At 60.9% G+C, this 54,767-nt stretch carries 48 protein-coding genes; 23 read left to right on the forward strand and 25 right to left on the reverse strand.

The window, feature by feature from the left end; translation table 11 throughout:
* Window positions 1-25 precede the first annotated feature (25 nt).
* The 8 genes from IG629_RS14700 to IG629_RS14735 form a co-directional block, all read right to left on the reverse strand.
* On the reverse strand, window positions 26-538 hold the full coding sequence (locus IG629_RS14700; protein WP_193172700.1) for a hypothetical protein: 513 nt from the start codon (window positions 536-538) through the stop codon (window positions 26-28).
* 212 nt (window positions 539-750) lie between these two features.
* On the reverse strand, window positions 751-1,338 hold the full coding sequence (locus IG629_RS14705; RefSeq protein WP_193172701.1) for a hypothetical protein: 588 nt from the start codon (window positions 1,336-1,338) through the stop codon (window positions 751-753).
* A gap of 569 nt (window positions 1,339-1,907) precedes the next feature.
* Window positions 1,908-3,266: a class I SAM-dependent methyltransferase gene (locus tag IG629_RS14710; RefSeq protein WP_193172702.1), complete on the reverse strand. Its 1,359-nt coding sequence runs from the start codon at window positions 3,264-3,266 to the stop codon at window positions 1,908-1,910.
* A gap of 82 nt (window positions 3,267-3,348) precedes the next feature.
* On the reverse strand, window positions 3,349-4,386 hold the full coding sequence (gene hemH, locus IG629_RS14715) for a ferrochelatase (RefSeq protein WP_193172703.1): 1,038 nt from the start codon (window positions 4,384-4,386) through the stop codon (window positions 3,349-3,351).
* Between the two features lie 149 nt (window positions 4,387-4,535).
* Entirely contained in the window at window positions 4,536-5,024 is a 489-nt protein-coding gene (infC, locus tag IG629_RS14720; RefSeq protein ID WP_319025097.1) for a translation initiation factor IF-3, read from the reverse strand.
* Between the two features lie 101 nt (window positions 5,025-5,125).
* A complete protein-coding gene (gene thrS / locus IG629_RS14725) occupies window positions 5,126-7,045 on the reverse strand; it encodes a threonine--tRNA ligase (protein WP_193172704.1) in 1,920 nt (639 codons plus the stop codon).
* Between the two features lie 213 nt (window positions 7,046-7,258).
* Window positions 7,259-8,242: a glycosyltransferase family 9 protein gene (locus IG629_RS14730; RefSeq protein WP_193172705.1), complete on the reverse strand. Its 984-nt coding sequence runs from the start codon at window positions 8,240-8,242 to the stop codon at window positions 7,259-7,261.
* Window positions 8,232-9,401: a glycosyltransferase family 4 protein gene (locus IG629_RS14735; protein WP_193172706.1), complete on the reverse strand. Its 1,170-nt coding sequence runs from the start codon at window positions 9,399-9,401 to the stop codon at window positions 8,232-8,234. Before IG629_RS14735 ends, IG629_RS14730 begins: the two co-directional genes overlap by 11 nt.
* A 111-nt stretch (window positions 9,402-9,512) precedes the next feature.
* Here IG629_RS14735 and IG629_RS14740 point away from each other — a divergent pair, with 111 nt between their 5' ends.
* The 3 genes from IG629_RS14740 (at window position 9,513) to IG629_RS14750 (ending at window position 14,324) form a co-directional block, all read left to right on the forward strand.
* A complete protein-coding gene (locus IG629_RS14740) occupies window positions 9,513-10,295 on the forward strand; it encodes an alpha/beta fold hydrolase (protein WP_193172707.1) in 783 nt (260 codons plus the stop codon).
* Window positions 10,277-11,047 carry a tetratricopeptide repeat protein gene (locus tag IG629_RS22965; RefSeq protein WP_193172708.1) on the forward strand — a complete coding sequence of 257 codons (771 nt, stop codon included), beginning with the start codon at window positions 10,277-10,279 and terminating at the stop codon, window positions 11,045-11,047. The genes IG629_RS14740 and IG629_RS22965 overlap by 19 nt, the downstream gene beginning before the upstream one ends.
* 406 nt (window positions 11,048-11,453) lie before the next feature.
* Window positions 11,454-14,324 carry an SBBP repeat-containing protein gene (locus IG629_RS14750; RefSeq protein WP_193172709.1) on the forward strand — a complete coding sequence of 957 codons (2,871 nt, stop codon included), beginning with the start codon at window positions 11,454-11,456 and terminating at the stop codon, window positions 14,322-14,324.
* A gap of 124 nt (window positions 14,325-14,448) precedes the next feature.
* Here the strand turns inward: IG629_RS14750 and IG629_RS14755 are convergent, their stop codons facing one another.
* From IG629_RS14755 to IG629_RS14770, 4 genes are all read right to left on the reverse strand, one after another.
* Window positions 14,449-15,117 carry a glutathione S-transferase family protein gene (locus tag IG629_RS14755; RefSeq protein WP_193172710.1) on the reverse strand — a complete coding sequence of 223 codons (669 nt, stop codon included), beginning with the start codon at window positions 15,115-15,117 and terminating at the stop codon, window positions 14,449-14,451.
* Window positions 15,118-15,161: 44 nt separating this feature from the next.
* A complete protein-coding gene (locus IG629_RS14760) occupies window positions 15,162-15,920 on the reverse strand; it encodes a sulfite exporter TauE/SafE family protein (protein ID WP_193172711.1) in 759 nt (252 codons plus the stop codon).
* Window positions 15,921-15,952: 32 nt separating this feature from the next.
* The gene (locus IG629_RS14765) at window positions 15,953-16,516 is read right to left on the reverse strand and encodes a GNAT family N-acetyltransferase (protein WP_193172712.1); all 564 of its coding nucleotides are present in this window, start codon (window positions 16,514-16,516) and stop codon (window positions 15,953-15,955) included.
* Between the two features lie 249 nt (window positions 16,517-16,765).
* Window positions 16,766-18,163 (reverse strand): dipeptidase, encoded by a 1,398-nt coding sequence (locus IG629_RS14770; RefSeq protein ID WP_193172713.1) that lies wholly within the window; start codon window positions 18,161-18,163, stop codon window positions 16,766-16,768.
* 141 nt (window positions 18,164-18,304) lie between these two features.
* Between IG629_RS14770 and IG629_RS14775 the strand changes: the two genes are divergently transcribed.
* The 3 genes from IG629_RS14775 (at window position 18,305) to IG629_RS14785 (ending at window position 23,354) form a co-directional block, all read left to right on the forward strand.
* The gene (locus IG629_RS14775) at window positions 18,305-19,162 is read left to right on the forward strand and encodes an isocitrate lyase/PEP mutase family protein (RefSeq protein ID WP_028467136.1); all 858 of its coding nucleotides are present in this window, start codon (window positions 18,305-18,307) and stop codon (window positions 19,160-19,162) included.
* Window positions 19,163-19,255: 93 nt separating this feature from the next.
* Entirely contained in the window at window positions 19,256-22,162 is a 2,907-nt protein-coding gene (locus tag IG629_RS14780) for an FAD-binding and (Fe-S)-binding domain-containing protein (protein WP_193172714.1), read from the forward strand.
* A 22-nt stretch (window positions 22,163-22,184) separates the two neighbouring features.
* Complete coding sequence (locus tag IG629_RS14785) at window positions 22,185-23,354, forward strand: pyridoxal-phosphate-dependent aminotransferase family protein (protein WP_193172715.1); 1,170 nt, start codon at window positions 22,185-22,187, stop codon at window positions 23,352-23,354.
* A 10-nt stretch (window positions 23,355-23,364) separates the two neighbouring features.
* On the opposite strand, the gene IG629_RS14790 is transcribed toward IG629_RS14785, so the two are convergent.
* The 4 genes from IG629_RS14790 to IG629_RS14805 all read right to left on the reverse strand — a co-directional run bounded on the left by IG629_RS14790 (window position 23,365) and on the right by IG629_RS14805 (window position 28,237).
* A complete protein-coding gene (locus IG629_RS14790; RefSeq protein WP_193172716.1) occupies window positions 23,365-24,798 on the reverse strand; it encodes an ABC transporter substrate-binding protein in 1,434 nt (477 codons plus the stop codon).
* 82 nt (window positions 24,799-24,880) lie between these two features.
* On the reverse strand, window positions 24,881-26,206 hold the full coding sequence (locus tag IG629_RS14795) for an HlyD family type I secretion periplasmic adaptor subunit (protein ID WP_193172717.1): 1,326 nt from the start codon (window positions 26,204-26,206) through the stop codon (window positions 24,881-24,883).
* Complete coding sequence (locus IG629_RS14800) at window positions 26,203-27,390, reverse strand: ATP-binding cassette domain-containing protein (RefSeq protein WP_193172718.1); 1,188 nt, start codon at window positions 27,388-27,390, stop codon at window positions 26,203-26,205. Before IG629_RS14800 ends, IG629_RS14795 begins: the two co-directional genes overlap by 4 nt.
* 82 nt (window positions 27,391-27,472) lie before the next feature.
* A complete protein-coding gene (locus IG629_RS14805) occupies window positions 27,473-28,237 on the reverse strand; it encodes an aldolase (protein ID WP_264299831.1) in 765 nt (254 codons plus the stop codon).
* A gap of 133 nt (window positions 28,238-28,370) precedes the next feature.
* Here IG629_RS14805 and IG629_RS14810 point away from each other — a divergent pair, with 133 nt between their 5' ends.
* A complete protein-coding gene (locus IG629_RS14810) occupies window positions 28,371-29,981 on the forward strand; it encodes a 5-guanidino-2-oxopentanoate decarboxylase (RefSeq protein ID WP_193172720.1) in 1,611 nt (536 codons plus the stop codon).
* Window positions 29,982-29,992: 11 nt separating this feature from the next.
* Here the strand turns inward: IG629_RS14810 and IG629_RS14815 are convergent, their stop codons facing one another.
* Window positions 29,993-30,802, reverse strand: coding sequence for an acyl-CoA thioesterase (locus tag IG629_RS14815; RefSeq protein ID WP_193172721.1), 810 nt, complete (start codon window positions 30,800-30,802; stop codon window positions 29,993-29,995).
* 309 nt (window positions 30,803-31,111) lie between these two features.
* Here IG629_RS14815 and IG629_RS14820 point away from each other — a divergent pair, with 309 nt between their 5' ends.
* The 12 genes from IG629_RS14820 (at window position 31,112) to IG629_RS14875 (ending at window position 43,067) form a co-directional block, all read left to right on the forward strand.
* On the forward strand, window positions 31,112-32,008 hold the full coding sequence (locus IG629_RS14820) for a class I SAM-dependent methyltransferase (protein ID WP_193172722.1): 897 nt from the start codon (window positions 31,112-31,114) through the stop codon (window positions 32,006-32,008).
* Window positions 32,009-32,134: 126 nt separating this feature from the next.
* A complete protein-coding gene (ykgO, locus tag IG629_RS14825; RefSeq protein WP_193172723.1) occupies window positions 32,135-32,260 on the forward strand; it encodes a type B 50S ribosomal protein L36 in 126 nt (41 codons plus the stop codon).
* 174 nt (window positions 32,261-32,434) lie between these two features.
* Complete coding sequence (locus tag IG629_RS14830) at window positions 32,435-33,922, forward strand: FAD-linked oxidase C-terminal domain-containing protein (protein ID WP_193172724.1); 1,488 nt, start codon at window positions 32,435-32,437, stop codon at window positions 33,920-33,922.
* A gap of 77 nt (window positions 33,923-33,999) precedes the next feature.
* Complete coding sequence (gene ppk2 / locus IG629_RS14835; protein WP_226886747.1) at window positions 34,000-35,094, forward strand: polyphosphate kinase 2; 1,095 nt, start codon at window positions 34,000-34,002, stop codon at window positions 35,092-35,094.
* A gap of 36 nt (window positions 35,095-35,130) precedes the next feature.
* Window positions 35,131-36,354: an FAD-binding protein gene (locus IG629_RS14840; protein ID WP_193172725.1), complete on the forward strand. Its 1,224-nt coding sequence runs from the start codon at window positions 35,131-35,133 to the stop codon at window positions 36,352-36,354.
* A 14-nt stretch (window positions 36,355-36,368) separates the two neighbouring features.
* Window positions 36,369-37,676: a glycolate oxidase subunit GlcF gene (glcF, locus tag IG629_RS14845; RefSeq protein ID WP_193172726.1), complete on the forward strand. Its 1,308-nt coding sequence runs from the start codon at window positions 36,369-36,371 to the stop codon at window positions 37,674-37,676.
* A gap of 45 nt (window positions 37,677-37,721) precedes the next feature.
* Window positions 37,722-38,273, forward strand: coding sequence for a tetratricopeptide repeat protein (locus IG629_RS14850; protein WP_193172727.1), 552 nt, complete (start codon window positions 37,722-37,724; stop codon window positions 38,271-38,273).
* Window positions 38,274-38,418: 145 nt separating this feature from the next.
* Window positions 38,419-39,747: a dihydroorotase gene (locus IG629_RS14855; protein WP_193172728.1), complete on the forward strand. Its 1,329-nt coding sequence runs from the start codon at window positions 38,419-38,421 to the stop codon at window positions 39,745-39,747.
* Window positions 39,744-40,223: a GNAT family N-acetyltransferase gene (locus tag IG629_RS14860; RefSeq protein ID WP_193172729.1), complete on the forward strand. Its 480-nt coding sequence runs from the start codon at window positions 39,744-39,746 to the stop codon at window positions 40,221-40,223. The genes IG629_RS14855 and IG629_RS14860 overlap by 4 nt, the downstream gene beginning before the upstream one ends.
* A gap of 133 nt (window positions 40,224-40,356) precedes the next feature.
* Complete coding sequence (locus IG629_RS14865; RefSeq protein WP_028467155.1) at window positions 40,357-41,523, forward strand: acetyl-CoA acetyltransferase; 1,167 nt, start codon at window positions 40,357-40,359, stop codon at window positions 41,521-41,523.
* 9 nt (window positions 41,524-41,532) lie between these two features.
* Window positions 41,533-42,072 carry a GNAT family N-acetyltransferase gene (locus IG629_RS14870; RefSeq protein ID WP_193172730.1) on the forward strand — a complete coding sequence of 180 codons (540 nt, stop codon included), beginning with the start codon at window positions 41,533-41,535 and terminating at the stop codon, window positions 42,070-42,072.
* The gene (locus IG629_RS14875) at window positions 42,069-43,067 is read left to right on the forward strand and encodes an MDR family oxidoreductase (RefSeq protein ID WP_193172731.1); all 999 of its coding nucleotides are present in this window, start codon (window positions 42,069-42,071) and stop codon (window positions 43,065-43,067) included. The genes IG629_RS14870 and IG629_RS14875 overlap by 4 nt, the downstream gene beginning before the upstream one ends.
* A 15-nt stretch (window positions 43,068-43,082) precedes the next feature.
* On the opposite strand, the gene IG629_RS14880 is transcribed toward IG629_RS14875, so the two are convergent.
* Both IG629_RS14880 and IG629_RS14885 read right to left on the reverse strand, forming a co-directional pair.
* Window positions 43,083-43,451: a hypothetical protein gene (locus IG629_RS14880; RefSeq protein WP_193172732.1), complete on the reverse strand. Its 369-nt coding sequence runs from the start codon at window positions 43,449-43,451 to the stop codon at window positions 43,083-43,085.
* Between the two features lie 159 nt (window positions 43,452-43,610).
* Window positions 43,611-44,438, reverse strand: coding sequence for an SDR family NAD(P)-dependent oxidoreductase (locus tag IG629_RS14885; protein WP_193172733.1), 828 nt, complete (start codon window positions 44,436-44,438; stop codon window positions 43,611-43,613).
* Between the two features lie 157 nt (window positions 44,439-44,595).
* Between IG629_RS14885 and IG629_RS14890 the strand changes: the two genes are divergently transcribed.
* Complete coding sequence (locus tag IG629_RS14890; protein ID WP_226886749.1) at window positions 44,596-46,233, forward strand: long-chain-fatty-acid--CoA ligase; 1,638 nt, start codon at window positions 44,596-44,598, stop codon at window positions 46,231-46,233.
* A 35-nt stretch (window positions 46,234-46,268) separates the two neighbouring features.
* On the opposite strand, the gene IG629_RS14895 is transcribed toward IG629_RS14890, so the two are convergent.
* Both IG629_RS14895 and IG629_RS14900 read right to left on the reverse strand, forming a co-directional pair.
* The gene (locus IG629_RS14895; protein WP_226886751.1) at window positions 46,269-47,879 is read right to left on the reverse strand and encodes a cation:proton antiporter family protein; all 1,611 of its coding nucleotides are present in this window, start codon (window positions 47,877-47,879) and stop codon (window positions 46,269-46,271) included.
* A gap of 265 nt (window positions 47,880-48,144) precedes the next feature.
* Window positions 48,145-48,813, reverse strand: a complete 669-nt coding sequence (locus tag IG629_RS14900) for a dienelactone hydrolase family protein (protein ID WP_193172734.1) — start codon at window positions 48,811-48,813, stop codon at window positions 48,145-48,147.
* Between the two features lie 263 nt (window positions 48,814-49,076).
* Here IG629_RS14900 and IG629_RS14905 point away from each other — a divergent pair, with 263 nt between their 5' ends.
* Entirely contained in the window at window positions 49,077-49,562 is a 486-nt protein-coding gene (locus IG629_RS14905; protein ID WP_193172735.1) for an AAA family ATPase, read from the forward strand.
* Here the strand turns inward: IG629_RS14905 and IG629_RS14910 are convergent.
* Window positions 49,540-50,454 (reverse strand): DMT family transporter, encoded by a 915-nt coding sequence (locus IG629_RS14910; protein WP_193172736.1) that lies wholly within the window; start codon window positions 50,452-50,454, stop codon window positions 49,540-49,542. The two genes, IG629_RS14905 and IG629_RS14910, sit on opposite strands and share 23 nt — an antisense overlap.
* 126 nt (window positions 50,455-50,580) lie before the next feature.
* Between IG629_RS14910 and IG629_RS14915 the strand changes: the two genes are divergently transcribed.
* Together IG629_RS14915 and IG629_RS14920 are read left to right on the forward strand one after the other, a co-directional pair.
* Window positions 50,581-51,165 carry a bifunctional transcriptional activator/DNA repair enzyme AdaA gene (locus IG629_RS14915; protein ID WP_193172737.1) on the forward strand — a complete coding sequence of 195 codons (585 nt, stop codon included), beginning with the start codon at window positions 50,581-50,583 and terminating at the stop codon, window positions 51,163-51,165.
* A gap of 98 nt (window positions 51,166-51,263) precedes the next feature.
* On the forward strand, window positions 51,264-52,136 hold the full coding sequence (locus IG629_RS14920; protein WP_193172738.1) for a bile acid:sodium symporter family protein: 873 nt from the start codon (window positions 51,264-51,266) through the stop codon (window positions 52,134-52,136).
* Window positions 52,137-52,148: 12 nt separating this feature from the next.
* On the opposite strand, the gene ychF is transcribed toward IG629_RS14920, so the two are convergent.
* From ychF to IG629_RS14935, 3 genes are read right to left on the reverse strand one after another with little or no spacing between them, the layout of a single operon-like run.
* On the reverse strand, window positions 52,149-53,252 hold the full coding sequence (gene ychF, locus IG629_RS14925; protein WP_193172739.1) for a redox-regulated ATPase YchF: 1,104 nt from the start codon (window positions 53,250-53,252) through the stop codon (window positions 52,149-52,151).
* Window positions 53,253-53,255: 3 nt separating this feature from the next.
* Window positions 53,256-53,909, reverse strand: a complete 654-nt coding sequence (gene pth, locus IG629_RS14930; RefSeq protein ID WP_193172740.1) for an aminoacyl-tRNA hydrolase — start codon at window positions 53,907-53,909, stop codon at window positions 53,256-53,258.
* A gap of 56 nt (window positions 53,910-53,965) precedes the next feature.
* Window positions 53,966-54,610 (reverse strand): 50S ribosomal protein L25/general stress protein Ctc, encoded by a 645-nt coding sequence (locus tag IG629_RS14935; protein WP_193172741.1) that lies wholly within the window; start codon window positions 54,608-54,610, stop codon window positions 53,966-53,968.
* Window positions 54,611-54,767: the final 157 nt, after the last annotated feature.

The raw sequence follows: 54,767 nt of genomic DNA on the forward strand, positions 1-54,767 counted from the left end.
TTCTAGGCGAGCGGTTGCCCGCCCCTTAAGCCTCGGCCAGTTCCGCGCATTCCTCGACTTTCGGGACCATATCTCCGGGCTTGGCCCGCGTCGGACCCTTTGCCTTTACGCCGCCGGAGAACAGCGCCGTTTCCAGCATGCGCTCGCATTTGCGCCGGAATTCCTCGGGGGCTTTGTATCGGATGGCGCCGGCGAGTTTTTCGCGGGCTTCCTTGATCTTCATCGCGCGCCGCTCGATCTCGTCTTCCATGGCGGCTTCGATAGCGGCGCTGGAGGCGATCGATGTCGCTTTCATGAAGGCATGCCGCATGATGGCATCAACGGCGCCGGTTGCCTCGTCCGTATAATCCTTCGGCAGCTTGGCGCTCTTGATGGCTTCCTTGAGACATCTGGCAGACGCTTCGCAGCGGTCCGTGCGACCGCTTTCAGCCTGCTTCTTGATCTGGGAGAGAGCTCCGTTGACGGCGGGCGCCAACTCGTGGATCCGGCGGATCGCCGCATCATCCTGAACAGTTTCGGTTTCAGTGTGACCGAACATCGGCAGCCTCCAACTTTCTGTTGATGGTGCGTGGTTAATGATCGGTAAAGATTAAAATGCTTTTTATGTAATTGCTATACAAAAATGCAATCCACACGGAATTATTGTGTTTGAGCGTGGTGACAGCGCGCCGGATGGCGCCCGCAAATGCAAACGCCGCCCTAGCTGGGCGGCGTTTCTTATCCGGGTTCTGTCAGCGGTGCCAAACGGCGTTACGCTCCGACAGGCTTGGCGTAGGTCTTGAGCTTTTTGGTCTCTGATTGTTTCGCTTTGGCCGGAGCTGTTGGCGCAGTGTCGACAGGCTTGGCGAGGTTCTCGACCTTCGGCGCCGTGTCGCGAGGCTTCGCCTTGGTCGGCCCCTTCGCCTTGACGCCTCCCGAAAACATCGCAACCTCAAGCATCCGCTCGCACTGTTGCTTGAATTCCTCGGGAGCTTTGTTCTTCATGGCTCCGGACAGCTTCTCGCGCGCCTCCTTGATTTTGGCGGTACGCTTTTCGCTATCGTCGTTCTTGCCTGCATCGACAGCCTCTTTCGCCGCAAGCGCCGTTGCTTTCATGAAGGCCTGCAGCATCAGTCTATCGACGCCTTCCCGGACCTGTTTGGCGTAATCTTTTGGCAGCTTCGGGTTTTTCAGAACTTCTGTGAGACGCTTGGCTGATGCTTCGCAGCGATCGGTGAGCGCGGCATCCGCCTGCTTCTTCATCTGAACAAGCGCTGCTTCGATCGACTGCTTCATCGCTTCGACGCGACGTTCTTCAGCTTCCTCTTTGTCGCTCTTTTCTTTACCGAACCCGAACATTGGCGTTTCCTATCCTCGCTTAAATGGAGGAGCTCTGCGTTATCCCTATTCATAATAGTGTAAAACTTGAAAGTATTCAAAAAAAGAAAATTTAATACTTAAGTGTTTTTCGATATTTTTCATTGGATTTGACGTTTTTATTTTTAATATTTCTAATAATTTCACGGTTGTTTTACTGATTTGGTCTGGGTGGAAAAAATTGAAATTATTCAGATGAAGTATCGTCTGGGTTTACGATGCGGTTGATGCGCTCCTGGCGGGTACGTTGATCGGGGAGGGAAGTTTGCACGATCCGGATGCAAAGCAATTTGATCTGCTGCCTGACCCGCCGGATAGCGAAATATCTCTTTCCGTCTACAGACCGGATTAACGGCCTAAGCGTCGTTTTGGAATGTCTGGTGAGTACGGATGCTAAGCCTTAGACTCAGCCCTGTATGTGTGCAGAGGCACAGCTGGGACTCGTCCGTTTCCTTGGTCCGGATTTGCTCATAGGCATGTCCTGTCTTGGCGGGCCGGGTCGGGAGGAACGGAGGCCGATTCAAGGCGTCAGGCCGCGGCTTCAGGAACGGCTAGAGCTTCTCGACATAAGTGGAGCGCTGCGCCGCCGCAATACCGATCTCTTGCACGGCAAAAGCCTTTGCTAGCTGTTGTTGGCCGAAAATTTCCGCGTTTAGGTCCTTCATCCCCGAAACGCGCGTCGGTAGAAAGATGCGGATTCCGCCTATCGGAACAAACCGGAGCATGTTGCCCAGGACCTGTTCTTTGTTACGGAAGGAACAGAGAACGACATGCTTGATCTTGCTGTTTGCGACCAGATTGAAAAGGTCCGTTAAACTGGTCAGCCGAACGGTACTCGAAGGATTGGCTCCCCCAATCCCGTCGACGAAAACAGGCCCGTTACGGAAAGTGTGATAACGGGAAAATTCCTCGAATAAAGAAGGCTCTCCAAAGAAGGCTGTATCGGCCCGGTCGAACATCGAGAGGGTTTTTTGGGTCTCGTCTTCAAAGCTTGCCAGCAAAGTCTCGATGTTCCGGGCGTTGGGGCCGGCTATCTCCTCGACCGTCGGCCCGGATACTGGATGATCCACTTTTCGAAACAGAAATGTCGTCAGCGTGCGATGCGGAGAATATGAGACTCTGACGACTTCTTGGTCCACGTATTCGAACCCTTGCCGTGCAGCCATCGCCGAAAGGCTTTCACGCGAGTAATAGACCCACATGACATCGCCCCGGATGCAATCTTCGATGCGGTGCGTGTGAGCATCGCCTTCGAATTCATGGCTTCCGGTGAAGATTGACGTGATCGTAATTACGAGAAGTCCGTCGTCACGTAACAGTTTATTCGCCTTGGCGAGGGCGGCCTCCGCGTCGGGAATGCAGTATAAGCTGCTCTGGAAGGTGACGCCGTCGAACAGAGTGTCCGACTTGAACGACTGTATAGTGTTGTTGTGGATACGGTCAGCGGTATAGAGCTTTTTTGCGTATGCCACGACACGCGGATCGGGCTCGACCGTTGTAATTTCTATACCTTGCATTGCAGTGCCGCAGCCGCAGGACCCAACGTCAAGCCAGCGTTGGTAATCGTTCAGGTCGTACCGGTCGGCTATTACGGTCTTGAAGGCTTCATAATGTGATTTTTGTCTTTCGAAGTGCTCGTGGACATGGCTCTCGAACTGAGCCTGTGTTGTCATCTGGTCATAATATGAGATGCCGTAATTTTGTTCTTCTTCATCGGACAAGACGGCCATGGGCCATCGATACAGCGTACGGCACTGCGTGCAGCAAACAACCTCGTTGTCATCGATAAAAGTAAATTCGGCAGGAATATCTGGTACACGGAAGGTCTTGATAAACGGCCAAGCTGTCTTTGTAAAACAAATGGGGCAGCTAGCATCAATCGCTTCTGCCTTTTCGAGAAAACGTTCCATAAATCAAACTCTAAGCTAGATTACCATATGGCGCTTACCCTACGTGAGGCAATTTACTCCGGCAATTGCTATTGGTAGCTGTTTAAACCCAGCCCTTCAGTTCCCGCTCCACCACGGATGCAATCGTTTTCATCCCGTCGTCGGTGTCGTTCAGGCATGGGATGTAGGTGAAATTCTCTCCGCCTGCTTCTGCGAAAGTCTCACGGATACCGATATTGATCTCCTCCAGCGTCTCGACGCAGTCGGCGGAGAAGCCGGGGCAGATGATGGCGAGGTTCTTCACGCCTTTCGCAGGCAGTCCTTCGACCGTGTCCTGGAGATACGGTTTAAGCCACTCTTCCTTGCCGAAGCGGGACTGGAAGGCGACCATCATCCTGTCGTCGGTCCAGCCGAGTTTCTCGCGCACCAGCCGGGTGGTCTTGAAGCAATGGCAATGATAGGGGTCGCCGTTCAGGAAGTAGCGCTCAGGCAAGCCATGATAAGACGTAATGAGCAGGTCCGGCGTCCAGTCGAGGCCCTTCAGGTGCGCCTCGATGGAGTTGGCGAGCCCGTCGATATAAGCCGGCTCGTCATGATAGGCGGGGGCGGTGCGGACGGCCGGTTGCCAGCGTAGCTTCATCAGGGCTTCGAAGGCCTTGTCGTAGGCTGTCGCCGTGGTGCTGGCGGCATATTGCGGGTAGAGCGCGACCAACAAGATTCGCTCGCAGCCCTTGTCTTTCAGCTCCCGGATCTTGCTCTCCGTGCTCGGGTTTCCGTAGCGCATGCCCCAGTCGACGATGACGTTCGGATGTTTGTCCGACAGCATGGCGGCCAGCTTGTCTGACTGGTTGCGGGTATAGAGGCGGAGCGGTGACTCGTCCGTTTCCTTGATCCAGATCTGCTCATAGGCATGGCCGGTCTTGGCGGGCCGGGTCGGCAGGATGAACAGATTGAGGATGACCTGCCACACCAGCGGATTGACTTCGATGACGCGCTCGTCCGATAGAAATTCTCTCAGGTAGCGCCGGATGGACTTGGTGTCCGTCGCGTCCGGTGTGCCGAGATTGAGCAGCAGAACGCCGATCTTCTCGTCCGGCAGGGCGGGATGGTCGGAAGGAAGCTGTCTGGGGGCGAGGGCCATGAGGGTGGTCCGTTGTTATACTTGGAACGGTTCCAACATAGGACGCGCGGCGTCAGAAACCAGCCCTGTCTGAACCCTAAAATGCCAAGGCCCCGCCTGAGCGGGGCCATCGGACCATATGGGCGACGGAATGTCGCGGAGAAGCGCGGTTAGCGGGGCGCGATGACCATGATCATCTGCCGGCCTTCCATCTTCGGATAGGACTCGACCTTGGCCGCTTCTTCCATCTCGTCGCGAACCCGGTTCAGCACGTTCATGCCGAGGTCCTGGTGCGCCATCTCACGGCCACGGAAACGCAGGGTGACCTTCACCTTGTCGCCTTCGCCGATGAACTTGCGCACATTCTTCATCTTCACCTCGAAATCATGCGCGTCGATATTCGGACGCAGCTTGATCTCTTTGATCTCGATGACTTTCTGCTTCTTCTTGGCTTCGTTCTTCTTCTTCTGAGCCTCGTACTTGAACTTGCCGTAATCGAGGATCTTACAGACGGGCGGGTCCGCATTCGGGGACACTTCGACCAGATCAAGGCCAAATTCTTCAGCTTTTAGAATGCCTTCGCGAACAGTCAGTACGCCAAGCATTTCGCCTTCGGGGTCAATGCAGCGGACTTTTTCAGCGAGAATATCACGGTTCACCCGCGGGCCATCCTTGGCCGGCGGTTGATTGAATGGTGGTCTGGCGATCTATCGCCTCCTTCGTTATCTGTTTCTGTTGTGTGGGGAGGAGCCGACCCGGATCAGATGTGATCCGGAGCCAGAGCCTCTTCTTTAAGTCTAGTAATGGCGTCGTCGAGTGCAAGCACTTCTTGCGCTTTTCCGCCGAGTCGCCGCAGCGCGACCTTGCCTTCTTCCGCCTCGCGGCGGCCGACAACGAGGATTGCCGGGATCTTGGCCTCGCTATGCTCGCGGATCTTGTAGTTGATTTTCTCGTTCCGGCGATCCATCGCAACCCGCAGACCGGCGGCCTTGAATTTCTCCATCACCTCGGCGGCGTAACCGTCCGCATCATTGGTTATGGTCGCGACCACGGCCTGGACCGGTGCGAGCCAGAGCGGGAAGCGGCCGGCATATTGTTCGATCAGGATGCCGATCCAGCGCTCCATCGAGCCGAAGATGGCCCGGTGCAGCATGACGGGACGCTTGCGGTTGCTGTCCTCGTCGATATAGGAGGCGTCGAGCCGCTCCGGCAGGACGAAATCGACCTGCAGGGTGCCGCACTGCCAGTCCCGGCCGATCGCGTCGGTCAGCACGAATTCCAGCTTAGGGCCGTAGAAGGCGCCTTCACCGGGGTTCAGCGTGGTATCGAGGCCGGCCGCATCACAGGCATCGCTCAGCGACTTCTCGGCCTTGTCCCAGATCGCATCTTCACCGGCGCGGACTTCCGGACGGTCGGAGAATTTCACCCGCACGTCGGTAAAGCCGAAATCCTTGTAGACTGCCGACAGCAGCTCGCAGAACTTTACGCTTTCTTCTGTGATCTGCTCTTCGGTGCAGAAAATGTGGGCATCGTCCTGGGTAAAGGCGCGCACCCGCATGATGCCATGCAGCGCGCCGGACGGCTCGTTCCGGTGGCATGAGCCATATTCGGAAAGCCGCAGCGGCAGGTCCCGATAGCTCTTCAGGCCCTGCTTGAAGATCTGCACATGGCCCGGGCAGTTCATCGGCTTCAGGGCGAGCACCTTGTCGTCCTCGGCATTGGCCGTGAACATGTTCTCGCGGAACTTTTCCCAGTGACCGGAGGCTTCCCAGAGGGAACGGTCGATCAGCTGCGGGGTCTTCACCTCCTGATAACCGGCACGGTCGAGCTTCCGGCGGAGATGGTTCTCGATCTGCCGGTAAAGCGTCCAGCCTTGCGGATGCCAGAACACGGAGCCGACGGCCTCTTCCTGAATATGGAACAGGTCCAGCTCACGGCCGAGGCGGCGGTGGTCGCGCTTTTCGGCTTCCTCAAGCATGTGCAGATAGGCGTCAAGCTGCTTCTGGTCCGGCCAGGCGGTGCCGTAGATGCGCTGCAGCTGCGGCCGGTTACTGTCGCCGCGCCAGTAGGCACCGGCGACGTTCATCAGCTTGAAGGCATGGCCGGTATATTTGGTCGACGGCATATGCGGGCCGCGGCAGAGATCGAGGAACTCGCCCTGGCGGTAGAAACTGATGGTCTCGCCCGACGGAATGGTCTCGACCAGCTCGACCTTGAACGGCTCATGCACCTTCTTGTAATGCAGGACCGCTTCGTCCCGGTCCCATTCCTCACGGGTAATGGTCTCGTCCCGGTCGACGATCTCGTGCATCCGCTTTTCGATCTTTTCCAGATCGTCCGGGGTGAAATGCTCTTCCCGGAAGAAATCGTAATAGAAGCCGTTCTCGATGGAGGGGCCGATGGTGACCTGTGTTTCGGGATACAGCTCCAGCACGGCTTCGGCCATGATGTGGGCGCAGTCGTGCCGGATCAGCTCAAGCGCTTCCTGGTCTTTCTTGGTGACAAGCGCGACCTGGCTGTCTTCGGCAATAGGCAGGCTGAGATCGCTCAGCGCACCGTTGATGCGGACCGCGATCGCAGCTTTGGCGAGGCCAGGGCCGATATCGGCGGCGATTTCCGCGCCGGAAACGGGGGCATTGAAGGAACGGACGGAGCCGTCGGGGAGTGTAATGGCAGGCATGATGTGGGACCCTTTTGAGGGGTGGTTTCGTGACAGATTTTTCGCAAGGCCTTGGGACGGGAGCGTTCCCGATCCGTATGCCGTCTCGGCCGGCCAGGCCGAAACGGCTAACTAGTCACGATTGTCTGGGTCGGATGCCACATGGGTCCGTAAAATCTGCCGTTGCGCATGGATGGCTATGTAGCGCCAGAACGGCTCTCCCGCAAGGAAAGACTACGCTTTGGGCTGGCTGCGTCGCTTTTTCTGGATCGCCTCCCATATGCATTCGACAGTGAGGTCGTCCAGATTTTCCTCAACCTGCAGGCTGACATTCTCTCCGCGCGGAGCCGCCTTGTCCGGGAAGCTTTTCGTTGAGAAGATCGCAACGGTCGGGCAGCCTGACAGTGCGGCCATATGCATGGGTCCGGTATCGTTTCCAATGGCGATATGGGCCGCCCGGGCCAGTGCCGGGATATCGTACAGCGTGGTTTTGCCGGACAGGTCCCGCGCTTCCGGGCAGATTTCCTTGATGGTCTGAATAGCGTCCTGATCTTCATTGCCGCCCAGGAGCACGGGCATAATTCCCGCCTGGTGCAGGCGTTGTGCAATCTCGCCGTAATAGGGCGCCGGCCAGCGCTTTATGGCCATTTTCAGGGACGAGCCCGGGATCAGCAGAGCGAAACTTTCCGGCAGATCGAAACGCTGAATGTCACTGTCCATGAAGGCGAGATCGGACGGCCGGACATCCGTGATCCCCGCTATTTCGAGTTGGGTCCGCTGCCGGTCCTGGGTGTGGGTCAGGGTCGGGCGTTTGTAGTGGTGATAGTGGCTGCAACCGGGGACGATGCCGGACCATTCGGGTTTCGGGCCCGGCCAGAATAGCCGGTGATAAAAGCCGGTCCGGTCCGATGTCTGCAGGTCGTAAACCCGATCGAATGCCGCGCCGGTCAGTCTGGCGCGCAGGGCGAGCACGCCCGGCAGATTAAAGAGTTTGGGCTCGCTGTCGGTCCAGACCTTGTCGAACAGTCTGCTGCGTTCGCCGAGCTCTGCATAGGCCGGCCGTGTCAGCAGGGTGATCTCCGCATTCGGGTGATGGCGGCGGATCGCCTGCATCGGGCCGAGCGCATAGATGAGATCACCGAGCGCACCGAGCTTGATGACCAGAATGCGCCGGTGTTCCTGGCTTGCGCCAGCTGCAGTTTCCGAATTATCCGGCATTTGGCGAGAGCGGCAGGACTTCTTGATAGACGGAGAGGGTACGGGCGCACATGTCGCTGGTCGTATAATTCTCACGGACATGGGCGACGGCGGCCTCGGTCACCACCGCGCGCTGCGCGGCTGTGAGGGCCAGCGCTGCACGAATGCCTTCCGCGAGTGCTTCGGCATCGTTCGGTTTGACCAGAAAGCCAGTCTTGCCTGGAATCACGGATTCCCGGGCGCCACCGTGATCTGTCGCGACAATCGGGCGGCCCATCGCTTGTGCCTCGATCATCACCCGGCCAAACGGTTCGGGGTCGATGGAGGCGGAGACCACGACATCCGCAATCTGGTAGACGCACGGCATATCCACCACAGAACCGGTGAACATCACCGACGCGCTGAGCCCGGCTTTGGCGATTTTTTCTTCAAGCTCTGCCTTGTAGCTTTCCTTGCCTTTGTAAGACCCGGCCATGATGCAATGAACCGGTTGATCGCCGAGTTTCGACAGGGCCTCGATCAGCACGTCGTGGCCTTTCCAGCGGGTGATCCGCCCCGGCATGACGATCACCGGGACGCCGTCCGGCAGACGCCATTCGCGGCTGAGCTTGATCATCCGCTCGGCTGAAACGGCTTCCGGGTTGAACAGGTCGATATTCACCCCGCGCGGGATAATCCGCAGCTTGTCGCTGCCGGTGCCGAAGCGTGTCTCGATCTCGTGGGCCACGAAATGCGAGATGGCAATCACCCGGTCGCCCCGCACCATCACGGAGTTATAGAGTTTTTTCAGTGGGTTGGTGTCCGGAAAGCGGCCATGAAACGTGGTGACGAACGGCACCTTGTTCTTCCGGGCGGCGCGCCAGGCAATCCAGGCCGGCATGCGCGAGCGGGCATGCACGATGTCGACATTTTCCTGATGGATGACATCGACCAGCCAGTCGAAATTCTGCCGCCAGTTGAGCGGGTTCTTGGAGCCGAGCGGATGCTGGATATGACGGGCGCCGACTCGGGTCAGGTCGTGGACCATCGGCCCGCCGGCGGAAATTACCAGGGCATCCCAGCCCGCTTCGACAAGCGCGCGCGCGACATCAATCGTGCCCCGTTCCACACCGCCGGACACCAGGGCGGGAAGAATCTGAAGAACGACCGGCTTCTTGTCTTCCGGCGGTCGGCGGAACATATCGTAATCGCCGCTCGATTGGCGGAGGTTCGGTATGTTAGGCCTCATGGAGGGGCCGTCGTTCACCGGCGTTCCAAGCATGTTGTTTTCATTGTCATGAAGTTTACCACAATGACCGAGCAAACCCAGCAGTCGCCGGATCCCGCACCCCTCTATCTCGAAAAGCCGGACGGCGCACGTCTCGCTTATCACAAACTGGACGGACGCGGACCCACAATTGTCTTTCTTGGCGGCTTCATGTCGGACATGACGGGTACAAAAGCATTGACGCTTGAGGCTCTGGCGCGTGAACGCGGCCAGGCGTTTCTTCGGCTGGATTATCAGGGGCATGGCCAGTCCTCGGGAAAGTTCGAGGATGGCTCTATCGGGATCTGGCTTTCCGACGCGCTCACTCTGATCGACCGGGTCACGGACGGCCCGCTGGTTCTCGTCGGCTCCTCCATGGGCGGGTGGATCATGCTGCAGGCAGCCCTGCAACGGCCGGAGCGGCTTGCAGGTCTGGTCGGGATTGCCGCCGCGCCGGACTTCACCGAGGATCTGATGTGGGCGACATTCTCCGACGAGATCAAAGAGACGCTGCAGCGCGACGGTGTCTATTACGAGCCTTCGGAATATAGCGACGAGCCCTACACCATCACCATGAAGCTGATCGAGGATGGCCGCGACCATCTTGTCCTGCGGGAGAAGATGCCGATCACCGTCCCTGTACGTTTGCTGCATGGCATGCGCGACGAGTCGGTACCGTACGAGCTTTCGCTGCGCATTGCCGAGAATGTCGAGAGCGAAGACGTTCAGATCCGCTTCGTGAAGGACGGCGATCACCGGCTTTCGACCGATCGCGATCTCGAGATTTTGTCCCAGACCGTGGCTGCGCTGTGCGACGCGGCGGGCTGAGCCTCGCGGGCATAGTGCTCGCCGGAAGCGCGTTTCTCGTCACGATCCTTCCGGCTGCCGCAGCCGAGATCGATCACCAGCAGGAATATCAGGCCTGTATGGCGCTCACCCAAGAGCGGCCGCAGGAGGCCTATAGCAGCGGCCTTGCCTGGTACAAGCTGGGCGGCGGTATTCCGGCGCGGCACTGTCTTGCGGTGGCCTTGTTGCAGTTGCATCAGTATGACGAGGCGGCGTCGCGGCTGGAGCGTCTGGCGACCGACCTTGGCACGGCGCGGACAGCTCTGCTCGGCGGCATTCTGATGCAGGCGGGGCAAGCCTGGTATCTCGCCGGACGGCCTGACAGGGCGTTCAAGCTGCAAAGCAGACTGCTGGATCTGGCGCCAAGTGACCCGGAGCTCTGGGTTGACCGTGCCGTCACGCTGATGGAGCTGGAAAAATACGATGCCGCTCTCGCCGATCTGGACGAAGCGATCAGGTGGAATCCACAGCTGGTGGAAGCCCATATCTACCGGGCGGTGACGCTGCGCCAACTGGATCGGTTGGAGGATGCGGCGAGAGAGGTCGAGACTGTGCTTGAGCTTGCACCGTTCAATCCCGACGCTCTGCTGGAACGGGGGATTCTCCGTCAGTACCAAGGCGATCTGGATGGCGCGCGCGAGGATTGGCTTCAGGTCATCAGGCTCGCGCCCGACTCGCGTTCCGCCGCCGCCGCGCGCGGGCGGATCGAAGAGATGGACGTGATCGTCCGCTAACCGGTTTCCGGCCCCCTTCTTGCCACCTTTCTCTTTGTCATCCCGGACCCGATCCGGGATGACGTCCTGATCTGATTGGAAATCCGGGGTGGCGTAATACGCCGGCGGACGGACACCAAGGATCAGTGAACTTTCCGGTGAAGGCGTTTCCACAGCCGTTTTCGAGCGTTGTCAGGCCGCATTGGAAAAATTGGAAATTTTGGAAAAGTTGGAAAAGACAAAAATTCCAATAGCTTGCATCAATCCCCACAAGCATCTTCAGGTTACTTCAAAGATAGCTCACCTCGCGGGCGGTCAGCCCGCCTGCCACTTAGCCCGCCTGCAACTTAGCCTGTCTGCCACATGGAAACGGAAAGCGCGTCCTTTTCGTCAATCCGCTGTCCCCGAAATGACGTGAGGGTCTGTCATGCAGTTTGTGAAAGGGATCGGCGGAACAAGTGCTGAACAAGGCGATTCTATCCAGGTCGACAGCAGCGGCAACAGCTACGTCACGGGATATTTCGGGGGAACGGTTGATTTCGATCCCGGCGCGGGAACGGTTAATCTGACCAGCGCCGGAAATCAGGACATCTTCATTGCCAAATATGACAGCAGCGGCGGTCTGGTCTGGGCGAAAGGCGTCGGCGGAACAAATAGCGACTATGGCCGTTCGATTGAGATCGACAGCAGCGGCAACAGCTATGTCACGGGGCAGTTCCAGGGAACAGCGGATTTCGATCCCAGCGGCGTGACCCAGAACCTGACCAGCGCCGGCTCGAGCGACATCTTCATTGCCAAATATGACGGCAGCGGCGATCTGGTCTGGGCGAAAAGCGTCGGCGGAACCAGTGCTGACGACAGCAAATCGATCCAGGTCGACAGCAGCGGCAACAGCTATGTCACGGGATATTTCGATGGAACGGTGGATTTTGATCCCAGCGGCGTGACCCAGAACCTGACCAGCGCGGGCGGTAACGACATCTTCATCGCCAAATATGACAGCAACGGCGGTCTGGTCTGGGCAAAAAATCTCGGTGGAACAGGTGGAGACCAAGGCGATTCGATCCAGGTTGACAGCAGCGGCAACAGCTATGCCGCGGGAAATTTCCAGGGAACGTCGGATTTCGATCCCAGCGGCGTGACCCAGAACCTGACCAGCGCGGGCGGTAACGACGCCTTCTTTGCCAAGTACGACAGCAGCGGCGCCTTGGTCTGGGCCAAGAATGTCGGCGGAACAGACTATGACGCTGTCAACTCGATCCAGGTCGATAGCAGCGGCAACAGCTATGTCACGGGAATTTTCCAGGGAACGGCGGATTTCGATCCTGATGCTGGGGTAACGAACCTGACCAGCGCCGGTTTGTACGACACCTTCATTGCCAAATATGACAGCAGCGGCGGTCTGGTCTGGGCGAAAAACATCGGCGGAACAGAGAATGATATTGGCCTGTCGGTCGCTGTCGACAGCAGCGGCAACAGTTACGTCACGGGAGATTTCAAGGGTACGGCGGATTTCGATCCCGGGGCCGGGACCACAAACCTGACCAGCGCCGGCGCGCGAGACATCTTCATCGCTAAATACGAGAGCAGCGGCGCCCTGGTCTGGGTGAAAAGTTTCGGCGGAACAAGTGATGATCAAGGCAGATCTGTCCAGGTCGACAGCAGCGGCAACGTCCACGTCACGGGAGTATTCCAGGGAACGGTGGATTTCGATCCCGGCACGGGAACGGAAAATCTGACCAGCGCCGGTTCTCTCGACGCCTTCCTGCTCAAGCTCGACAGCGGCGGTAATTTCGTCTCGGTCGTGTCGGTAGCACCGAGCTACTTCCTGACGAAGAAGAACCAGACAGCAGCGGATATCGCCGGCACCGAGGCCAACCACACGCTGGTGAATAATTCCGGCGGCACCGCGTCCGGCGCGCTGATCTCCGGTACCGGCAGCGGCAATACCGTCACCGTCACCCTGCCAGCCGGTCTTTCCCTGACAAACAGGGGCACCGGCACAGCGGTCAGTGGCGAAGCGGCGGGAACAAGCTTAACCGGACAGATTCAGGCAAGCGGTACCTCCGCCACCAACCAGGTCTTCATCGATCAGCACGGCCAGATTTTCTTGAATAGCCTCGGCGGCGCCGCGCTCGACATCCGCACCGTTACCTTTTCCGGCAGCAGCGAGCAGACCGTCCACTTTACCGGCACCTCCTCTGGCGGCCCCGAGGCCCTTGTAATCGACACGTCCGGCCTGACAACCGGCTCGACGCTGCAGCTCAACCACATCGACTTCGCCGCCATCCTCGGCAACGCCACCGTGAACGGTGGTGGTGGCTCCAGCTATATCGTCGGAGACGATGCCGCCCAGCGCATCTTGCTGAGTGTTGGCAACAACACGATTGCCGGCGGCGGCGGCTCGGACACGGTCGTCTCCGGCTCCGGCGATGATCTGGTCTATGGCAACCAGGGCTTCGACTCCCTTCTTGGCGGCGACGGCATGGACACGCTCTTTGGCGGCCAGGACCTGGACATTGTCCAGGGCGGAAATGGCAACGATGTGCTCTATGGCAACAAGGGCAACGACGCGCTTTGGGGAGGCGAGCACGAGGATGTGCTCTATGGCGGTCAGGGCGAAGACATCCTCTACGGTGGTAGTGGCGGCGATCTGGTCTATGGCGACAATGGCAATGACGTGCTTTATGGCGGCGACGGCACGGACACGCTTTTTGGCGGCGAGGACCGGGATATTCTCTCAGCCGGGAGCGGCAGCGACGTGCTGTATGGAGACGAGGGCAACGACGTGCTTTGGGCTGGAGAGGACGACGATGTGCTCTATGGCGGCCAAGACAGGGACATCCTCCTGGGCGACGGCGGCATGGACACGCTCTTTGGCGGCCAGGGCAACGACATCCTCTTGGGCGTAGATGGCGACGACCGCATTGTCGGCGACGAAGGCTCCGACGTTCTTTTGGGCGGCAACGGGTTGGACACGCTCAATGGCGGTCTGGGCAACGACCGGCTCGACGGCGGCAGTGGCAGCGACTATCTGGCGGGCGACAAGGGAGACGACACGCTCACCGGCGGCTTGGGAGCGGACATCTTCGTCTTCAACTTCGATGGCGGCAACGACCAGGTGACCGACTTCCAGGCCGGGACCGACACGCTGGCTCTTCAGGTCGGACTCGGTGTGAGCGGCAGCGTCGAGATGTCTGGCAACACCGTCGTCACATTCTCCGACGGCGGAACAGTGACCGTCATCGGGATCCCGAAGATAGATCTCGCGGCCGCGACGGGCTGGGATCTGGGGTAGTCCGCCTCCCTTCTCGGATCTTCTCTTTCGTCATCCCGGGCTTGACCCGAGATCTCCCGAAGCGGGGCAAAGCCTGCGATCAAAAAGGTCCCGGCTCGGGGGACGGGGTGACGCTCTGATCTGGTCAGAAATCCAGGTTGGCGTAGTGCGCCGGTGGGCGGACGCCGGGGATGTGGTCTGACAACAGCGGGCGGAAGCTCGGGCGGGACTTGACCCGGGCGTACCATTCCTTGGCTTCGGGATACTTCTCCCATGGCACATCGCCGATATAGTCGACGGCGGAGATGTGGGACGCGGCGGCGATGTCGGCCAGGCTGAAATGGTCTCCGGCGAGCCAGTTCCGGCGCTCCGCCAGAAAGCCGATATAGCCCAGGTGGGTGGCGATATTCGTATGCCCGGCGCGGATCGCCGCGCTGGAGGGCTCGCCGGTGCCGAGGAAGCGTTTCATCAGCTTCTCGCCGACAAGCATCTCGGTCACTTCCGCATTGAACTTGCGGTCGAACCAGGCGACCAGACGGCGGATCTCGGCGCGCGCCGCGGCATCGCCCGGCAGCAGCGGGACATCCGGGCGGGTCTCTTCGAGATATTCGGAAATGGCGCCCGAGTTGGCGACCACGGTGCCGTCATCGTCGACAAAGACCGGCACTGTGCCGTCCGGGTTCATGGCAAGGAAGTCCGGGCGCCGGTCCCAGATCTGCTCGACCTTGGTTTCGGCCTCGATTTTCTTCTCGCCGAGGGACACGCGGATCTTCCGGCAGAAGGGCGATATCCAGAGGTGATAGAGGGTCGGCATTCAATTCACCGTTAGGTCTGGGGGGTGCCTTGCGGTCGGCGGCGCTAAACTACCAGAACCTTGCCGATGCCGACAATCGCCAGCACGCCGAGCAGGATAATTGCCGCCAGTTTGACTGTTTCCGGGCGTGTGATGCCGAAAAGCTTGTGCCCGATCGAGGTTCCGACGGCCATGACCGGCACCAGGATGGCGCAGCGGATCAGCATGTCCGCGTCTATCAGTTCCTTGTAGGCGGCAAGTGCGATGGCGAAGATGTCGATGAAAATAAAGAAGGCGATCCCCGTCGCCCGGGTGATCGCGACCGGCAGCGGCGAGGAAAGATAGAGCAGCACCATCGGTGGGCCGGGCACGCCGGCGGCGCCGGACATCAATCCGGAGACAATTCCGGTCCCGGCGAGCATTCTGTTGTTCGGGACGGTGGCCATCTTGAAGCCGCAGGCGATCAGGATTACCGACACGAGGATACCTGCATAAATCGCGATCTTCATCGGCTCCGGTTCGACCAGAAGCAGGCAGGCGAACCCGACGGGCACGCCGATGGCGGAGCCGATCAGAAGTTGCCGGATACCCGTCCAATGGACATCCCGGTAGGTGCGCGGCAGCAGGGTGAAGCCTGCGAGAAGATCGATGATCAGGGTCAGGGGGACGACTGCGACGGGATCGGCAACCAGCAGCAATGCGCTGATCAGGATCAGCGCGAATCCGAACCCCGTAAACCCCCGGACGATCCCGCCGATCAGCGTGGCGACGAGGGCGACGGTCCAGATATGCAGGTCCCATCCGAAATGCATCGTCTCGAACATTGCTTGGTGGAGCCTTTGCCGGTGTCAGGACCTCAGGCGGCGCAGGATGCGTCCCCGGACTCTTCTACGCCACTTGCCGTGCCGCTCCAAGGCAGCACTTTGCGGGCCATCGGTTCCTCCGCGAGGGATCGCAAGAGGTCCGGCGCTGCGCGCACCTGGAAGCGCGGCTGATCGACCGGTCCCGGCAGCTCGAATCCATAGGGCTCTGCCAGCACAAAGCCGTAGGGGCTGTAATAGGAGGCTTCGCCGACCACAAGGCAAAGATCCCAGCCTTCCTGATCCGCTTCTTCCAGCGCCCGGGCGACGAGCGTCCGGCCGAGGCCCTTGCCCTGTAATGCCGGATCGACCACCAGCGGGCCGAGCACCAGTGCCGGGAGAATTTCATCGCCGTTTTCCACGTCGCAGCGCCAGAACCGGATGGAGGCTCCGAGCTTGGCATCGAACCCGGTGCGGGCGACGAGGCTGAGGGACGGCACGGACGGACCCTGCCGCAGTTTGTAGACTGTCTTGGAAAGGCGATCCTCGCCGAAACCGATATTCAGCAGGGACTCAATGGCTGCCGCGTCGGCGGCGTTTTCTTTTTCAATGACGATCATTGTCGGGACTTCCGGCCTTGGAGAGGCCGTCCCGAAGAGGGGAACGGCCTAGAGCGTGATGACGGATAGCGCACTACGCGCGGCGATACGTCGTCGTCGCGGGTTGCCTCGTCGCTCTGTGGTGGCCGTGATGTTCATGGCATCCAATTTCCCAAACTCATTGCCAAATACTGCATAAGGCCGTGACCTGCCAAGAAAAAAGCGCCGCGGAATGTCACCGCGGCGCTTTTCCGATTGCAGGCCGATTGGCTACCCGGCGAGTGTCGCAAGCCGCGCCATGATCGCGGCGTTGGAGCGGATGCCACGGTGATAGCAGACCATTTCGAACTTCTCGTTCGGGCTGTGCACCCGGTCATCCTCCAGGCCGAAACCGACCAGCAGGCTGTCCATGCCGAGCAGGTTGCGGATCGATCCGGCAGCCGGGATGGAGCCGCCGCAGCCGATCAGCACCGGTTCCGTCTCGTACTCGTCCCTGAGCCCGGCAACAGCGGCTTTCAGATAGTCGGACTCGGTCGGCACCCGCAGCGCGGGGAAGCCGCCTTCATGGACGATATCCAGACTGTAGCCCTTCGGTAGCCGTTCGGAGACGAAGGCTTTCAGCCCGGCGATGATCTTGTCCGGGTCCTGGTCCGGGACCAGCCGGCAGGTGATCTTGGCGGATGCCTCGGAGGCGATCACGGTCTTGCCACCGGGGTCCTGATAGCCGCCGGTAATGCCGTTGACGTCGAGCGTCGGCCGGGCCCAGATCCGCTCCAGCGCGGAGAATCCCTGCTCGCCGCCCGGCACCTCCAGTCCGACTTCCTTGAGGAAAGCCTCTTCGTCGAAACCGAGCCCGGCCCATTGTTTCAGCTCGTTGTCGCCGACGGGCAGGACATCGTCATAGAAGCCGTCGATCCTGATCCGGCCGGTCTCGTCATGAAAGTCGCCGAGGATCTTGGAGAGCAGGTTGATCGGGTTGATGACGCCGCCGCCATACATGCCTGAATGCAGGTCCCGGCTCGGGCCCTTGATGCTGACTTCGACGGAAACGATGCCGCGCAGCATGTAGGTGATGGCGGGCTTGTCGACGGACCACATGCCGGTATCACAGACGACACAGGCATCGGCGCTCAGCTCCTCCCTGTTGGCGGCAAGGAAGGGCTCAAGGCTTTCAGAGCCGCTTTCCTCCTCGCCCTCCAGCAGCACGGTCACGCTGATCGGCAGGGAGCCGTGCACCTCCATCCAGGCCCGGAAGGCCTCGATGAAAGTCATCACCTGGCCTTTGTCGTCCACCGCGCCACGGGCGACGATGCGCTTGCCGCGCTCGGCCTCGACGATCACCGGATCGAACGGGTCGGAATCCCAGAGCTCGTATGGGTCGGCCGGCTGCACATCGTAATGGCCGTAATAGAGAATGTGAGGTGCGCCTTCCGGCCCCTTCATGTGGCCAACCACCATCGGATGCTTCAGGGCCGGGCGGACGGCGGCATCGAAGCCGATCTCTGTCAGCTGGCCGGCCATCCATTCGGCGGCCCGATGCACATCGGGATCGAATTTCGGGTCGGTGCTGATGCTGGGGATGCGCAGCACGTCGACAAGTCGTTCGACTGACTGGTCCAGGCCCGCATCGATGCGGGCGAGAACGGGGGCGAGAAGGTCCTTGGTCATGGGGCACCGTGTTCGAATTAGGGGCAAACCACGCAGGCTGTTTTTCCGAGAGTGGAAAGCGCGAGGATTGATTGTCTCTAGTCTGGCTGGGTATCGTCCCCGGAACAAGGGCTTGAGCCCTAGACATCTGGAGGAAGTGCCGTGACGCGGCTATTGGACCTGATCAAGCCGGGCAAACTGCTGATTGCCCCCGGTATTTTCGACGGTATTTCCGCGCGCATCGCCGACGAGTTCGGTTTTGAAGCGCTTTACATGACCGGATATGGCGCGGTGGGCTCCCATCTGGGACTGCCCGATGCGGGTCTGGCCAGTTACTCTGACATGGTCGGCCGGGTGAAAGTGCTGGCCGATACGGTCTCGGCACCACTCGTTGCGGATGGCGATACCGGTTATGGCGGGCTTCTGAATGTCCAGCACACGGTACGCGGCTACGAGGCGGCGGGTGCCGCCGGTATCCAGCTTGAGGACCAGGAATTTCCGAAGAAGTGCGGGCATACCCCGAACCGGAAGGTCATTCCGCTCGAGGACATGGTGCAGAAGATCAAGGTCGCTGTCGAAAGCCGGGACAATCCGGACTTCGCCATCGTCGCCCGCACCGATGCACGCACGAATTACGGACTCGACGAAGCCCTGCGCCGGGGTGAGGCTTTCGCCAAGGCGGGAGCGGATGTGCTCTTCATCGAGGCGCCGGAGACGGTGGAAGAGATGGAGAAAATCTGCGCCAGCTTCGACAAGCCGCTGCTGGTCAACGTGGTCGAGGGCGGCAAGACGCCGGTACTGAGCGCGGAAGAATATACCGACCTCGGTTATTCCATGGCGATCTATCCGGGCACCGGTTTCCTTGCCATGGGCGCCGCGCTGCGCTCCGTCTATGGGCGGCTGAAAGAGACCGGCTCCAGCAAGGGCGCCTCCCAGAAGCTGGACGATTTCGGAGCCTTCTCCCGGACCATGGGTTTCGGCGATGTCTGGGACTTCGAAAAGGCTCACGCGCAGGACTGATACGCGGCGGCACGTTGCCGCATCGTGGAAGTCGATTTGTCATGGTGGAAAAACCCGCCAGACTTTGCGCATAGCTTTTGTCAGGAGTAAGTGATGGCCGCCGTGTCGCCAAGAGATGGGGATCTGGCAGCGCGTCTTGAGCGCGCGTTGCAGGGAGAGGTGCTTTTCGACCGCTTCTCTCGCGGCCGTTATGCGACCGATGCCTCGATCTATCAGGTCGAGCCGGTCGGCGTCGTCATCCCGAAGAACCAGGCCGACCTGATTGCGGCCATGGAGATCGCGCGGGAGAACGGCGTCTCCCTGCTGCCGCGCGGCGGCGGCACCAGCCAGTGCGGGCAGACGGTGAACGAGTCTCTCGTTCTGGACTGCTCGAAACACCTGAACAAGATCATCGAGATCGATGCCGAGAACATGCGGGCGGTGGTCGAGCCGGGCATCGCGCTCGATCATCTGAACGCGGCCCTGAAGCCTTACGGCCTGTTCTTCCCGGTGGATGTCTCGACCGCCAGCCGGGCGACCATCGGCGGCATGACGGCGAATAATTCCTGCGGCGGCCGGTCCATCCATTACGGCATCATGGTGGACAATGTGCTCTCCATCGATGCGGTTCTGCCGACCGGTGAGCAGCTTCATTTCGGACCGGTGCCGGGCAATCTCGGTGCCATCGAAACAGAGCCGCGCTACCGCGATCTGGTGCAGGAAATGCGCGCTATCGCCGATCGGGAAGGCGGTGAGATTGCCGCGAAATTCCCGAAGCTCATGCGCCGGGTCGGCGGCTACAATATCAACACCATCGACCCCGCAGGGCACAATATGGCGAGCTTGCTGGTCGGCTCGGAAGGAACGCTTGCGGCCTTCCGTCAGGTCGAGCTGAAGCTGCACAGGATTCCGACGCACAAGGTCATGGGGGTCTGCCATTTCCCGACCTTCTACAAGGCGATGGATGCGACCCAGCATATCGTGACGCTGAAGCCGCACGCGGTGGAACTGATCGACCGGAACATGATCGAGCTGGCCCGGGAAATTCCGATCTTCAAGCCGATGATCGAGGAATTCGTGAAGGGTGAGCCGGACTCTGTTCTGGTCGTCGAATTCGCGGGCGAAGACCATGCGGCCTGTGTCGCGCAGTTGCGCCAGCTTGAAGTGCTGATGGCGGATCTTGGCTATCCGGATGCGGTGGTGGATGCGACCGCGCCGGCCTTGCAGGCAACCATCGGCGAAGTCCGGCGTCAGGGCCTTAACATCATGATGTCGATGAAACAGGCGGGAAAGCCGGTCTCCTTCATCGAGGATTGCGCGGTGCCTCTGGAAGATCTGGCCGAGTTTACAGACCGGCTGACCCAGGTGTTCGAAAAACACGGCACACATGGCACCTGGTATGCCCATGCGTCCGTCGGCTGTCTGCATGTTCGACCGGTGCTGAACATGCGGGAAGAAGGCGATGTGAAGCGGATGCGCGCCATCGCCGAGGAAGCCTTCGACATGGTGCGGGAATACAAGGGCTCCCATTCCGGCGAGCATGGCGACGGCATTGTCCGCTCCGAGTTCCACGAGAAGATGTTCGGCAAGCGGCTGGTCGGTGCCTTCGGCGAGGTGAAGCGCGCGTTCGATCCGGAGCGGATGATGAATCCGGGCCGCATTGTCGACCCGCCGAAGATGGACGACCGTTCGCTGTTCCGTTTCAAGCCAGGCTATGCGCCAGCTCCGATCGACACGGCGCTGGACTGGTCCGAGTGGGGCGGCCTCTCCGGTGCGGTGGAGATGTGCAACAACAATGGCGCCTGCCGGAAACGCGACGCCGGTGTGATGTGTCCGAGCTTCCGGGCAACGAAGAATGAAAAAGACCTGACCCGCGGCCGGGCCAACACGCTGCGGCTCGCACTGTCCGGCCAGCTCGGCCCCGAGGCGCTGGTCGCGCCGGAGATGAAAGAGACCATGGATCTCTGCGTCTCCTGCAAGGGCTGTAAACGGGAATGCCCGACCGGCGTCGACATGGCGCGGATGAAGGTCGAGTTCCTGCACCACTATACGAAGAAGCATGGTTTAAAGTTAAAGGATCGTCTCGTTTCCTACCTGCCCCGCTATGCGGAGGCGGCGTCCCGCTTCGGCTATCTGGCGAATGCGCGGGATGTCGTGCCGGGCCTGAAAGGCTTGTCCGAGGCCTTGCTCGGCTTCAGCGCCAAACGCAGCCTTCCGGTCTGGAGTGACGTGCCGTTTTCCGGCAGCGAAGCCGACGATGTCGATCCGGACGAGAATGACGGGCGCGATGTGGTGCTGCTGAACGATACTTTCAGCACCTATTTCGAGCCGGAAAACCTGCGGGCCGCGCTGCGGGTCCTGAAGGCACTCGGCTACCGCGTCCATGTGGTCGATCCGCGTGCCAATGGTGGGCGCCATCTTTGCTGTGGACGAACTTTCCTGGCCTCCGGCCTTGTCGACAAGGCGAAGGAAGAGGCACGGCGCATGATCGCGGCCTATCTGCCCTACGCACGGCGCGGCATTCCCGTCGTCGGGCTGGAGCCGTCCTGCCTGTTCACGCTGCGGGACGAGTTCAAGGCGATGCTGCCGGGCGCGGACACGGACCTGATCGCTGAGCATGCCCTGCTGTTCGAGGAATTCATCGCCCGGGAGCAGAAGGCAGGAAAGATCACTGCCGCCTTCAAGCCGGTTGCCGCAAAGGCGCTGGTGCATGGCCATTGCCATCAGAAGGCCTTCGCCGCCATGGGTGCGGTCGAGACCGCGTTGCGGCTCGTGCCGGGCATGGATGTCGAAGTCATCCAGTCGAGCTGCTGCGGCATGGCCGGCGCGTTCGGCTACGAAGCGAAAAACCTGGAGGTATCCATGGCGATGGCGGAGCGCGATCTGCTGCCTGCCGTGCGCGCCGCTGACGGGGACACAGTGCTCGTCGCCGACGGCACCTCCTGCCGCCATCAGATCAAGGACGGCGCCGCCCGCGAGGCGGTGCATGTCGCAACCATTCTGGACCGCGCGCTGGCGTGATCCTGCACTTAGGAGAAGACCAATGACTTACAAGTCCGGACCCCATTTTCTGCAAATTCCCGGGCCAAGCCACGTCCCTGGCCGGATCTTGCGCGCCATCGGTCAGCCGACGATCGACCATCGCGGCCCGGAATTCCAGGTCCTCGCAAACGAGGTGCTGGCGAAGGTGAAGCCGATCTTCCAGACGGAATGCCCGGTCGTGATCCTGCCGTCCTCTGGCACCGGTGCCTGGGAAGCCGCACTGGTCAACACCATGAATGTCGGCGACAAGGTGCTGATGTTTGAGACCGGTCAGTTCTCCTCGCTCTGGGCAGAACTCGCGACGCGGCTTGGCCTGAACCCGGAAGTGATCTCCGGCGATTGGCGCCATGGTGTCGACGCGGCGGCCATCGAGGCACGGCTGCTTGAAGACAAGGGGCATGAGATCAAGGCGGTCTGTGTTGTCCATAACGAGACCTCGACCGGTGTGACGTCGAAGATCCAGAAGGTGCGCAAGGCCATCGACGCGGCGAACCATCCGGCACTGTTCATGGTGGACAGCATTTCCGGTCTCGGCTCCGCCGAATACAAGCATGACGAATGGGGCGTGGATGTCACCGTCAGCGGCTCCCAGAAGGGGTTGATGCTGCCGCCGGGCCTCGGCTTCAACGCGGTTGGTCCGAAGGCCCTGAAGGCGAGCGAGAATGCCCGCATCAACCGGTCCTACTGGGACTGGAAAAGCCAGATCGGCATGAATAAGGACGGCTGGTTTCCCTATACTCCGGCAACCAATCTGCTCTACGGCCTGAACGAGGCTTGCGACATGATGATGGAAGAGGGGCTGGAGAATGTCTTCTCCCGGCACGAGCGCTTCGCCGAGGCGACCCGCCGCGCTGTCCGGGCCTGGGGCCTTGAAGTGCTCTGTCAGTCGGCCGACGAATACAGCCCCGTCCTGACCGCCGTCGTCATGCCTGACGGCCACAATGCGGATACCTACCGGGCAACCGTGCTCGACAAGTTCGACATGTCTCTCGGCTCAGGTCTGGGCAAGGTGGCGGGAAAAGTCTTCCGCATCGGTCATCTCGGTTACTTCAACGACCTGATGCTGATGGGCACTTTGTCCGGCGTCGAGATGGGCTTCGCGGTCGCCGGTGTTCCGCACAAGAAGGGCGGCGCCCAGGCAGCAATGGAGTATCTGACCGGCAACGCCTGACCGTTTGAACTCAGGGCAGGGTCGTTACATCGAGAACACCGTCGGCGCGCATCCGCCAGTCCGGATGATCGCCGGCGACCGCCGCCGTGAAACGATGATGGTATAGCGGAAGCCACGGCGGATCCTGCCGGAGAGCCATGTAGCTCTGCCGGTGGATGTCTTCGCGTGCGTCTGGATCAACTGTACGGCGGGAGCGGTCGAGCAGTGCCTCCACCGCATCGTTCCGGTAGCCTTCCCACCAGGAACCGCGGACCCGGCTGTCGATCTTTTCGTACAGCACGCGGAACGTGCTCATCGGACTGGAATCGAAGACGCACATGTCGTGGATTTTCTTGTCCCGGATCTGCTCCGCATAGGCCACGCGATCCTCTACCGTGTGAACAATGAGTGAAACATCGATCTGCGCCAACTGACGGGCGAGGGCATTGGTCAGGGACTGCGCTTCGTCCGGCAGTCTGGTCGGGCAGTCGACACCCAGCACAAGGCCGTCGCCATAACCGGCCTCGGCGAGCAGGGCCCGAGCTGCCTCTGGGTCGGGTATTGTGTCTGCCGGCTCCGGCGCGGCGCCGATATGGGCACTGCTGACGAAACCGCCCAGCGGTGTTCCGGCGCCGTCGAGTACATTGGCGATCAGCGCTTGCCTGTCGACAGCGAGCGTGATCGCGCGCCGGACACGGGGATCGCTGAATGGCCCCGATGCGGCGTTCAGCAAGTAGATGATCGCTGTCGGGTCGAAGTAATCGTGCTGCGTGATGCCGTCGCCAAGCTGCTCGGCGTCTGCCGGCGACAGACGGGTTGCCACCTGCGCCCGTCCAGCCACGATCGCTTCCGCCCGCGCTTCTGACAGAGGCACACAATGCCAGATCAATTGTTCTTGCGGCCGGGCACCGCCCCACCAATGGGGATTGGCTGTCATGCGAACCTCCCGACCGGGCTCGGCGCCTTCGAATTGAAAAGCTCCGCTGCCGACAGGGTGCTGCATAAAGTCTTGGCGGTCGGCGAGATGGGGCGGCAGGGCATAGCCGGAAACCAGAATATCGAGCAGATCCGCAGTCGGCTCTGCCGTCTCTATCGTCAGGGTCAGAGGATCGGGAGCAGTGATACGGGCGCCGCAGAGATACTGACCCCAGACAGCCGGTGCGCCGAGGGTGGCGCCGATGTCAGGCCGTTGCATGCGTTCGATCGAGTACTTCATCGCCTCTGCATCCAGGGGACTGCCGTCGTGAAAGCGCAGCCCCGGCCGGAGCCGGAAAGTCCAGCGGCAGGCATCTTCAGTCAATGTCCAGCTCTCCGCCAGAGCGGGCACGAACCGTCCGTCTGGGCCACGCCGGACAAGCGCGTCGAACAAGGCCTCCAGCAAGGCGAGAGTGTCCGAGTTATCGGTGCAGTCCTGCGGATCCACGAGCTCGATACGTGATTGCAGTATCGTTACGGTCGGCGTCATTGTTTTCTCCCTCGGCGAAGAGCATATCGCGCAGGGAAAGCGGATTTAAAGTGTGAGCGGTTCGAGCGATGAAATGCGTGGCTCAGCGTTCCCGAAATCCGCGGAACAGGAGTTGGGAAATCGGGCCCAGAATATAGTCGGTGGCGGTACGGGCTTCAGTGAGAAGTGCGATGTCCGCCGCCATCCCGACTTTGAGGGCGGATACGGCAGCGGATTGACCGCTGCCGACATCGAGCCGCAGCCTCGCCTCGTAGAAAGGCTGGCCGGTTTTCGCATCTTCCAACAGATCCGCTGAAATCCGAACGACCCGCGCATGCAGAGGCGGTCGGTCTCTCCAACGGTAGGCTCTGATACGGATTTCGGCGAGCTGTCCGCGATAGACCGCGTCGATATCTGCAGCGCGGATGCGGGCGTCGACAACCAGCTCATCCTGCCGCGGGACGATGCTCAGGATCGCTTCTCCCGGCTGAACCACACCGCCGATCGTATGGAAGGCGAGATCGACAATCTCGCCTGATGCGGGGGCGCGAATTTCCGTGTTGCGGAGCCGGTCACGGGCGCTTTTCAACTTCTGGCGTAACGTTGCGATCTCATTAGAGGTCCGGGTCAGGGATTCGGCGAGTTCCGTCTGGCTCTGGCTTCGGAAGGCCAGCAGGTTGAGCCTGGCCGCCGCCAGATTCTCCTCTGCCTGGGCGATCTTGCTCCGGAGTGTGTTCCGCTCGCCAAGTAGGGCTTCGCGGGCGCGCTTCAGGGCGAGTAGACGAGGTTTGCGCTCCAGTCCCTTGCTCAGCAATGTGGAAACATCCGCAGCTTCCTCCTCGATCATCGGGAGCTGCCTGTTCGTGGATTGAACTTGCGCCTCAAGGGAGCGAACCTCTTCCTCTATTTCTGCAATCCGGCGGGCCAGCACCAGCTCCTTGCCTTTCTGTTCCTCTCGTGCGGCGGAGAACAATGTTTGCTCGATTTCCATCACCCGTTGGGCATCCGGGTCGGTTGCGTTCTCGGTCAGAGCTGCCGGCCAATCCGGCTCGTCCGCGCCGCGCAGGGCCGCCGACAGCCGCGCCTCGCGGCCGCGCGCCTGCATCAGCTGGTTGCGTGTTATGTCATGCTCGGCCCAGGCCTCTGCCGGATCGAAGCGGAGCAGTGGTTGCCCGACGGTAACGCTGTCTCCTTCCGAAATCAGAAGCCGCAATATCCGTCCGCCGTCCCGGCTCTGAACCGTTTTTTTGTAGGATTGAACGAGCACGCGGCCTTCGGCCAGCACGGCAGCATTGATTGGAACGAGCCAGCTCCAGAGCATTGCTCCGATAACGAAGAGTGAAACCGCGGAGAGGGCAGCCAGGACAATGAAACCGATGCGGGGACCGGCGTCGAACTTTCCGGTTCGACAATCTGTGAGCGTGCTCATGATGGGGCCGGCTCGGGCAGCGGAGGAGCAAGGTCGGCAGCGGGGGGCGGAGCCGGGACGGCGATTTTCGCGATGGCTCCATTATCGAGCAGGATTACCCGGTCCGCACTGCGCAGCATCTCCTGGCGATGACTGGTTACAATGATCATCCGGCCCCTCTCCTTCAGCCATTTGAGTGTGGTAATCAGAGTATTGAGGGCGCGTCCGTCCAGATTGCTGTCCGGCTCGTCCAGCAGGATCAGTGCGGGATCGCCATAAAAGGCGCGGGCAATGCCAATCTGTTGCCTCTGCCCGCCCGTAAGTTTGTCGAGTGTGCTGTCATAGCCGTTTGGTAATCTGCCGATCACATGGTGGATACCGGCAAGCTTTGCGGCCTTGACCGTGGCGTACGGATCGCCCTCCGACATCCGGGAAATAGTCGTGCGGACCGACTCGCCGAAAAGCTGGATCGATTGGGGCAGATAGCCGACATGGTGACCGAAATCGTCCCGACTCCAGCTATGGGTATCGTGGCCGTCGAGCGTGACGAAGCCGGCGGTCGGCTGCCAGAGGCCTGTCATGAGCTGAAGGAGCGTGGTTTTTCCAGACGCCGCAGCGCCTGCGATACAGACGAACTCTCCGCTGCCGACATCGAAAGAGACGCCTTTCACGGTCGGCCGCGATGCACCTGGAGGCACAAAAGAGACGTTGTCGAGGCTCAGCCTGGTGCACGGACGGGGTTGGGGCATCAAAGAGCGCTGCAGTCGGGCGGGGTCACCAAGCGTCGCCGCAATGCGCTGGATCGCGTGCGCCGCCGCATTCCAATGCCGCCAGCGGTCGAGAAGTTGCTCAAGCGGCGAGAGAGCACGCGCAAGGATGATGGAGCTCGCGAGCAGCGTGCCGAAATTGGCGGCCTGTTCCAGAACCAGCAGGGTACCGCCGCCAAACACGGCCAGTTGTACCGAGAGACGAAAGCCTCTCGCCGTGCTCAGAATGATGGCCTGACGTTGCGCCCCGCGCATATTCGCGGCGATCATTGCCGCGTTTTGAACGCGCCATCTGCGGGCGACGTTGCCGAGCATCCCCATGGCATCGATGACTTCGCCGCAGCGCAGGGCATCGCCGATCTCGCGATAGGCGGCCTCCGCACATTCGCTGCTTTGCCGGGCTGGCGCTCTGGTCAGAAGATCATTTGCCGCGGCCATGACAAGAAGAATGAATCCCGCGCCGAGACCAAGCCATCCAAAAGTTTATTCAGTTGGTGTTTTGATTTCAGACTTTGTCATCTTAATTCAGAAAATCGGGCTCTTCCTTTTCCAGCATCCGGCGCAGCGCCTTGAAATGACGGTCGGCAACGCGGGCGTTTTCAGTTGAGGCTTGCTGGCGTGTATGGGAGCGGACCCGCTCCGAGATGGTGCGCATTTTCTGACCGGTGGATTTCGCCAGGACCTGCACCTTCGCGGCACGCTCCAGGTAATAAAGATCGTTGAACGTGTCCTGCACCGTGGGGCCGGTGGTGATGACGCCATGGCAGGCGAGGAACAGCACGGCGTTATTGCCGATCTTGCTGGCCATCCGTGCGCCTTCATCCTCGTCCAGCGCCAAGCCTTCATATTCGTCGTCATAGGCAATGCGGCCGTCGAACATCAGTGCGTTCTGCTCGCACATCTCCAGCCGTCCGCCTTCCAGCAGGGTGAGGGCGGTGGCATAGGGCATGTGCGTGTGCATGATGCAGACGGCGCTCGGCACGTTCTTGTGCATCTGGCTGTGAATGAAGAAGGCGGTGTCCTCGACCGTCTCCGACCCTTCCAGAACTTTGCCGTCACCGTCGCAGAGCACCATCGAAGAGGCGGTGACTTCCGACCAGTGCCAGCCGAATGGGTTGATCAGGAACCGGTTGCCGCGCATCACCCCGTCATCGTCGGGCAGGGCCAGCGAGAAGTGATTGTCGACACCTTCATTGAGGCCCATGCGGGCGGACCAGCGCAGTGAGCAGGCGAGATCGATGCGGGCTTGCTGAATGTCTGTGGTCATGGCGGGGTCTCTCTCCAAGGTGGGCTTATCGACGCGTAAGAATTTGTTGTTTTGCCGACGATAGACCGGGCGTTAGGGTCCCGTGAAGTGCCAAGCGGCGCACGGTACCGGCCCGGGCCGGCGTCAATTATCAGAAAGTAACGGGGGCGGAATGGCCGAGAAAAGCTGCGCCGATGCAATTGTCGGACTGATGGAAAGCTACGGGATCGACACGATCTTCGGGATTCCGGGCGTGCATACCGTGGCTTTTTACCGGGCGCTGGTCTCGAGCGGTCTGCGCCACGTGACGCCGCGGCATGAGCAAGGTGCGGCGCTGATGGCTTACGGGTATGGCCTGGCGACCGGCCGTCCGGCCGCCTGTTCCGTCATCACCGGGCCGGGGCTGCTCAATGCCGCGACCGGCATCGGCCAAGCCTATTCGGATTCCGTGCCGATGCTGGTCGTCGCCGCGGCGAACAAGAGCAACGAGCTGGGCATGGGGCAGGGCTTCCTGCATGAAATGCCGAACCAGCATGACGCGGCGCGGACCGTTACTGCGTTCAACCACCCGCTGCGCGCTCCGGAAAACCTGCCGGAAGTGTTTGCGCAGACATTTTCCCAGTTCGATAGCGGGCGTCCCCGCCCCGTCGGGCTGGAGGTGCCGCGCGATCTGTTCGACCAGTATGCCGAAATTGATGCCAACGCATGGCCAAGGACGCCGAAGCCCGGGCCGGAAGCCGGAGCTGTAGCCAAGGCTGCGGCACTCCTGTCCGGGGCCGAAAGGCCGGTGCTGCTGCTCGGCGGCGGCGCGAAATGGGCCGGGGCGGAAGCGCTTGCTCTGGCGGAACGGCTTGGCGCGCTGGTCGTGACGACGACGGCGGCCAAGGGGACGATCCCTGAAATCCATCCCCTCAGCGCCGGGGCGACCCTTGAGCTGGCGCCGACCCAGCGGGCTCTCGCGGAGGCTGACATCGTGCTTGCGGTGGGCTCAGAGTTGGCGGAAACCAGTTTCTGGACGAGTGCTTCGGACATTCGGCTTGGTTCCCGTCTGGTCCGCGTGGATATCGACCCGGCACAGCTCGTGCGGGGCTTCCGGCCCGATCTTGCGATTCTGGGGGACGCCGCGCTGACCATGGCAGCACTGAAGGAGCAGCTTGGCGGCACGCCTGCCTCCGGCGGTGCGGAGCGCGCGGCGCTTCTCTGGGAAGAGAACCGTGCGGTGCATGAGGTGCCCGAGACGATGAACCGCTGCCGCATGCTCGATATGCTGGCCGAATATCTGCCGGAGAATTGCTTCATTTCTCTCGATTCGACTCAGGTTGCCTATACCGGCGCCTCTTACTTCCGGGTCGACCATCCCAATGGGTGGCATTTCCCGAACGGCTTCGGAACCCTTGGCACCGGTGTGCCGACGGCGATTGGCGCGAAATTAGGTGCGCCGGAACGTCCTGCCATGGCGATGGCAGGTGATGGCGGGCTGTTGTTCACGGCGGAGGAGCTGATCGTTGCGGCGGAGCTGCGCATGCCGCTGCCGGTGGTAGTCTGGAACAATGGCGGTTATGGCGAAATCCGGGATCACATGATCGATGCGGGTGTACAGCCGCTCGGCACGGACCTGCTGGTGCCGGACTTCTCCGCACTCGCTGCGGCTTATCACTGCGGTTATGCCCGGCCCGAAAGTGCGGAAGGCTTCGGCAATGCACTCACCGAAGCCTTCACGGCAACGGGCCCGACCCTGATCGAACTCAGGTCGGACGCCGCTTTTCTCAATGGGCCGGTCTGAACGGTTGAGGCCTAGCCGCCAAGCAGTGCCTTGGCCTTCTCGAGGATCGGCTCCGGCAGCCGCGCCGGCTTGCGCGCGTCGAGATCTAGATGAACCCCAAACTGGCTGAGTTCAGCCAACCGGGTGTTTTTCGTCGTGTCCATCAGCCGATGCACCATCCGAATCGAGGAGGAGCCGACATGGGCGACTGTGCTGTCGATATGCACGAGGTCGCCGCTATCCGGCCAATGATCCATCTCGATCTGGAATTCGAAGGTCGAGAATCCACGCCGGTTGTCGCGCATGTAGGCCGGAGTCATGCCGACGGTGGCGAGGGCGTGAAAACCGGAGCCGGAGAACTGGTGGATCAGTCCGCCGAGGCCGAGCTTGCCTGTCCAGTCGAGATCGCTTGGCCGCACCACATCCATTCCGGCGCGAACCCATTTGGCTGACGCGGCTGCCGGCGCCCGCTCTTCCTTCGGCGGTCCGTCCCACTCTACCGCGGAGCCGGTTAGTGCGGCACCGTCCAGCGTCTGCTCCATGGTGGTGCAGAGCTTGCCTGTCTCCGAATTGAAGAGCTTGTGGGCTATCACAGGGCGCAGCCCGGTCTCGATCAGACCGGTTTCGATGTGGAACAGGTCGCCTTTTCGAAGCTCGGCATGATAGCGCGTGTAGCAGTCCGTCGTGCGGGCCTGCCTCGGATCGACGCCGTGGTCGCGCAGGAAGCGCCAGCCGGCCGCTTCAAATTTCTCGTAGTAAAATGCGACGGTAAAATGTTCGACGACATCGCATTCCCAGGCTTTGACGTCGCCCCGAAATGTTTCGGAGAATCCAGAACTCATATTCACTATCCAGCTTTGCAGAAACGGGATGAGACTATAGGCCATTCTGCTTGAGGATCGTCAATTCCCCAATTTTCGCGGTCTTATGTTTCTATTACTTGAAAAAGTCGGGGAATCGCGCGATACGCCAAAGTCTTTCATGAATGGCGCCTCAGGATTTTTCGCAGGAAAGCAAAGGTGGATTGAATTGAAGTTCAGCGATAAATTCATAAAGTGTTAAAATATTCATGGTTAACATAAAATTGTATCTGTATTTGCGTGAAGTCTTTGGGGGATAGTTTGGCGGGCGACTGGCGACAGGGCAAAGTGGTGAAGCGTGCAAAGCGCTTCTGGTACGCTTTTTTGCGCACCCTCTCTGTCGACGAGACAAAGCTCGATATCGATTTCGAGATCGAGGATGAGGAGCCCGAGGAGGAAGAAGTCCTCGGCCCGTGGCATCCGAAAACAATCGAAATGATCGAGGCTATCTGGGGCAAGGGCTTCAACATGCCGGGTGGTGCACAGCACGCGCTGACCCTGGCCAAGCCGTTCGCTCTAGACAACCAGATGAACCTGCTCGACCTGACCAGCGGCATGGGTGGCGGAACGATCGCGGTGGTCAGTCAGTTTGGCTGCTATGCGACGCTGCTCGAGAACGTGCCGGAGCTGACCGAGATCTCCAAGCGCAATATCGACATGTCGCAGACCCGCTCGAAGGTCAAATTGCAGGAGTACGATCCGGCCAAGATCACGCTCAAGGCAAACAGTTTCGACTGTATCCTGACCAGAGAGTTTCTGTTCAGGACCGAGGACAAGACCCGGATGTTGCGTACCGTTAAGCGGGCGCTCCGCATGTATGGGCAATTGTCGCTCACCGATTTCGTGCTTCCGCCGGGCAAAGAGCCGTCCGCTGCCGTCCAGAAATGGATCAAGAACGATCCTTTTCCGATTCACCTCTGGTCGATGGATCGCTACGACGCGGAAATGGCTGCGCTGGAAATGGATGTCCGCGTGTCAGAGAATATCAGCAAAGACTATCATGGCTATATGACCCGCGCCTTCCAGAGCTTCATCGACCGGTATCAGGAAGGCAAGATCAGCGCCACTCCTCGGCAACTTGAGATTTTGATGGGGGAAGTCGAGCGCTGGGCACGGCTGGCGGCACTGCTTGAGGCGGGCGAGATCCGGCTGCACCGTTATTTCGCTCTGAAGCCCGTAAAGGCCTGATCGGGGAAACATTTCCGCAAGGGCGTTTTTCGGGGATCAGGCGTTGACAACCCCCATCCTCCACCATATGTTCCGCGCTTCTCGAAGGCAGCTAGCCTTCCCGACGGAATTATTTGGACTCGTGTCATGAAAATCGCGAATTCGATCAAGACGCTGAAGAAGCGGGACCGTAATTGTCGCGTCGTTCGCCGCAAAGGCCGGACCTACGTGATCAATAAGCAGAATCCGCGCTTCAAGGCACGTCAGGGCTAATAGCCCCGGCCTGATCCGATCAAGGCGGCCGTCCGTAAGGATCGCCGCCTTTTTCATGTCTGAAAAAGTAATTCCGTATCGTGGGATGGGATCTTTCCATACGGAATGATGGCGTCAGATTGCCCCCCGTGATCGACAGTCCTATTGTGGGCTGAAAAATAACGGGAGAGCGATATGCAGATGCCGGAACCGGACCAGTCCGTTATCGGCCGCCGTGAGGAAATCGCGGCCGCGCTTCGGGCTATCGTCCCTGGTGAGGGGGTGATCACCGAGACGGACTCGATGCGCGTCTATGAGACCGACGGCCTCTCCGCCTATCGCCAGTTGCCGATGATCGTCGTGCTGCCGGAAACCACGCAGCAGGTGGCGGATATTTTGCGCTATTGCAAGGAAGCGGGTGTGAAGGTCGTGCCTCGCGGTGCGGGGACAGGCCTGTCCGGCGGCGCCCTGCCGCTGGCCGATGGCGTTCTCCTCGGTCTCGGCAAGTTCAACCGGATTCTCGAGATCGACTTCGACAACCGCGCGGTTGTGACCCAGCCGGGTGTGACCAACCTTGGCATCACCCATGCGGTGCAGGATGACGGTTTCTACTACGCGCCGGACCCGTCCAGCCAGATCGCCTGTTCGATCGGTGGCAATATCGCGGAGAATTCCGGCGGTGTGCACAGCCTGAAATACGGCCTGACTACCAATAATGTGCTCGGCGTTGAGTTCGTCACCATCGATGGCGAGATCCTGCGCTTCGGCGGCAAGCATCTGGAAGCGGACGGGTACGATTTCCTCGGCCTGATCACCGGCTCCGAAGGCCTCCTCGGCGTGGTGACGGAAATCACCGTGCGGGTCTTGCGCAAGCCATCGACGGCGCGCGCCGTGCTGGTCGGCTTCCCGACACCGGAAGAAGCGGGCGCCTGCGTCGCGGCGGTGATCGGTGCCGGGATCATTCCAGGCGGCATGGAGATGATGGACAATCCGGCGATCAACGCGGCGGAGGATTTCGTTCACGCCGGCTACCCGCGCGATGTCGGCGCGCTTCTGATCGTGGAGCTCGACGGGCCCGAGGTCGAGGTCGATTACCTGATCGGCCGGGTGCGGGAGATCGCCGAGGCAAACGGCGCCAGCGAGGTCCGGATCAGCGAGAGCGAGGAAGAGCGAAACACCTTCTGGGCCGGACGCAAGGCCGCGTTCCCGGCGGTCGGGAGGATTTCGCCCGACTATATCTGTATGGACGGCACGATACCGCGCAAGCAGCTCCCGGAGATTCTGACCCGGATGAGCGCGATGTCGAAGAAGCACAATCTCCGGGTCGCCAATGTTTTCCATGCCGGTGACGGCAACCTGCACCCGCTGATCCTGTTCGATGCCAACAAGGAAGGCGAGCTGGAGCGGGCCGAGGCGTTTGGCGCCGACATCCTGACTGCTTGCGTTGAACTCGGCGGTGTGCTGACCGGCGAGCACGGGGTCGGTATCGAGAAGCGCGATCTGATGGGCGAGATGTTTACGGAGGTCGACCTCAACCAGCAGCAGCGGGTCAAATGCGCGTTCGATCCGGATGGCTTGCTGAACCCTGGCAAGGTCTTCCCGCAACTGCATCGCTGCGCCGAGCTTGGCCGGATGCACGTGAGCGGCGGACAGCTGCCGTTTCCTGACATTCCGCGATTTTGATGTCGATCAATGAAGGCGCATGATTTCGGGCGTCAGATGGTTGATCGGGTGGGACCGGCCGACCAGGGAGAATCGATATGACAGACATGACGAAACCTGCCGCAGCCAAGCGGCCGACAAGGGTTGCAGCCAAAAGCACGGCCGCCAAGAGCACTGCGGCCAAGAGTAAAGCTGCACCAGCGCCTGCCGTGGACGCGGTATCTGATAAAGCGGTGCTTGATGAAGCTGCCCATAATGAAGCTGCTCATGCCGCTGCCGGAAAAGCGCTCCATCACCTGTCCGAAATGCGGCATAACCCGGAAGAGATCCACCGCATCTTCGAGACAGGGGAATACCCTTATCATGAGAAGATCAAACGGGCCGTCTACGAGCGTCAGAAAGCCAATCTGCAGGCCGAACTGCTGAAGGCTCAGCGCTGGATACAGGATACTGGCCAAAAGGTCGTTATCCTGTTCGAGGGACGGGACGCTGCCGGTAAGGGCGGAACGATCAAGCGGTTCATGGAGCATCTGAACCCGCGCGGTGCCCACGTCGTCGCACTCGACAAGCCAACCGAGCGGGAAAAGAGCCAATGGTTCTTTCAGCGCTATATCGAGCATCTGCCGACGGCTGGCGAGTTGGTTATGTTCGATCGCTCCTGGTACAACCGCGCCGGTGTCGAACGTGTGATGGGGTTTTGTTCGCCCTCGGATTATCTCGAATTCATGCGTCAGACGCCGGTGCTGGAGCAGATGCTGACCCGCTCCGGCATCCGCCTCTACAAATACTGGTTCTCTGTCACCCAGGACGAACAGAAACGGCGCTTCAAGGCGAGGAAGACCGATCCGCTGAAGCAGTGGAAGCTTTCCCCTATCGACATGGCGTCGCTCGACAAATGGTCCGATTACACCGAGGCCAAGGAGGCGATGTTCTTCTATACGGACACGGCCGATGCTCCGTGGACCATCGTCAAGTCGGACGACAAGAAACGGGCGCGGCTGGCCTGCATGCAGCATTTTCTGTCCAGCCTGCCTTACGACAACAAGGACCGGCGGATCGTGCGCGGGCCCGACCCGCTGATCGTCGGCTCAAGCGCGCATGTCGTCGGCGACGATCATCACATTCTCGGAAAATCGCTGCACCCGGAACAGCAGCGCAGCCGGGGCAATGGCGCAACAGGCAAAACGGAATAGCGGCGGCAGGCCGCATCGGAACAACAGGGACGAGACATGGCATCAACGTTGAAGCCGGAAGACGCAAAGCAGGTTGAGGAGGCGGTCACCTGGGCGCTCTCCAATGGCGAGCCGCTGGAAATTGTCGGGCGTGCCAGCAAGCGCGCTCTCGGGCGGCCATTCCAGGCCGAGACCGTGCTGGACCTGTCCGATCTTTCCGGTGTGATCGACTATGAGCCGGCCGAACTTGTGCTCACCGCTTTTCCCTCCACCCCGATGGCCGAGGTGGAAAAGCTGCTGGCTGAAAACAACCAGATGCTTGCCTTCGAGCCGATGGATCTGACCGCGCTGCTCGGCGGCACAACCACCGTAGGCAGTCTTGCCGGCGCACTGATGATCAACAGTGGCGGACCACGCCGCATCAAGGCGGGTTCCGCCCGGGATCATCTGCTCGGGTTCGAGGCGGTCAGCGGCCGGGCCGAGCAGTTCAAGTCCGGCGCCCGGGTGGTGAAGAACGTCACCGGTTACGATTTGCCGAAAGTGATCTGCGGCTCTTACGGCACGCTGGCGGCGGTCACCAAGATCGATGTGAAGGTCCTGCCGATGCCGGAGAAGGTCTATACCGTGCTGGTGCTCGGACTTGATGCCGGGGCGGCCGTCCGGGCGATGAGTGCCGCCATGAACAGCGCGCATGAAGTCTCGGCGGCTGCGTACGTGCCGGCAGATCTGAGCGGGAAGTCCGGTGTGTCCTATATCAAGGGCGCCGGTGCGTCCGTCACGGCACTGCGGATCGAGGGCTTCGGCCCATCCGTCGAGCGCCGCTGTGCTGATCTTCGTAGTGAATTGTCCGCGTTCGGCGCCGTCGAGGAACTTCACACGATGAACAGCCAGAGCTTCTGGCGTGAAGTCCGCGACGTGCACTATCTGGTCACGCCGATGCCCGATCCGGTCTGGCGCATTTCTGTGCCGCCCTCCGCCGGGGCCTCGGTTGGGGAGGCGCTGTCCGGGATGGATGGTGCCGCCTGGTTCTCCGACTGGGCAGGCGGCCTGATCTGGTTGCAGCTTCCGGCCTCGGACGATGCCGGTGCGGGCGCGGTGCGTGCCGCCGTTTCTGCTGCGGGCGGGCATGCGACGCTGGTGCGCGCCGGACACGAGGTACGCGCGGCCGTCCCGGTTTTTCATCCGCAACCGGACGCAATTGCAGCGCTCAGCATGCGCCTCAAGGAAAGCTTCGATCCGAAACACATCCTCAACCCCGGCCGCATGTATGCGGGCGTCTGAGAGGGCGGGACATAATGCAGACGAATTTTACACTCGCCCAACTCGCCGACCCGGCGGTTCAGGAATCCGAATCCATCCTGCGCAAGTGCGTGCATTGCGGATTTTGTACCGCGACTTGTCCGACCTTTGTGCTGCTCGGAGACGAGCTGGACAGTCCGCGCGGCCGGATTTACCTGATCAAGGACATGCTGGAGAACGGCAAGCCGGCCAATGACGAGGTGGTCCGGCATGTCGATCGCTGCCTCTCCTGCCTCTCCTGCATGACCACCTGTCCCTCCGGCGTGAACTACATGCATCTTGTCGATCATGCCCGGGCCCATATCGAGGAGACCTATACCCGGCCTTTGCTGGACCGTGCCTTGCGCTCCCTGCTGGCCTGGCTGCTGCCCTATCCGAACCGGTTCCGCTTTGCCCTGCTCGGGGCGGCAATGGCGCGGCCGTTTGCCGGTCTCTTCGGAGATGCTCTCGGTGGCCGGGTGAAGGCGATGCTGTCGCTCGCGCCGAAACAGCTTCCCGCGCGCAGTCCATTGGAGAAACCGGGCACCCATGCTGCCGTGGGGCCGCGCAAACTCCGGGTGGCGATGCTGGCCGGCTGCGCCCAGAAGGCGCTGGCGGCGTCGATCAACGACGCGACCATTCGCATGCTGACCCGCCACAATGTCGAGGTGGTGGTGCCGAAAGATGCCGGCTGCTGCGGCGCGCTGACCCATCACATGGGGAAGGAAGAGGCAGCGATGGCCTCGGCCCGGGCGAACATTGATGCCTGGGCGGCGCTGGAGGAGCAGGAAGGCGGTCTTGATGCCGTCATCATCAATGCCTCCGGTTGCGGCACCACGGTGAAGGACTACGGCTTTCTGCTGCGCGGGGATAAGGCCTATGCGGAGAAGGCGGCGCGGATTGCTTCCAAGGCGAAAGACATCACCGAGTTGCTTATAGAGCTGGATCTGCCGGAAAATAGCGCGGGGGACGGGCTCCGGGTGACCTATCATTCCGCCTGCTCCATGCAGCACGGCCAGAAGATCAAGAGCCTGCCCCAGGCCCTGCTGCGCAAGGCGGGCTTTGCGGTGAAGGACGTGCCGGAAGGGCATCTCTGTTGCGGCTCGGCCGGCACCTACAACATGCTGCAGCCGAAACTCGCCACCCGGCTGCGGGACCGCAAGCTGGCCAATATCGCCAAGACCGCGCCGGAAGTGATCGCGGCGGGCAATCTCGGTTGCATCACACAGATCGCGTCGGGCAGCGGCGTGCCGGTTGTGCATACGGTGGAACTGCTGGACTGGGCGACCGGTGGGCCGAAACCTGAGGCGCTCGAGAACGCGTGATCGGAAAGCCCTTGGCTGGACTGGATCGGGATCTATCTCAGAATTATGCAGAGACTGATCCTCGCGGCCCTGTTTGCCATCTTCCTGTCCTCCGCGGTTTCGGCGGACCAGACAGACACGCGGCTCGACCCGTTGTTTGCCGAGCTTAAGACCGCCGCCTCGATCACCGATGCTCGCTATATCGAGCGAGAGATCTGGGCCATCTGGTCCCAGCATGGCTCGGACGCGGAAATCGATCTGCGTTTCCAGCGCGGCGTATTGCTGATGAATGCGGGACGGCTGGAGGAAGCGGCTCGGGTTTTCAGCACTATCCTTGAGGTCGATCCCGAATTTGCCGAAGCCTGGAACAAACGCGCGACCCTGCTCTATCTCATGGGAGACGTGGCGGGATCGGTGCGGGACATCGAGCGCACGCTGGCGCTCGAGCCCCGTCATTTTGGCGCGCTGTCCGGTCTCGGCCTGATCTATGAGCAGATCGAAAGCGCCGATGGCGCCATCAAGGCTTTCACCGCCGCACTCGAAATCAACCCGCACATGCCCTGGATCGCCGAACGGCTGGAAGCTCTGGAAGAGCAGCTGGAAGGCGAGCCGCTCTAGTTCGACTTGACGCAGATCTGTTTCAGCATCAGCCAGTCCCTGAAAATAGTGCGACGCACTTTCGGGCGGCTCCACCTTGTCTGTGGTCGCTTCCGGTTGTATCGCTAGGCGTCCGACACTAGATCCTTCCCGAAAGGCTTGCCCCATGTCCTCCTACGATCTGATCATCAAGAACGGAACCGTCGCCACGCCCGGCGCGATCGAGGCGATGGATGTTGCGGTGAAGGGCGGCAAGATCGCCGGGCTTGGGAGTTTCGATGCCGGATCGGCGGCCGAGGTGTTTGATGCTACGGGCCTGCATGTGTTGCCCGGCGTGATTGACACCCAGGTGCATTTCCGGGAGCCGGGTGCGGAGCACAAGGAAGACATCGCGCACGGCACCATGGCAGCGGCCATGGGTGGCGTGACGGCGATTTTCGAGATGCCGAACACCAACCCGCTGACACTCTCGCCGGAAACCCACGCGGACAAGATCGCTCGGGGCGAGGCTGGCGGCTGGGTTGATTTCGCCTTCTTCGTCGGCGGCTCGGCGGAGAATGTCGGCAAGCTTCATGAATACGAGAACCTGCCGGGCTGTCCTGGCATCAAGATTTTCATGGGCTCCTCGACCGGCTCCCTGCTGGCGAAGGACGACGAGACCCTGGCGAAGATCCTCGCCGACGGCCGCCGCCGCTTCGCCGTGCATGCCGAGGACGAATACCGGCTGGAAGAGCGGAAGCATATCGCCGAGAAAGAGGGCCATCCCCGCGTCCACAATATCTGGCGCGACGAGGAAACCGCTGTCCTGGCGACCAACCGCATTCTGAAACTCGCCCGTGCGGCTGGACGGCCCGTTCATATCCTGCATGTGACGACGGCGGAGGAGATGGACATCCTCGCCGCCAACAAGGATATCGCCACTGTCGAAGTGACGCCGAACCACCTCACTCTGGCGGCGCCGGACTGTTACGAGGAACTCGGCTCGCTCGCCCAGATGAACCCGCCGGTGCGTGAGAAGCATCATCAGGATGCCCTCTGGCGCGCCATCGAACAGGGTGTTGTCGACGTGATCGGCTCCGATCACGCGCCGCACACGCTGGAAGAAAAGGCGAAGCCGTATCCGCAGACGCCGAGCGGCATGACAGGTGTGCAGACGCTGCTGGTCAACATGCTGAACCATGTGAACGAGGGACGCCTGTCGCTGCGCCGTCTGGTCGAGCTGACCTCGGCCGGCCCTCAGCGGGTCTACAACATCGCCTGCAAGGGCCGGATCGCCAAAGGCTACGATGCCGATTTCGCCATCGTCGACCTGAAGGCAAAGCGCACCATCACGAACGACTGGATCGCCAGCAAGTGCGGCTGGACGCCCTATGACGGCAAGAAAGTCACGGGCTGGGTGATGGCGACACTGGTGCGCGGTAATGTCGTGATGCGCGAAGATGAGCTGGTCGGCAAGGCAACTGGTGCGCCGGTCAGGTTCGTCGAGACACTGTGACGGGCATTCTCATCCGCCCGGCGCGCCCAGAAGATGCGGAAGTCGCGGGGCAGGCCGGATATTCAGCTTGGCTGAAAGGTATAGGGCCGATCGTGCCCGAGGAAACACGTTTGCTTATCGGCGAAGAGAGTTTCGCTTCTTTCATTTCGGGGACGCCAGAGCAGATCCTTGTCGCGGAGCGGGCGGGCCAAATCGCTGGGATGGGAGCCACCGAGTCTGGTAATAATTACATCTCCGACATCTGGGTCGCGCCCGAGCACGAAGGCCACGGAATCGGTCGAGAGTTGGTGCGGGCGCTGGAAGCACGTATCGCTGCACGTGGCTATAAGGTAGCGACGATCTCGGTCCTGAGCGAGAATGCACGAGCGCTCTCGCTCTACCGGCACCTTGGTTACACGCTCGTTTCCGAGGGGATCGAATATCGTGAGCATCTCCGGTGCGAGCTGGAGACGACGAAGCTCGAAAAGAAACTCTGAGCTCGTTCCATGCCGGATCGCCATCGAACACGTTCCGCAGTGCAGCATTGAAGTGTGGGACTCGTCCCCCGATTTCTGCTAGGGAAAATCAAAGCCGTACACGCGCGGCGCAGAAAATCAGGGAGAAAGTCTCATGACCGGATGTATCGTCGGCTGGTCCCATATGCCTTTTGGCAGGCATGAGGGCGAAGATGTCGAGAGCATGATCGTCAAGGTTGCTTCGGAAGCTGTGGCTGATGCGGGCTTCGAGCCGAAAGACGTCGATGCTGTCTATCTTGGCCATTTCAATGGCGGCTTCTCGCCCCAGGACTTCACCGCGAGCCTGGTATTCCAGAGCTCCGACGATTTCCGCTTCAAGCCGGCGACCCGGGTCGAGAATGCCTGCGCGACCGGCAGTGCCGCCGTGCATCAGGGGCTGAACCTGATTGCCGCGAAGAAAGCGCGCGTCGTGCTCTGCGTCGGTGTCGAGCAGATGACCAAGCTGCCGGGCAAGCAGATCGGCGAAACGCTGCTGAAGGCGAGCTATCTGAAGGAAGAGGCCGGTATTGAAGGCGGTTTCGCCGGTGTCTTCGGTCAGATAGCCCAGGCCTATTATCAGCGCCATGGCGACCAGTCCGACGCGCTGGCCATGATCGCGGCGAAGAACCATGCCAACGGCGTGCACAATCCCTATGCCCAGATGCGCAAGGACCTCGGCTACGAGTTCTGCCGGAACGAGTCCGAGAAGAACCCGTTTGTTGCCGGCCCGCTGAAGCGCACCGATTGCTCGCTGGTCTCCGACGGAGCGGCGGCGCTGGTGCTGACCGATGTCGAGACGGCGCTCGGCCGGGACAAGGCCATTGCCTTCCGGGCAGCGGCGCAGGTGAACGACTTCCTGCCGCTGTCCAAGCGCGACATCGTCAAGTTCGAAGGCTGTGGCGAGGCCTGGCGGCAGGCGCTCGGCACCGCCGGGGTCGGTCTGGACGATCTCAGCTTCGTTGAGACCCATGACTGCTTCACCATCGCCGAGCTGATCGAGTACGAAGCGATGGGCCTGACCGCACCGGGCCAGGGTGCCCGTGCCGTCAAGGAAGGCTGGACCCACAAGGATGGCAAGCTGCCGGTCAATCCGTCCGGCGGCCTGAAGGCCAAGGGGCATCCGATCGGAGCCACCGGCGTTTCCATGCACGTCCTGACCTCCATGCAATTGCGGGGCGATGCCGGCGACATGCAGATCCAGGGCGCCAAGATGGGCGGTATCTTCAACATGGGCGGGGCCGCCGTGGCGAACTACGTCTCGATCCTCGAACCGCTGCGTTAAAGGCTATCAATGACTGACGGTACCGGCGGCCCGTGCCGGCTGGCACGCCCGGACGAGATCGAAATCGTCCGGGACATCCAGCGGGCAGCGGGCCGCATGTTTCTTGAAACACCATATCCGGAAGCAGCCGGCGATCCGGTTGACGACGCGGAGACTTTGGCTGCGGCGCAGGATAATTGGTGGCTCTGGGTTGCGGTCGATGCTGATGACCGTCCGGTCGGTGCGGCGCACCTCAAGATATTGGGGGACGGGCTGCATCTTCGTGAACTGGACGTGCATCCGGACCATGCCGGCGCGCGTTTGGGCGCTGCAATCCTGAATGCGGTAGAGCGCTTCTTCGCCGGCCGGGGCATCCCATATATCAGCCTGACAACCTTCATCGATGTGCCGTGGAATGCGCCTTATTATGAGCGCATCGGTTTCGGCATCGTGGCACCGGAAGAAATGGACGAGCCGCTTCGGCTCGCCTGGCAATCGGAAGTGGCGAATTTTCCGAGCGAAAAACGGGTGGCGATGCGAAAGCCATTCGGAGCAGGGGGGAACAGATGAGCGACACATTCAAAGCCGTGCTGCTGCGCGAGGCGGACAAAAAGGTTACGGCAGCGATCGAACAGGTGCCGATGGCGGATCTGCCAGACGGCGATGTGACGGTGCGCGTTTCCTACACCACGCTGAACTACAAGGACGGGATGGTGCTGAACGGGATCGGCCGGCTGGTGCGGACTTACCCGCATATTCCGGGTGTTGATTTCTCCGGCACCGTCGAGACTTCCGAGAATCCCGATTTCAAACCGGGCGACAAGGTCGTGCTGACCGGTTGGCGCGTTGGTGAGATGCACTGGGGCGGCTATGCCGAACTGGCCCGGGTGAAGGGCGACTGGCTGGTCAAGCTGCCGGACGGGATCGGGCTCGACGACGCCATGGCAATCGGCACTGCAGGTTTCACTGCGATGCTGGCTGTAGACACGCTGGAACGGCATGGCATGACGAAGGATCAGGGCGAGGTGCTGGTAACCGGGGCGGCCGGCGGTGTCGGCAGTGTCGCGACCGCGATCCTTTCCAATCTTGGCTACAGCGTTGCCGGCTCGACCGGACGGCCGGATCAGGCGGATTACCTCCGTGATCTCGGCGTCTCCCAGGTGATCGACCGGGCCGAACTGGCGGAGGCGCCGTCACGCCCTCTGGCGGCCGAACGGTTTGCCGGATGCATCGACAATGTCGCCGGCACAACGCTTTCGAACCTGCTGACCCAGATGAAATACGGCAGTGCTGTTGCCGCGGTCGGCCTTGCCGGCGGGAACGATCTGAACACCACCGTGCTGCCCTTCCTGCTGCGTGGCGTCAGCATCCTCGGCATCGACAGCGTGATGTGCCCGAAAGAGCGCAGGCTGCAGGTCTGGCAGCGGATCGCGAAGGAGCTTCCGATGCGGAAGCTGCATCACATGATCGAGCGCCACACGATGGAAGATCTGCCGGAACTCGGCAAGGCCATCCTCAAGGGCGCCGTCCGCGGCCGGACGGTAATTGAGATCGCCGGCGGCTGAGGTCGGCGAGGAGCGTCACCACTTCCTCAGGAATCGATCGGCGTCCCACATGGCACGCGAGAAATCGTTGCTCTTGCCCGATGGTGAGGCCAATTCGGCGATGTCTCCGAAGATCGTTCTGGCACCGTTTCCACCGGAGACCCCGTCGAGGTCCGTGTCATCAAGATCTCCGTCGGCGCCGGACTCGGTATTGACGGCCCGCGTAGCGGCTAACCGAAAGGCCGCAGCATCGTCGGCCGTAACCGAATAGCCCTTCGCAGTGACAAATTGTGCGACGGTTTCGTCAGTCGCGCTGCCATCATCGTCCTGAACCAATTTGTAGAAGCTTCCGGCAAGAGCCTCGTCTTCCTGTACGGCCTTCATGAAGGCGACCATTCCCTGCATTGTTCCTGTTCCCTTTCCAATGGACTGACTGGTGTGTTGTAGGGCTTCAGGGTAATCAGGAAGGGCAGGCTGGGCCGTACCATATGTTTATTAAACGTGACCGCATGTTCTTTCATTCCGGCGGCGAATGGCATGATCGAGCGACAACACGCCTTAGTGCTATGGTTTGAATGCGTGATAGGCATGCTCGACGGTCGGATCCCAGCGTGAGAGGGCCGGGCGGTCCTCTGTTATGTCGGCCGCGCCCCAGAGAATGCGGCGGCGATCTTCCTCTTCACTCACTTCATCGTCGGGGCAGACGATGTAGAACGATCCGGCCTCTATCCCCTGCAACATGCGTTCGATGACCTGTTCTGGCAGCCAGGCACCTGGCCGATGCTCGTTCTTGCCGGTTGTCGTCCAGCCCGGTATCAGCAGATGTGCCGTCATATTTTCCTCGCCGGTGCTGCGTAGTTCGTGCGCGAGGCTTTCCGTGAATGATTTCACCGCCGCCTTGCTGAGATTGTAGACCGGGTGTCCCGGCGGGTTGGTGATGCCTTGCTTGGAGCCTGTATTGACGATAACGGCAGGCGTGCCGCGGTCCCGCATGCCGGGCAGGAAGGCGCGCGTGCCGTAGATCACACCCCATAGATTGACCTCGACGAGGTGGCGCCAATCTTCGATATCTCCGTCGAAACCGCGTCCAGCGCGGGACGCGGCATTGTTCAGCAGGATGTCCGCACCGCCGAATTTTTCCCGTACGGCTTTTTCAAGCTTCTTTATTTGGTCCGGGTCGGAGACATCCGTCGGGACGGCGATGATATTCGCGGCATCGTCCGCCTTCGCGATGACCTCCGCCGTTGCCGTCACCAGATCGTCGGTCGGCAGGTCGACCAGACACACCTTCAGACCCATCTCGGCAAAGTGCAGCGCGGCGGCCCGTCCGATGCCGAGGGCTGCCCCTGTGATTACGGCCACATTTCCTTCGGCGAATGCTGGATGTGTCATGAAGCCCTCCCTGTCGGCGCGACGGGGTGACTATGGCGCGGACCTGTATGCCGGGCAATGCCGGGGGATCTGTTCAAAGCAGACCCGGCCTTGCTAGAGTCCTCCTCGATCGCGACACAGCCGGCCGGAGAGCGGGCAGGCGCGAGGGAGGAAATACATGCTGCCAGGCAATATGATGGACCGTCCCCTGACGGTTCCGAGCATCCTTGATTTTGCCGCCGAAATTCACGGCGATGCCCAGGTGATATCGGCCCGGGTCGAGGGAGACGTGCACCGCTACAGTTATGCCGATGTGCACAGGCGCGTCTCACGGCTGGCCCATGCGCTGCGTCAGCTCGGCATCGTAGACGGTGACCGGGTGGCGACGCTGGCCTGGAACGGCTACCGGCATTTCGAGCTCTATTACGCGATCTCGGGCATCGGCGCGGTCTGCCACACGATCAACCCCCGGCTCTTCGAGGATCAAATCCTTTACATCGTTGGCCATGCCGAAGACCGGGTTCTGTTTCTGGAGACCAGCTTCCTGCCGCTGGTGGAGAAGCTGGCGGACCGGTTGCCGCCGGACCTGCGCTATGTGGTGATGTGCGCGGCTGAAGATTTACCGGAAACCAGCCTGAACGTTCTGGCATACGAGGATCTGCTGACGGGGCAGCCGGACACCATCATCTGGCCTGATCTGGATGAACGTCAGGCCTCAGGGCTCTGCTACACCTCGGGGACGACCGGTAATCCGAAGGGCGTGCTCTATTCCCATCGCTCGACCCTGATCCATACCATGGGGCTGCTGGCGGTCGGGCAGAGCATCGGCCTCAGTCCGGAACGCTCGCTATTGCCGGTGGTGCCGCTTTTTCACGTTAATGCCTGGGGCCTTCCCTTCGCCGCGCCGCTGGTGGGGACAGATTTCGTGCTGCCCGGCCCGCGGCTCGACGGGCCGGGGCTGTTCGCTTTCATGGATCAGGAGAAGGTCAACACAAGCTGGGGCGTGCCGACTGTCTGGTTCGGTCTGCTCGCCGAGATGCGGAAGCAGGGCCGCAAGCCGGACGGGTTCGACTGCGTGCTGATCGGCGGTTCAGCCGCGCCGAAACCGATGATCGAGGAATTCGAGCGGGATTTCGGTGTCACTGTCGTGCATGGCTGGGGCATGAGCGAGATGAGCCCGGTCGGCTCGGTCGGTGTCTTCTACGCCCGGCAGCGTGCCTTGCCGGAAGCAGAGCGGATGCATCTGAAAACGGCGCAGGGGCGCCGCATGTTCGGGGTCGAGTTCAAGATCGTCGACGGGGAGGGCGCGCGCCTGCCTCATGACGGCGTTGCCTTCGGCGAGCTGCATGTGCGCGGGGCCGCCATCATGAGTGCCTATTTCAATGACGACGAGGCGACGGATGGCGCGTTTGACGAAGAGGGCTGGCTGAAGACCGGCGATGTTGCCCGGATCGACCCTGAGGGTTTCCTGTTCCTCGTGGACCGGACCAAGGATGTCATCAAGTCTGGTGGGGAATGGATCAGCTCGATCGATCTGGAGAGCGCGGCGCTGGCGCATCCTGACGTCGCCGAATGCGCGGTGATCGCCGTGCCGCATCCGAAATGGGTAGAGCGGCCATTGCTGGTCACGGTCCTGCAGGACGGGTCGCGGCTGACTGCCGCAGAGATGCAGGAGTTTCTCGGCGGCAGGGTCGCGAAATGGTGGCTGCCCGACGATGTGGTGTTCGTCGACGAACTCCCCCACACCGCAACGGGCAAGCTGTCCAAGATGACCTTGCGCGAGCAGTTCAGGGACTACCGGCTGCCCGGCATGTAGCGGCGCGCGGTCTTAGCTTGAGTGATCGTTTCTGCTCAGAGCCGCTGGCTTTCCAGCAGCCCGTGCATGCGCGTGGCGGCGCCGCTGCCAGCCTCTTCATAGATGTTGAAAACCTCGTCGATCCCGTTTTCCAGGAGTTCCTGTTCCTGGTCCGGGAAAAGCGATGTGGAGACAATGGGGCCTTTGTAACCGCGCTCGCGCATCTGCCTTGCGGCATCGATATTGGATTGGTGCTTCGACATTGAGAGCAGGATCATTTCGATACCCAGATCGGGTGTCACGATACGGGACCAGAATTCCGGGTTTGTGGCGTCGCCAAGGACAACTTTGCGCCCCTCATCACAGTTTCGTTCAACCTGCGCTTCATCCAGATCGATCCCGATGATTTTGTCTTCCGCATGGGTGCGCATTTCATCGTATGCGGCCCGTCCGACTCGCCCCATTCCGAAGATCAGAATGCGGTGCCCGCCAAGATCGATATCTTCGTCACCGACCAAGCGTTTTCGGGTTTCCCATCCGGCCAAGATACTGCTGAAACGGCTGTAAATCTCTAGCGCGTAGACATTCATGGCAGAGGAAATAATCAAGGAAGCGGACAATGCCAGAGCGATGACTGTCAACCAGTCGGACGCAAGCCACTCCGCGCCGATCGCGATAACTATAACGATCAGACCGAATTCAGAATAGTTGCTCAGGACCAGCCCGCCAAACGTCGAGCCCCTGGCGCGCATCCGGAACCGCGTCAGCAGCCAGACGAAAAGCAGTGTTTTGATCGGAATGAGAATCATCAAAACCACTGCGGTTGCCGCAGTTTCCCATGTCGGCAGACCGGTAAGCCCGATGGTCAGGAAGAAACACACCAAAAACACATCTTTGAAGTTCATCAGTATATTGGCGAGGTGTTTGGCCCTAGTGTGACTCGCCAACAAAACGCCCATTGCGAGTGCGCCAAGATCGCCCTTCATGCCCACCAGCTCGAACAATGCTGCGCCGCCGAGTGCCATGCTGAAGCCGAAAACGGCCAGCAGTTCTCCATAACCGCTCCGCTCCATCAGATATCCCAGCGCATGACGCGCGGGAATGAGGGCGAGAAGGGATAGGGCCCAGATCGTAGGCAATTTTCCTGCGGAAAAGGCCAGGAAAACCACCGCGGCAATATCCTGCATGATCAGGATGCCGATCGCGGCTTGACCGTAGCGCGACATCAGTGAGCCGCGACCTTCCAGGGTCTTTACGGCGAAGACTGTGCTCGAAAAAGACAGGGCGAACGCGATGATCAGTGCTGTCTGATAATCCATACCCTCGAATAGAAGAAAACCGGCCCAGCCGAGCGCAGCGATGAAGCCGGTGGCGATGATAATCGTAGCGCCCATATGCAGGCTTGTGGTCGCCCAGATCTCCGGGCGCAGCAAGGTGCTGAGCCTCAACTTCAAGCCAATGGTGAACAGCAGCAGTGTGATGCCCATGTCGGCGACGGAGAGGAGGAACTGATCGCTCTCAGCGCCGAAGAGATGCAGAACGAAACCGGCGATCAAGAAGCCGACCATTGGCGGCAGGCCGATCTGGCGGACCAGCAACCCGGACGCAAATGCTATGGCGATCCAGGCCGGGTCGCGGTAATCGATTGCAATAATGGAAGAGTCCAACAGTCTGTGCTCACCTACAAGACATCGGATATGCGCCGGACAATCGGTCGAGTAATCGACGGGTTTTCAGGCCGCGCCAGACGATTGTACGAGATTGCGAGCCTGACGCCCGATAAATCCGACATAGACATTTTGAATGGCGTCACCGGACCGCGCGGGCGATGGAAAGCCGCCCTTATCTGCATGATTGGGACCTGATGGGCGGGAGGCGCCTGCCTTATCGCGGTGCCAGCCCAGGCACCGCGATTGTGGCGCGTTGGCCGATCTAACCGATATGCGCGCCGAACAATTCCAGCGTGCGTTCCTTGGCGACCTTCGCGCTGGTGGCATCGAAGCTGCCGCGATGGTCGCAATTGAAGCCGTGGCCCGCCGGATACATGTTGACCGTCAGTTCCGGATGCGCGGCGCGGACCTTGTCGACATCGTCCTTCGGGATTGCATGATCCTGTTCGCCGAAATGGCAGATGACCGGGCATTTTGGCTTCTCCTCGGCAACCGAGCCGATGCCGCCGCCGTAATAACTCGCGCCGGCGGAAAAACCGTCGATCCGTGTCGTTGCCAGCCAGGCGAGGAACCCGCCCCAGCAATAGCCGACCACGCCGACCTTGCCGGCTGCCGCCACGGTCTCCCGAGCGGCCGCTATGTCCAGCAATGCCGCGTCGGTATCGGAACGTTCCTTGTAGTCGCGGCCTTTCTCGATATCGTCGGCCTCGTAACCGAGTTCGATCTTCGGCTCGATCCGATCAAAGAGTGCCGGTGCGATCGCAAGATAACCCTGCGCCGCATAATCATCCGCCACGCTCTGGATATGCGCGTTGATGCCGAAAATTTCCTGAACGACAACCACGCCGCCGCGGGGCTTGCCGCTCGGCTGTGCCAGATATGCGTCGAACTTGTGTCCGTCCGACGCCGTCAATTGCATGAACTCGCCCATCAGTCCCTCCGGTGGCTTGGCTCCGTGCGGCGGACTCTAGAGCCAGCGCCTGCAGATGGCAAAGCGGTTTCCGCGTGACGGACAGCGCATCATGCGTTAGTCAAAAGGCATGAACGCGCTTCTGAACAAGGTGGCGACCCTCGTGGTGCGCCGAGTTATTACCGACCCGGTCTGACCAACAGGCCGGGTCATCGTATACCCTTGTTCCAAAACCCGCGGGTTACGCCCGCAGCCGGGCTCAGACCCGGAAACGGTAAAGCGCCATGTCCACCATATTGCATCTGTTCTGCGGCAAGATTGCCGCCGGTAAATCCACTTTCGCCAAACGCCTGTCCCATCAGTCCGACGCACTGCTGATCTGCGAGGATGACTGGATGAGCGCACTGTATGGCCCGGAGCTGAAGAGCTTCGATGATTGTGTCCGTTATTCCGCCCGGCTGCGGTCGGTCATGGAGCCTCATCTGATCTCCCTGCTGCGCGGCGGCACGACGGTAGCGCTGGATTTTCCAGCCAATACGCGGGGGCTGCGGGCCTGGATGCGGGAGATGGCCGAAGCGGCGGAGGTTTTGCCGATCCTGCATTATCTCGATCTGTCCGAAGCGCAATGCCGGGACCGTCTCCGCAAGCGCAATGCGAGCGGGACGCATGCCTTCGCGCCGAGCGATGCGGATTTCGACCTGATCGCCCGATATTTCGAGGCGCCGGAGCCGGATGAAGGGCTCGCCGTCATTGTGCATGGCGGGCTCTGAACGGGTATCGGATCTGGCCCGTCGTCACTGCGACCCCTAGAAGGATCAGGACGAAGCCGAGCATCTGCGGCGCACTCAGCGCTTCGCCGAGGATGAGTGCCCCGAGCAGCATGCTGAAGCCAGCCCTGAGATAGCTGCCGGCCGTGACGCCGAGCGGACCAAGCGTGCGGACCAGCCGGAAATAAATCGCCATGGCGATGGCGGTCGAGAAACAGCCAAGACCGAGGATCGCGGCAATGCCCTCGCTGCTGGGGGACAGGGTGTGGGGCTGGTCGGTCATGAGCGCCGCCGGGACCATGATTGCCGCGGCCATGCTCATGGAACAGGCCGCGGTCAGGATGGGCGGCTGTCCGGAAAAGCGTCTGGCGAAGAGAGCGGCCAGTGCGTAGCTGAGGCTGGCGCCGGTGATCGCAAGCTGCCCGAAAACAGAGCCCTGATCGTCGGCGAAGGCGGCAGGACCAAGCGTTGCCGCAACCCCGGCGAAACCGATCACGGTGCCGGTGAAGCGTCTGCCGAGGTTCGCGCGGTCGCGGAGCAGGATCAGACTGATCAGAAAGACGAAGAGCGGCGGCGTTATGTTCAGCAACCCCGCCAGACCACTGTCGATCCGGGTTTGTCCCCAGCTGATCAGCGTGAAGGGCAGGGCGCTTTGCAGGATGCCTTGCATCAGTAGCGCTGCCCAAGCGGTTACCGTGCCCGGGAATTTCAGCCGCATCCAAACTGCGGTCAGGACGAGAAGGCCCGCGCCGATAGTGAGCCGTCCGGCGACGATGCTGGTGGGCGGTACACTGTCCAGTGCGACTTCGGTCAGGGTGAAAGAGCCGCCCCAAAGAAAGGACAACAGCACGAGCAAGCTGGTTTCGACCGCGATATTTGGCGTTTTGTGCGACATGGGAGACCTCCGGTTCGCCCTTTGTCGCACTGGCGATGTGGCAATGCTGGCTGCATTCGGCTGTTGTCCCGGGATAGAGTCCGATTCCGGCTAGCGTTGCTGGGACCTCCGGAGGATCATGCCGTCATGCAACCCGACGAGACAGACTTTCCCGATCCGGAGACATGCGACAGGGCACGCCTGGCACGGGACCCGGCATTTGACGGTCTGTTCTTCAGCGGCGTGCGGTCCACGAAGATCTATTGCAGGCCGGTCTGTCCGGTTCGTCCGGCAAAATCAGCCAATGTCAGCTTCTACCCGACCGCAGCGGCTGCGGAGAATGCGGGGTTCAGGCCATGTCTGCGGTGCCGGCCGGAGGCCGCGCCGGGAAGCCCTGCATGGCGCGGTACCGCATCCACGGTCGGCAGGGCCATGAGGATGATCGAGGCGGGGTATCTCGACGACAAACCGGTTACGGCATTGGCGGACAGTCTCGGGATCGGCCCGCGCCACCTGTCCCGGCTTTTCGCCCGGCATGCCGGCGCCAGCCCAGCTCAGGTCGCGGCCACGGTCCGGGTGCAGCGGGCGAAACGGCTGATCGATCTCGGAGAAATGCCGATGTCGGAGATTGCCTTCGCCGCCGGGTTCCAGAGCATCCGGCGGTTCAACGATGTGTTCCAGGCGCTGTACGGAAGGGCGCCATCTTCGCTGCGGAAGAGGATCAAGCGTTGATGCCGTTTATCCTTTTGAAGCCTTCACGAACCCTTTGTGATATTGGGGAAATTCCCGGCACGCCGAGGGGCGGTCAAAATTGAATAACGAGGTTCGAAATGGGGATCGTCACTGACATCGTCCTGCCTTTGGTCCTGGCTTTCATGATGTTTACCTTGGGACTGGGGCTCCGGATTTCCGATTTCAGCCGATTGCTGACGCAACCACGTGACATGGTGACCGGGCTGGTCTTCCAGATGCTGCTGCTGCCGCTCGTTGGTTTTCTTCTGGTCTCCAGTTGGCCTTTGGCACCGGAAATTGCGATGGGCGTCATGTTGATCGCCGTGGCGCCGGGCGGCGTGACCTCGAATTTCCTGACCTCGCTTGCGAGAGGGGACGTTGCGCTTTCGGTCTCGCTGACCGCCGTCGCCAGCCTGCTCAGCGTGGTGACCATCCCGCTGGTTCTTGGCATGGCCTATCAACAGATAGCCGGTGAGGCACTGGCCGGGGAAGTCTCGATCGGCAAAACCGCGATCAGCATTTTCCTGATCGTCACCGTGCCGGTCCTGCTCGGCATGGCAGTGCGTCACTTTGTGCCGGGATTGACGGACCGTTGCGTGCCTTATGCCACCAAACTCTCGACCCTGTTCTTCGTACTCGTGCTTGCGGGCGCGATTTTCCAGGAGCGGGAAAACGTGGTGGCGTACTTCGCCGAAGCCGGACTGGTCACGCTGGCGCTGAACATCGCCATGATGGTGCTCGCCTTCCTCGGCGCCCGGGCGCTTGGGAGCGGGCCGGAGCAGCGTATTTCGATCTGTATCGAATGCGGCCTGCAGAACGGCACGCTCGCCATCGCAGTGGGCGTGCTGATCTTTGGCGGCGGCGCTTACGTCATTCCGGCGGCAACCTACAGCCTGATCATGTTCGCGACCGGGCTGCTGTTTCTTGCGCTGGCCCGGCGGAAACTGATAACTGCCGCTAAAACGGGGTGAAGGCCGTCGAGGTCAGACGTTGAAGCGGAAGTGGAAGACGTCGCCGTCCTTCACAAGATATTCCGAGCCTTCGACCCGCATCTTGCCGGCTTCCTTGGCGCCGCTCTCGCCGCCGCAGGCGACGAAATCGTCATAGGCGATGGTTTCCGCCCGGATGAAGCCGCGTTCGAAATCAGTATGGATAACGCCGGCGGCCTGCGGCGCCTTTGAGCCCCGGCCGACGGTCCAAGCGCGGGCTTCCTTCGGACCGACCGTGAAGAAGGTCAACAGATCCAGCAGGCTGTATCCGGCGCGGATCACACGGGCAAGCCCGGTCTCCTCAAGGCCGAGGGTTTCCAGGAATTCGGCCTTCTCTTCCGCGGTGCCAAGCTGGGCGATCTCCGACTCGATCGCGGCTGAAATTACCACCGCGACGGCGCCTTCGGTTTTCGCCATTTCGAATACTTTGGCGGAATACTCGTTACCCTCTGCCGAGCTTTCCTCGTCGACATTGCAGACGTAGAGCACCGGCTTGGTGGTCAGGAGCTGCAAGCCGTCGACGATTTTCTGTTCCTCGGTGCTCCAGTCATCGACAGACCGTGCCGGTTTGCCTTCACGCAAGGCATCGAGGATTTTGGTCATGACGGCGACCTGGATCTTCGCTTCCTTGTCGCCGGACTTGGCCCGCTTCTCCAGAGGAGAAATCCGGCGCTCCATGCTGTCGAGGTCGCAGAGCATCAACTCTGTCTCGATGGTCTCGGCATCGCGCAGCGGGTCGACGGAACCCTCGACATGGGTGATGTCGTCGGAGGCGAAGCAGCGCAGCACATGCACGATGGCGTCGACCTCGCGGATGTTGGCGAGAAACTGGTTGCCGAGGCCTTCGCCCTTGCTGGCGCCGCGCACCAGACCGGCAATGTCGACGAATTCAAGCTGGGTCGGCAGGATCTGCTTGGATCCAGCAAGCTCTGCCAGCTTGTCGAGGCGCGGGTCCGGAACAGCCACCCGGCCGGTATTCGGCTCGATGGTGCAGAACGGATAGTTCGCCGCTTCCGCCGCTGCGGTTTCGGTCAGCGCATTGAAGAGGGTGGATTTGCCGACATTCGGCAGGCCAACGATGCCGCACTTGAAGCCCATGACTTAATTTTCCTGACTGTTATCGCTGGCGCCGTCAGCCTTGGCTGTATCCGGCTTGTTGTTCGGTTTCGGCGGTTTCGGACGTTGCGGGAACACGGCCTGGCTGACCCGGCTCATGAAACCGCTTTCGTCACCACGGACCAGAAGGTCCGCTTCGTCGGCAACGGCAGGCACGAGTTTCGAAAGCCAGCCGGTGCGTTCCGCCTTGGCGAAATCCTGCAGCACGTAGTCCTTCACCCGGTTCTTGTCTCCCGGATGGCCGACGCCGAGCCGTACTCTCCAGTATTCCTTGCCGATATGTGCATCAAGGCTGCGGATACCATTATGTCCGCCGGAGCCACCGCCGCGCTTCACGCGCAGTTTGCCAGGGGCAAGGTCGATCTCGTCATAGAAGACGATGATGTTTTCGAGAGGGATCTTGAAGAACCGGACCGCTTCGCCGACCGCACGGCCGGAATCGTTCATGAAGGTGGTCGGTTTCATCAGCAGGACCTTCTCACCGCCGACATTACCGTCGGCGGTGAGGGCCTGAAAGCGTGATCGGAAAGGACCAAAACCATAACTGGAGGCAATTTCGTCAGCGACGAGAAAGCCGATATTATGGCGCGTCAGCTCGTATTTCGCCCCGGGATTTCCAAGGCCAACGAACAGAAACATCGCTCGGTCCCCTCCCGCCGGGCCGCCTCACTAGGAGGCGGGCACGGCGCGGCCGATTAGTCTTCGGACTCGGTTTCGGCTTCTTCAGCCGTACCTTCGGCCTCGTCTTCGGCGTCGCTGGCTTCACTCTTCATCGCGGACGGTGCGGCGATGGTCGCCACGGTGAAGTCCCGATCGGTGATCGTCGGGGTGACACCTTCCGGCAGTGCGATGGCGCTGATGTGAATGCTGTCGCCGACATTCCAGCCGGACAGATCCAGCGTCAGAGAAGACGGCATCTGGTCCGGACGGCAGCTGACTTCGACTTCATGCCGCACAATGTTCAGAACACCGCCGGCCTTGAGGCCCGGGCACTCTTCTTCGTTGATGAACTCAACCGGCACTTCGACGGTAATCGTGGAAGTGGCGCTGACCCGCAGAAAATCGACATGCTCCGGACGATCGGTGACCGGGTGCAGCTGGACGTCACGGGCAAGCACGCTGTGCTTCTTGCCGTCGACTTCGAGATCGATCAGGGTCGAAAAGAAACCGGACTGATGAAGCAGCTTCGTCAGCGCACGCTCATTGAGCGTCACGGAAACCGGGTCTTTCTTGTCGCCGTAGATTACGGCCGGGATGAGCCCCGCGCGACGGGCGGCACGGGCGGACCCCTTACCGACCCGGTCACGCGTCTGGGCGCTCAGTGCGATCACATCAGACATTTTATTCTCCAATAAAGATGTTCCGCGTGCGGCCGACCTCCAGGGGTGCCGGCCCGCAAGGCGGAACGGATGAGCGGGGCGTTTTAGTGGCTTTCGCCGGAAAAAGCTAGCCCTAAGCGGTCCGGACCGGCATGCCGGTCCGGGGCAACGGCGCTAG

The sequence above is a fragment of the Nisaea nitritireducens genome, from assembly GCF_014904795.1.
Taxonomy (GTDB): Bacteria; Pseudomonadota; Alphaproteobacteria; order Thalassobaculales; family Thalassobaculaceae; genus Nisaea; species Nisaea nitritireducens.

Bases quoted from the DNA above. Each gene is read 5' to 3' on its own strand.
- IG629_RS14760 (WP_193172711.1), bottom strand. From the start codon at position 15,920: ATGTTCGAGACGATGCATTTCGGATGGGACCTGCATATCTGGACCGTC.
- ykgO (WP_193172723.1), top strand. From the start codon at position 32,135: ATGAAAATCGCGAATTCGATCAAGACGCTGAAGAAGCGGGACCGTAAT.
- glcF (WP_193172726.1), top strand. From the start codon at position 36,369: ATGCAGACGAATTTTACACTCGCCCAACTCGCCGACCCGGCGGTTCAG.
- IG629_RS14865 (WP_028467155.1), top strand. From the start codon at position 40,357: ATGACCGGATGTATCGTCGGCTGGTCCCATATGCCTTTTGGCAGGCAT.
- IG629_RS14740 (WP_193172707.1), top strand. From the start codon at position 9,513: ATGACCGAGCAAACCCAGCAGTCGCCGGATCCCGCACCCCTCTATCTC.
- IG629_RS14905 (WP_193172735.1), top strand. From the start codon at position 49,077: ATGTCCACCATATTGCATCTGTTCTGCGGCAAGATTGCCGCCGGTAAA.
- ychF (WP_193172739.1), bottom strand. From the start codon at position 53,252: ATGGGCTTCAAGTGCGGCATCGTTGGCCTGCCGAATGTCGGCAAATCC.
- IG629_RS14705 (WP_193172701.1), bottom strand. From the start codon at position 1,338: ATGTTCGGGTTCGGTAAAGAAAAGAGCGACAAAGAGGAAGCTGAAGAA.
- IG629_RS14915 (WP_193172737.1), top strand. From the start codon at position 50,581: ATGCAACCCGACGAGACAGACTTTCCCGATCCGGAGACATGCGACAGG.
- ppk2 (WP_226886747.1), top strand. From the start codon at position 34,000: ATGACAGACATGACGAAACCTGCCGCAGCCAAGCGGCCGACAAGGGTT.
- IG629_RS14700 (WP_193172700.1), bottom strand. From the start codon at position 538: ATGTTCGGTCACACTGAAACCGAAACTGTTCAGGATGATGCGGCGATC.
- IG629_RS14830 (WP_193172724.1), top strand. From the start codon at position 32,435: ATGCAGATGCCGGAACCGGACCAGTCCGTTATCGGCCGCCGTGAGGAA.
- IG629_RS14755 (WP_193172710.1), bottom strand. From the start codon at position 15,117: ATGCCGACCCTCTATCACCTCTGGATATCGCCCTTCTGCCGGAAGATC.
- IG629_RS14850 (WP_193172727.1), top strand. From the start codon at position 37,722: ATGCAGAGACTGATCCTCGCGGCCCTGTTTGCCATCTTCCTGTCCTCC.
- IG629_RS14785 (WP_193172715.1), top strand. From the start codon at position 22,185: ATGACTTACAAGTCCGGACCCCATTTTCTGCAAATTCCCGGGCCAAGC.
- IG629_RS14750 (WP_193172709.1), top strand. From the start codon at position 11,454: ATGCAGTTTGTGAAAGGGATCGGCGGAACAAGTGCTGAACAAGGCGAT.
- IG629_RS14875 (WP_193172731.1), top strand. From the start codon at position 42,069: ATGAGCGACACATTCAAAGCCGTGCTGCTGCGCGAGGCGGACAAAAAG.
- IG629_RS14870 (WP_193172730.1), top strand. From the start codon at position 41,533: ATGACTGACGGTACCGGCGGCCCGTGCCGGCTGGCACGCCCGGACGAG.
- IG629_RS14730 (WP_193172705.1), bottom strand. From the start codon at position 8,242: ATGCCGGATAATTCGGAAACTGCAGCTGGCGCAAGCCAGGAACACCGG.
- IG629_RS14815 (WP_193172721.1), bottom strand. From the start codon at position 30,802: ATGAGTTCTGGATTCTCCGAAACATTTCGGGGCGACGTCAAAGCCTGG.
- IG629_RS14935 (WP_193172741.1), bottom strand. From the start codon at position 54,610: ATGTCTGATGTGATCGCACTGAGCGCCCAGACGCGTGACCGGGTCGGT.
- IG629_RS14890 (WP_226886749.1), top strand. From the start codon at position 44,596: ATGCTGCCAGGCAATATGATGGACCGTCCCCTGACGGTTCCGAGCATC.
- IG629_RS14710 (WP_193172702.1), bottom strand. From the start codon at position 3,266: ATGGAACGTTTTCTCGAAAAGGCAGAAGCGATTGATGCTAGCTGCCCC.
- IG629_RS14840 (WP_193172725.1), top strand. From the start codon at position 35,131: ATGGCATCAACGTTGAAGCCGGAAGACGCAAAGCAGGTTGAGGAGGCG.
- IG629_RS14800 (WP_193172718.1), bottom strand. From the start codon at position 27,390: ATGGCCGCGGCAAATGATCTTCTGACCAGAGCGCCAGCCCGGCAAAGC.
- IG629_RS14780 (WP_193172714.1), top strand. From the start codon at position 19,256: ATGGCCGCCGTGTCGCCAAGAGATGGGGATCTGGCAGCGCGTCTTGAG.
- pth (WP_193172740.1), bottom strand. From the start codon at position 53,909: ATGTTTCTGTTCGTTGGCCTTGGAAATCCCGGGGCGAAATACGAGCTG.
- IG629_RS14795 (WP_193172717.1), bottom strand. From the start codon at position 26,206: ATGAGCACGCTCACAGATTGTCGAACCGGAAAGTTCGACGCCGGTCCC.
- IG629_RS14885 (WP_193172733.1), bottom strand. From the start codon at position 44,438: ATGACACATCCAGCATTCGCCGAAGGAAATGTGGCCGTAATCACAGGG.
- thrS (WP_193172704.1), bottom strand. From the start codon at position 7,045: ATGCCTGCCATTACACTCCCCGACGGCTCCGTCCGTTCCTTCAATGCC.
- IG629_RS14900 (WP_193172734.1), bottom strand. From the start codon at position 48,813: ATGGGCGAGTTCATGCAATTGACGGCGTCGGACGGACACAAGTTCGAC.
- IG629_RS14810 (WP_193172720.1), top strand. From the start codon at position 28,371: ATGGCCGAGAAAAGCTGCGCCGATGCAATTGTCGGACTGATGGAAAGC.
- hemH (WP_193172703.1), bottom strand. From the start codon at position 4,386: ATGGCCCTCGCCCCCAGACAGCTTCCTTCCGACCATCCCGCCCTGCCG.
- IG629_RS14855 (WP_193172728.1), top strand. From the start codon at position 38,419: ATGTCCTCCTACGATCTGATCATCAAGAACGGAACCGTCGCCACGCCC.
- IG629_RS14910 (WP_193172736.1), bottom strand. From the start codon at position 50,454: ATGTCGCACAAAACGCCAAATATCGCGGTCGAAACCAGCTTGCTCGTG.
- IG629_RS14880 (WP_193172732.1), bottom strand. From the start codon at position 43,451: ATGCAGGGAATGGTCGCCTTCATGAAGGCCGTACAGGAAGACGAGGCT.
- IG629_RS14765 (WP_193172712.1), bottom strand. From the start codon at position 16,516: ATGATCGTCATTGAAAAAGAAAACGCCGCCGACGCGGCAGCCATTGAG.
- IG629_RS14920 (WP_193172738.1), top strand. From the start codon at position 51,264: ATGGGGATCGTCACTGACATCGTCCTGCCTTTGGTCCTGGCTTTCATG.
- IG629_RS14735 (WP_193172706.1), bottom strand. From the start codon at position 9,401: ATGTTCCGCCGACCGCCGGAAGACAAGAAGCCGGTCGTTCTTCAGATT.
- IG629_RS14790 (WP_193172716.1), bottom strand. From the start codon at position 24,798: ATGACGCCGACCGTAACGATACTGCAATCACGTATCGAGCTCGTGGAT.
- IG629_RS14770 (WP_193172713.1), bottom strand. From the start codon at position 18,163: ATGACCAAGGACCTTCTCGCCCCCGTTCTCGCCCGCATCGATGCGGGC.